This window comes from Micromonospora sp. NPDC000121 (genome assembly GCF_042899165.1).
In the GTDB taxonomy this organism is placed as follows: Bacteria; Actinomycetota; Actinomycetes; order Mycobacteriales; family Micromonosporaceae; genus Micromonospora.
The window spans coordinates 51896-107469 of record NZ_JBIAZP010000002.1 but is presented as its reverse complement, the minus strand read 5'-3'; the positions used below and the strand labels follow the sequence as shown (position 1 = coordinate 107469).

The 55574-nt window shown below is 73.7% G+C and carries 58 protein-coding genes, 1 pseudogene and 1 riboswitch (1 of these 60 cut by a window edge); of the genes and pseudogenes, 21 read left to right on the top strand and 38 right to left on the bottom strand.

Annotated elements, in window-relative coordinates:
- Positions 1-1777, bottom strand: the 5' portion of a protein-coding gene (ppdK, locus tag ACFY23_RS06505; RefSeq protein ID WP_350684513.1) for a pyruvate, phosphate dikinase. 959 nt of this gene lie to the left of the window's left edge; the window shows 1777 of its 2736 coding nt (coding positions 1-1777); its start codon is at positions 1775-1777; its stop codon lies beyond the left edge, outside the window.
- Positions 1778-2142: 365 nt separating this feature from the next.
- Here ppdK and ACFY23_RS06500 point away from each other — a divergent pair, with 365 nt between their 5' ends.
- Both ACFY23_RS06500 and ACFY23_RS06495 read left to right on the top strand, forming a co-directional pair.
- A complete protein-coding gene (locus ACFY23_RS06500; protein ID WP_350684526.1) occupies positions 2143-3819 on the top strand; it encodes a beta-N-acetylhexosaminidase in 1677 nt (558 codons plus the stop codon).
- Positions 3820-4756: 937 nt separating this feature from the next.
- Positions 4757-5413 (top strand): C39 family peptidase, encoded by a 657-nt coding sequence (locus tag ACFY23_RS06495; protein WP_387036731.1) that lies wholly within the window; start codon positions 4757-4759, stop codon positions 5411-5413.
- Positions 5414-5591: 178 nt separating this feature from the next.
- Here ACFY23_RS06495 and dusB read toward each other — a convergent pair whose 3' ends face one another.
- The 4 genes from dusB to ACFY23_RS06475 form a co-directional block, all read right to left on the bottom strand.
- Positions 5592-6764, bottom strand: a complete 1173-nt coding sequence (gene dusB, locus ACFY23_RS06490; protein WP_350684689.1) for a tRNA dihydrouridine synthase DusB — start codon at positions 6762-6764, stop codon at positions 5592-5594.
- A gap of 63 nt (positions 6765-6827) precedes the next feature.
- Complete coding sequence (locus ACFY23_RS06485; protein WP_350684690.1) at positions 6828-8207, bottom strand: glycine--tRNA ligase; 1380 nt, start codon at positions 8205-8207, stop codon at positions 6828-6830.
- Between the two features lie 117 nt (positions 8208-8324).
- Positions 8325-8798 (bottom strand): hypothetical protein, encoded by a 474-nt coding sequence (locus tag ACFY23_RS06480; protein WP_350684706.1) that lies wholly within the window; start codon positions 8796-8798, stop codon positions 8325-8327.
- Between the two features lie 126 nt (positions 8799-8924).
- Complete coding sequence (locus ACFY23_RS06475; protein ID WP_350684691.1) at positions 8925-9266, bottom strand: antibiotic biosynthesis monooxygenase; 342 nt, start codon at positions 9264-9266, stop codon at positions 8925-8927.
- A gap of 26 nt (positions 9267-9292) precedes the next feature.
- Here ACFY23_RS06475 and ACFY23_RS06470 point away from each other — a divergent pair, with 26 nt between their 5' ends.
- The 8 genes from ACFY23_RS06470 (at position 9293) to ACFY23_RS06435 (ending at position 13817) form a co-directional block, all read left to right on the top strand.
- A complete protein-coding gene (locus tag ACFY23_RS06470) occupies positions 9293-9550 on the top strand; it encodes a hypothetical protein (RefSeq protein ID WP_350684692.1) in 258 nt (85 codons plus the stop codon).
- Between the two features lie 54 nt (positions 9551-9604).
- On the top strand, positions 9605-10576 hold the full coding sequence (locus ACFY23_RS06465; protein WP_350684693.1) for a metal ABC transporter substrate-binding protein: 972 nt from the start codon (positions 9605-9607) through the stop codon (positions 10574-10576).
- Entirely contained in the window at positions 10573-11334 is a 762-nt protein-coding gene (locus ACFY23_RS06460) for a metal ABC transporter ATP-binding protein (RefSeq protein ID WP_350684694.1), read from the top strand. The genes ACFY23_RS06465 and ACFY23_RS06460 overlap by 4 nt, the downstream gene beginning before the upstream one ends.
- 1 nt (position 11335) lies before the next feature.
- Positions 11336-12202 carry a metal ABC transporter permease gene (locus ACFY23_RS06455; protein ID WP_350684695.1) on the top strand — a complete coding sequence of 289 codons (867 nt, stop codon included), beginning with the start codon at positions 11336-11338 and terminating at the stop codon, positions 12200-12202.
- 43 nt (positions 12203-12245) lie between these two features.
- Complete coding sequence (locus ACFY23_RS06450) at positions 12246-12545, top strand: metalloregulator ArsR/SmtB family transcription factor (protein WP_088998913.1); 300 nt, start codon at positions 12246-12248, stop codon at positions 12543-12545.
- Complete coding sequence (locus ACFY23_RS06445; protein ID WP_350684696.1) at positions 12542-12934, top strand: Fur family transcriptional regulator; 393 nt, start codon at positions 12542-12544, stop codon at positions 12932-12934. Before ACFY23_RS06450 ends, ACFY23_RS06445 begins: the two co-directional genes overlap by 4 nt.
- Before the next feature lie 100 nt (positions 12935-13034).
- Positions 13035-13640 (top strand): hypothetical protein, encoded by a 606-nt coding sequence (locus ACFY23_RS06440; RefSeq protein WP_350684697.1) that lies wholly within the window; start codon positions 13035-13037, stop codon positions 13638-13640.
- A gap of 9 nt (positions 13641-13649) precedes the next feature.
- Positions 13650-13817 (top strand): hypothetical protein, encoded by a 168-nt coding sequence (locus ACFY23_RS06435; RefSeq protein ID WP_350684698.1) that lies wholly within the window; start codon positions 13650-13652, stop codon positions 13815-13817.
- A 121-nt stretch (positions 13818-13938) separates the two neighbouring features.
- On the opposite strand, the gene ACFY23_RS06430 is transcribed toward ACFY23_RS06435, so the two are convergent.
- From ACFY23_RS06430 to ACFY23_RS06400, 7 genes are all read right to left on the bottom strand, one after another.
- Positions 13939-15870: an acyl-CoA dehydrogenase family protein gene (locus ACFY23_RS06430; protein WP_350684707.1), complete on the bottom strand. Its 1932-nt coding sequence runs from the start codon at positions 15868-15870 to the stop codon at positions 13939-13941.
- Positions 15871-16154: 284 nt separating this feature from the next.
- Entirely contained in the window at positions 16155-16658 is a 504-nt protein-coding gene (locus ACFY23_RS06425) for a DUF6328 family protein (protein ID WP_350684699.1), read from the bottom strand.
- Positions 16659-16787: 129 nt separating this feature from the next.
- Positions 16788-17537: an SIS domain-containing protein gene (locus ACFY23_RS06420; RefSeq protein WP_350684700.1), complete on the bottom strand. Its 750-nt coding sequence runs from the start codon at positions 17535-17537 to the stop codon at positions 16788-16790.
- 74 nt (positions 17538-17611) lie between these two features.
- Entirely contained in the window at positions 17612-18442 is an 831-nt protein-coding gene (locus tag ACFY23_RS06415) for an alpha/beta hydrolase (protein ID WP_350684701.1), read from the bottom strand.
- Positions 18443-18469: 27 nt separating this feature from the next.
- The gene (locus ACFY23_RS06410) at positions 18470-19342 is read right to left on the bottom strand and encodes a TIGR03943 family putative permease subunit (protein WP_350684702.1); all 873 of its coding nucleotides are present in this window, start codon (positions 19340-19342) and stop codon (positions 18470-18472) included.
- The gene (locus tag ACFY23_RS06405; protein WP_350684708.1) at positions 19339-20337 is read right to left on the bottom strand and encodes a permease; all 999 of its coding nucleotides are present in this window, start codon (positions 20335-20337) and stop codon (positions 19339-19341) included. The genes ACFY23_RS06410 and ACFY23_RS06405 overlap by 4 nt, the downstream gene beginning before the upstream one ends.
- A 206-nt stretch (positions 20338-20543) precedes the next feature.
- Positions 20544-20807, bottom strand: coding sequence for a hypothetical protein (locus ACFY23_RS06400; protein ID WP_350684703.1), 264 nt, complete (start codon positions 20805-20807; stop codon positions 20544-20546).
- A gap of 134 nt (positions 20808-20941) precedes the next feature.
- Positions 20942-21047, top strand: a riboswitch (TPP riboswitch).
- A 73-nt stretch (positions 21048-21120) separates the two neighbouring features.
- Between ACFY23_RS06400 and ACFY23_RS06395 the strand changes: the two genes are divergently transcribed.
- The 3 genes from ACFY23_RS06395 to ACFY23_RS06385 all read left to right on the top strand — a co-directional run bounded on the left by ACFY23_RS06395 (position 21121) and on the right by ACFY23_RS06385 (position 24155).
- Entirely contained in the window at positions 21121-21711 is a 591-nt protein-coding gene (locus ACFY23_RS06395; RefSeq protein WP_350684704.1) for an ECF transporter S component, read from the top strand.
- 127 nt (positions 21712-21838) lie between these two features.
- Positions 21839-23254 (top strand): ABC transporter ATP-binding protein, encoded by a 1416-nt coding sequence (locus ACFY23_RS06390; RefSeq protein ID WP_350684705.1) that lies wholly within the window; start codon positions 21839-21841, stop codon positions 23252-23254.
- A gap of 100 nt (positions 23255-23354) precedes the next feature.
- Complete coding sequence (locus tag ACFY23_RS06385; RefSeq protein ID WP_350684806.1) at positions 23355-24155, top strand: energy-coupling factor transporter transmembrane component T; 801 nt, start codon at positions 23355-23357, stop codon at positions 24153-24155.
- Positions 24156-24239: 84 nt separating this feature from the next.
- Here the strand turns inward: ACFY23_RS06385 and ACFY23_RS06380 are convergent, their stop codons facing one another.
- Positions 24240-24899: a response regulator transcription factor gene (locus ACFY23_RS06380; RefSeq protein WP_350684807.1), complete on the bottom strand. Its 660-nt coding sequence runs from the start codon at positions 24897-24899 to the stop codon at positions 24240-24242.
- On the bottom strand, positions 24896-26098 hold the full coding sequence (locus tag ACFY23_RS06375; RefSeq protein ID WP_350684808.1) for a sensor histidine kinase: 1203 nt from the start codon (positions 26096-26098) through the stop codon (positions 24896-24898). Before ACFY23_RS06375 ends, ACFY23_RS06380 begins: the two co-directional genes overlap by 4 nt.
- Before the next feature lie 157 nt (positions 26099-26255).
- Between ACFY23_RS06375 and ACFY23_RS06370 the strand changes: the two genes are divergently transcribed.
- Positions 26256-26951 (top strand): hypothetical protein, encoded by a 696-nt coding sequence (locus tag ACFY23_RS06370; protein WP_350684809.1) that lies wholly within the window; start codon positions 26256-26258, stop codon positions 26949-26951.
- 269 nt (positions 26952-27220) lie between these two features.
- Here the strand turns inward: ACFY23_RS06370 and ACFY23_RS06365 are convergent, their stop codons facing one another.
- Positions 27221-27466, bottom strand: a complete 246-nt coding sequence (locus ACFY23_RS06365) for a hypothetical protein (RefSeq protein ID WP_350684810.1) — start codon at positions 27464-27466, stop codon at positions 27221-27223.
- 403 nt (positions 27467-27869) lie between these two features.
- Here ACFY23_RS06365 and gndA point away from each other — a divergent pair, with 403 nt between their 5' ends.
- A complete protein-coding gene (gene gndA / locus ACFY23_RS06360) occupies positions 27870-29312 on the top strand; it encodes an NADP-dependent phosphogluconate dehydrogenase (RefSeq protein ID WP_350684811.1) in 1443 nt (480 codons plus the stop codon).
- Positions 29313-29360: 48 nt separating this feature from the next.
- Here gndA and ACFY23_RS06355 read toward each other — a convergent pair whose 3' ends face one another.
- The 5 genes from ACFY23_RS06355 to recO all read right to left on the bottom strand — a co-directional run bounded on the left by ACFY23_RS06355 (position 29361) and on the right by recO (position 32579).
- The gene (locus tag ACFY23_RS06355; protein ID WP_350684812.1) at positions 29361-30122 is read right to left on the bottom strand and encodes a pirin family protein; all 762 of its coding nucleotides are present in this window, start codon (positions 30120-30122) and stop codon (positions 29361-29363) included.
- Between the two features lie 67 nt (positions 30123-30189).
- Entirely contained in the window at positions 30190-30411 is a 222-nt protein-coding gene (locus ACFY23_RS06350; protein WP_350684813.1) for a thioredoxin reductase, read from the bottom strand.
- A gap of 233 nt (positions 30412-30644) precedes the next feature.
- The gene (locus tag ACFY23_RS06345; RefSeq protein ID WP_350684814.1) at positions 30645-30830 is read right to left on the bottom strand and encodes a hypothetical protein; all 186 of its coding nucleotides are present in this window, start codon (positions 30828-30830) and stop codon (positions 30645-30647) included.
- 64 nt (positions 30831-30894) lie between these two features.
- A complete protein-coding gene (locus ACFY23_RS06340; protein WP_350684822.1) occupies positions 30895-31695 on the bottom strand; it encodes an isoprenyl transferase in 801 nt (266 codons plus the stop codon).
- 8 nt (positions 31696-31703) lie between these two features.
- Entirely contained in the window at positions 31704-32579 is an 876-nt protein-coding gene (gene recO / locus ACFY23_RS06335) for a DNA repair protein RecO (protein WP_350684815.1), read from the bottom strand.
- A gap of 100 nt (positions 32580-32679) precedes the next feature.
- Here recO and ACFY23_RS06330 point away from each other — a divergent pair, with 100 nt between their 5' ends.
- Positions 32680-33510: a DUF4097 family beta strand repeat-containing protein gene (locus ACFY23_RS06330; RefSeq protein ID WP_350684816.1), complete on the top strand. Its 831-nt coding sequence runs from the start codon at positions 32680-32682 to the stop codon at positions 33508-33510.
- Here ACFY23_RS06330 and ACFY23_RS06325 read toward each other — a convergent pair.
- The 8 genes from ACFY23_RS06325 to ACFY23_RS06290 all read right to left on the bottom strand — a co-directional run bounded on the left by ACFY23_RS06325 (position 33497) and on the right by ACFY23_RS06290 (position 41126).
- The gene (locus ACFY23_RS06325; protein ID WP_350684817.1) at positions 33497-34696 is read right to left on the bottom strand and encodes an acyltransferase family protein; all 1200 of its coding nucleotides are present in this window, start codon (positions 34694-34696) and stop codon (positions 33497-33499) included. The genes ACFY23_RS06330 and ACFY23_RS06325 overlap by 14 nt on opposite strands.
- 168 nt (positions 34697-34864) lie before the next feature.
- Entirely contained in the window at positions 34865-35761 is an 897-nt protein-coding gene (era, locus tag ACFY23_RS06320) for a GTPase Era (RefSeq protein WP_350684818.1), read from the bottom strand.
- A gap of 40 nt (positions 35762-35801) precedes the next feature.
- A complete protein-coding gene (locus ACFY23_RS06315) occupies positions 35802-36188 on the bottom strand; it encodes a cytidine deaminase (RefSeq protein WP_350684819.1) in 387 nt (128 codons plus the stop codon).
- A complete protein-coding gene (locus ACFY23_RS06310; protein ID WP_387036813.1) occupies positions 36181-37590 on the bottom strand; it encodes a hemolysin family protein in 1410 nt (469 codons plus the stop codon). Before ACFY23_RS06310 ends, ACFY23_RS06315 begins: the two co-directional genes overlap by 8 nt.
- Positions 37566-38036 carry an rRNA maturation RNase YbeY gene (gene ybeY / locus ACFY23_RS06305; RefSeq protein ID WP_350684821.1) on the bottom strand — a complete coding sequence of 157 codons (471 nt, stop codon included), beginning with the start codon at positions 38034-38036 and terminating at the stop codon, positions 37566-37568. Before ybeY ends, ACFY23_RS06310 begins: the two co-directional genes overlap by 25 nt.
- Before the next feature lie 18 nt (positions 38037-38054).
- Positions 38055-39113 (bottom strand): PhoH family protein, encoded by a 1059-nt coding sequence (locus ACFY23_RS06300; RefSeq protein WP_350684823.1) that lies wholly within the window; start codon positions 39111-39113, stop codon positions 38055-38057.
- A gap of 280 nt (positions 39114-39393) precedes the next feature.
- The gene (locus ACFY23_RS06295; RefSeq protein ID WP_350819613.1) at positions 39394-40770 is read right to left on the bottom strand and encodes a serine hydrolase domain-containing protein; all 1377 of its coding nucleotides are present in this window, start codon (positions 40768-40770) and stop codon (positions 39394-39396) included.
- Positions 40767-41126 (bottom strand): histidine triad nucleotide-binding protein, encoded by a 360-nt coding sequence (locus ACFY23_RS06290; RefSeq protein ID WP_350684147.1) that lies wholly within the window; start codon positions 41124-41126, stop codon positions 40767-40769. The genes ACFY23_RS06295 and ACFY23_RS06290 overlap by 4 nt, the downstream gene beginning before the upstream one ends.
- Positions 41127-41220: 94 nt before the next feature.
- Here ACFY23_RS06290 and ACFY23_RS06285 point away from each other — a divergent pair, with 94 nt between their 5' ends.
- Positions 41221-41982 carry an SDR family NAD(P)-dependent oxidoreductase gene (locus tag ACFY23_RS06285; protein ID WP_350684148.1) on the top strand — a complete coding sequence of 254 codons (762 nt, stop codon included), beginning with the start codon at positions 41221-41223 and terminating at the stop codon, positions 41980-41982.
- Between the two features lie 3 nt (positions 41983-41985).
- Here ACFY23_RS06285 and ACFY23_RS06280 read toward each other — a convergent pair whose 3' ends face one another.
- The 3 genes from ACFY23_RS06280 to hrcA form a co-directional block, all read right to left on the bottom strand.
- The gene (locus tag ACFY23_RS06280) at positions 41986-42720 is read right to left on the bottom strand and encodes a 16S rRNA (uracil(1498)-N(3))-methyltransferase (protein ID WP_350684149.1); all 735 of its coding nucleotides are present in this window, start codon (positions 42718-42720) and stop codon (positions 41986-41988) included.
- A gap of 289 nt (positions 42721-43009) precedes the next feature.
- On the bottom strand, positions 43010-44155 hold the full coding sequence (dnaJ, locus tag ACFY23_RS06275) for a molecular chaperone DnaJ (protein ID WP_350684165.1): 1146 nt from the start codon (positions 44153-44155) through the stop codon (positions 43010-43012).
- 73 nt (positions 44156-44228) lie between these two features.
- The gene (hrcA, locus tag ACFY23_RS06270; RefSeq protein WP_350684150.1) at positions 44229-45251 is read right to left on the bottom strand and encodes a heat-inducible transcriptional repressor HrcA; all 1023 of its coding nucleotides are present in this window, start codon (positions 45249-45251) and stop codon (positions 44229-44231) included.
- Positions 45252-45497: 246 nt separating this feature from the next.
- Here hrcA and ACFY23_RS06265 point away from each other — a divergent pair, with 246 nt between their 5' ends.
- Positions 45498-46160: a DUF4870 domain-containing protein gene (locus ACFY23_RS06265; protein ID WP_350684151.1), complete on the top strand. Its 663-nt coding sequence runs from the start codon at positions 45498-45500 to the stop codon at positions 46158-46160.
- Between the two features lie 70 nt (positions 46161-46230).
- On the opposite strand, the gene hemW is transcribed toward ACFY23_RS06265, so the two are convergent.
- Complete coding sequence (gene hemW / locus ACFY23_RS06260) at positions 46231-47454, bottom strand: radical SAM family heme chaperone HemW (protein ID WP_350684166.1); 1224 nt, start codon at positions 47452-47454, stop codon at positions 46231-46233.
- A 19-nt stretch (positions 47455-47473) separates the two neighbouring features.
- Between hemW and ACFY23_RS06255 the strand changes: the two genes are divergently transcribed.
- The 3 genes from ACFY23_RS06255 to ACFY23_RS06245 all read left to right on the top strand — a co-directional run bounded on the left by ACFY23_RS06255 (position 47474) and on the right by ACFY23_RS06245 (position 50548).
- Positions 47474-48283, top strand: a complete 810-nt coding sequence (locus ACFY23_RS06255) for an enoyl-CoA hydratase-related protein (RefSeq protein WP_350684152.1) — start codon at positions 47474-47476, stop codon at positions 48281-48283.
- Positions 48284-48495: 212 nt separating this feature from the next.
- On the top strand, positions 48496-49359 hold the full coding sequence (locus ACFY23_RS06250; protein WP_350684153.1) for a hypothetical protein: 864 nt from the start codon (positions 48496-48498) through the stop codon (positions 49357-49359).
- Between the two features lie 265 nt (positions 49360-49624).
- Entirely contained in the window at positions 49625-50548 is a 924-nt protein-coding gene (locus tag ACFY23_RS06245; RefSeq protein ID WP_350684154.1) for a phytanoyl-CoA dioxygenase family protein, read from the top strand.
- 201 nt (positions 50549-50749) lie between these two features.
- Here ACFY23_RS06245 and ACFY23_RS06240 read toward each other — a convergent pair whose 3' ends face one another.
- The 6 genes and pseudogenes from ACFY23_RS06240 to ACFY23_RS06215 all read right to left on the bottom strand — a co-directional run.
- Entirely contained in the window at positions 50750-51391 is a 642-nt protein-coding gene (locus ACFY23_RS06240; protein ID WP_350684155.1) for an MOSC domain-containing protein, read from the bottom strand.
- 154 nt (positions 51392-51545) lie between these two features.
- The gene (locus ACFY23_RS06235; RefSeq protein WP_350684167.1) at positions 51546-52376 is read right to left on the bottom strand and encodes a carbohydrate ABC transporter permease; all 831 of its coding nucleotides are present in this window, start codon (positions 52374-52376) and stop codon (positions 51546-51548) included.
- A gap of 23 nt (positions 52377-52399) precedes the next feature.
- Entirely contained in the window at positions 52400-53386 is a 987-nt protein-coding gene (locus tag ACFY23_RS06230) for a sugar ABC transporter permease (protein ID WP_350684156.1), read from the bottom strand.
- Positions 53383-54672 carry a sugar ABC transporter substrate-binding protein gene (locus ACFY23_RS06225; RefSeq protein WP_350684157.1) on the bottom strand — a complete coding sequence of 430 codons (1290 nt, stop codon included), beginning with the start codon at positions 54670-54672 and terminating at the stop codon, positions 53383-53385. The genes ACFY23_RS06230 and ACFY23_RS06225 overlap by 4 nt, the downstream gene beginning before the upstream one ends.
- A gap of 211 nt (positions 54673-54883) precedes the next feature.
- Positions 54884-55171, bottom strand: coding sequence for a GlsB/YeaQ/YmgE family stress response membrane protein (locus ACFY23_RS06220; protein ID WP_350684158.1), 288 nt, complete (start codon positions 55169-55171; stop codon positions 54884-54886).
- 307 nt (positions 55172-55478) lie between these two features.
- Positions 55479-55574, bottom strand: a pseudogene (locus ACFY23_RS06215) (GlsB/YeaQ/YmgE family stress response membrane protein); the annotation flags it as partial.

Below are 55574 nucleotides of genomic sequence, written 5' to 3'. Positions count from 1 at the left end.
CGGTCCGGCAGAGGCCGATGCCCTCCGCGCCGAACCGCCGGGCCCGGGCGGCGTCCGCGCCGGTGTCGGCGTTCGTGCGGACGGTCAACCGCCGCTTGGCGTCGGCGTGCGACATGATCCGGTGTACGGCCCGGACCAGGGCGTTGTCGATGTGCTCCGGGTCGAGGCTGCCCTCGAAATACTGCACGACCTCCGACGGCATGACCGGCACCTCGCCGAGGTAGACCTTGCCGGTGGTGCCGTCGATGGAGACGACGTCGCCCTCGCTCACGGTCTGCCCGGCCACGGTGAACTTCCGCTGCGGGATGTCGATGTCCAGCTCGTCCGCGCCGGACACGCAGGTCTTGCCCATGCCCCGGGCCACCACGGCGGCGTGGCTGGTCTTGCCGCCCCGCGAGGTGAGGATGCCCTTGGCGGCGATCATGCCGTTCAGGTCGTCCGGATTGGTCTCCCGGCGGACCAGGATCACGTCCTCTCCCTCGGCGGCCAGCTCGACCGCACGGGCAGAGGTGAAGACGACCTTGCCCACCGCCGCGCCCGGGGAGGCGCCGATGCCCTTGGCAACCGGCTGGAACTCGTGGTCGAGCTGAAAGCGCGGGAACATCAGCTGGGCGAGCTGCGCGCCGTTGACCCGGTGCAGCGCCTCGTCGAGGTCGATCAGGCCCTCGTCGACGAGTTGGCCGGCGATGACGAACGCCGCCGCGGCGGTGCGCTTGCCGACCCGGGTCTGGAGCATCCAGAGCTTGCCGCGCTCGATGGTGAACTCGATGTCGCAGAGGTCCCGGTAGTGCCCCTCCAGCCGGGCCATGTAACTGAGCAGCTCGTCGTAGGACTTCTTGTCGAGCTTCTCCAGCTCCTGCAACGGCACGGTGTTGCGGATGCCGGCGACGACGTCCTCGCCCTGGGCGTTGGCCAGGTAGTCGCCGTAGATGCCCTGGGCGCCGCTGGCGGGGTCGCGGGTGAACGCGACGCCGGTGCCGGAGTCGGAGCCGAGGTTGCCGAAGACCATCGCCACCACGTTGACCGCGGTGCCGAGGTCGGCCGGGATCCGCTCCTGACGGCGGTAGAGCACCGCGCGCTCGGCGTTCCACGACTCGAAGACCGCGCGGATGGCCAGGTCGAGCTGCTCGCGCGGCTCCTGCGGGAACTCCCGGCCGGTGTGCTTGAGGAAGATCCTCTTGTACGCGTCGACCAGCCCGCGCAGGTCGTCCGCGTCGAGGTCGAGGTCGTTCTGGGTGCCCTTGGCGCGCTTGACGTCGTCGAGCGCGTGCTCGAACTCCTCGCCCGGCACCTCGCAGACGGTCTTGCCGAACATCTGGATCAGGCGGCGGTACGAGTCCCAGGCGAAGCGGTCTGCGCCGCCGGAGGCGGCCCGGTCAGCCGAGCCGTCGGCCTGTCGTGCGAGTCCCTGGACGCTGCGGTCGTTGAGGCCGACGTTGAGGACGGTCTCCATCATGCCCGGCATGGAGAACTTGGCCCCGGACCGTACGGAGACGAGCAGCGGGTCCTGCGGGTCGCCGAGGCGCTTGCCCATCGCCTGCTCCAGCGACGCCAGGTGCGCGGCGATCTGGTCGGCCAGCCCGTCGGGCTCCTCACCGGTGGCGAGGTACGCCTTGCAGGCCTCGGTGGTGATGGTGAAGCCCGGCGGGACCGGCAGGCCGAGGTTGGTCATCTCGGCCAGGTTGGCCCCCTTGCCGCCGAGCAGGTCCTTCAGGTCCTTGTTGCCCTCGGCGAAGTCGTAGACGTACTTGTGTTCCACCGTCTCTTGCGCTGCCACCAGAGCCTCCCACGCGCGCCGGTCCGACACTTAACGAAGGTTCAGTTGCTCCATACCCCGGGGCGGACCACCGGTAATCACCGATGCCATGCCGGCTGGTGGGCGAAGGCTAAGCGAACTTCGCGTGGCCCGGGGCCGTTCGGTGACAATAGGCACAGCCATCACGACTATCCGCGTTCGTACCGGTCTTTGGGAACGCTTCCACGCGCACGATCACGCAACTTCGGCCTCTCCCTCGTACCCTTGGCGGCACGCATCTCGGTGAATCACCTTTGCCATAACAGCCGCGAATACACCCCCGGGGAGCCATCGCCGTGCCATCCGTTCCCACCGCCTCTGAGCCGCTCGACCCGTCCGCCACCGGCCTGGACGACCGGGCGCCCAGGCACCTCGACCTGCCGGCCCACGCGCCGGCCGCCGCCGAGCTGGCCCGGGCGGCGGCCCAGACCGCCGACGGCCTGCTCGCCCCGCCCACCCCGGTCCGGCTGGGCGACGTGGTGCCCGCCCCCGAACTGGTCGCGCCCGACCCGACCGCCGACTTCGTCCTCACCGCCGAGTCGGCCGTACGGGTGAGCGCCGACGACGCCGTCCGGGCCGTCGGCGAGCAGCTCGCCGCCCTCCTCCGACCGGCCACCGGCTACCCGCTGCCGGTCGCCGACGCCACCCGCCCGGAGCCCGCCGGCGGCATCGCGCTGGCGCTGGTCGACGCCGACGACCTCGGCGCGGAGGGCTACCGGCTCGACGTGACACCCGACGGGGTACGCGTCGAGGCCGCCACCCCGGCCGGGCTCTTCTTCGGTACGCAGACGCTGCGGCAGCTCCTGCCGGCGGCGATCGAGAGCCCGACGCCGGTCGCCGAGCGCTGGGCGCTGCCCGGCGGCTCGATCACCGACCGCCCCCGGTTCGCCTACCGGGGCGCCATGCTCGACGTGGCCCGGCACTTCTTCGGCGTGTCGGACGTGCTCCGGGTCATCGACCACCTGGCCCGCTACAAGCTCAACCACCTGCACCTGCACCTCACCGACGACCAGGGCTGGCGGATCGCCGTCGACTCGTGGCCCCGGCTGGCCACCGTCGGCGGGGCGTCCGAGGTGGGCGACGGCCCCGGCGGGCACTACACGCGCGACGACTACCGCCGGATCGTGGCCTACGCGGCGCAGCGGCACATCACCGTCGTGCCGGAGATCGACCTGCCGGGGCACACCCACGCAGCGCTGACCGCGTACGGGGAGCTGGCGCCGGACCGGGTCGCGCCGCCGCCGTACACCGGCACCGAGGTCGGCTTCAGCTACGTCGACCCGGCCAGCGAGCGGACGTACGAGTTCGTCGCCGACGTGCTCGGCGAGATCGCCGCGCTCACCCCCGGACCGTGGCTGCACATCGGGGGCGACGAGGCGTTCAAGGTGCTCCCCGACGCGTACGCCGCCTTCGTCGAGCGCGTCCAGCGGATCGTCGCCGGCACCGGCAAGACGGTGGTCGGCTGGCACCAGATCGCGCCCGCCGAGCACGCCGACGGGCGGGTGCTCCAGTGGTGGGGGACGACGGGCGAGGACCCCGTCACCGCGGACGCCGTCCGCCGGGGCGCCCGACTGCTCCTCTCCCCCGGCAACCACGCCTACCTCGACATGAAGTACGCCCCGGACACCCCCATCGGGCACGACTGGGCGGGCCTGATCGACGTCCGCCGGGCGTACGACTGGGACCCCGCCGCCCACGTGGCCGGCGTCCCCGCCGACGCGGTGCTCGGGGTGGAGGCGCCGCTGTGGACCGAGTCGGTCACCTCGCGGGCCGAGGTCGAGTTCATGTTCTTCCCCCGGCTGCCCGCGATCGCCGAGCTGGGCTGGTCCCCGCGGGCGACGCACGACTGGGCCGGGTTCCGCGACCGGCTGGCCGGGCACGGCCCGCGCTGGTCCACCGCCGGCATCGTCTTCCACCGCGACCCGGAGGTGCCCTGGCCGGCGGAGCAGCCGGCTCCGGCCGCGTTCCCGGCGACGATCCCCACCCAGCCCGGCCCCGAAGGGGCCCCCGCCCCGACTGCCTGACGTCGCACGCCCCGGCCGACCTCGGCGGCACCGCCGCCGCGGGGCCGACGAGTGAGGCAAGCAGCACAAGAGCGACGGCCCGATGGCACCAGCCACCGGGCCGTCGCTTTTCCGTGTCGTCCCTGTCGAGCTGATGTCGCAAACGAATCACGGGGGCCGCCGGCCGGATGATCTCGCAAACGAATCACGGGGCCCGCCCGCCGGATGATCTCGCAAACGAATCACGGGGGCCGCCGGCCGGATGATGTCGCGAACGACTCAGCTCGACAGCGGCAACGCGGATCGCCTCCCCGGCCTGCCCCCGCAACCCGGCAGGGCCGGACGGCCGGTTGATGTCACAAACGACTCAGCTCGACAGCGGCAACAGCGCATCGCCCCCGGCCCGCCCCCGCAACCCGGCCACGGCCGGACGGCCGGTTGATGTCACAAACGACTCAGCTCGACAGGGCGCACCGATGATTCCCGACGCCCGGCCCGGTGGAGACGCCCGGCCCGGTAGAGACGCCCGGCCCGCTGGAGAAGGCCCGGCCCGTGGGAGACGCCCGGCCGTCGGAGGCGCCATGCTGCTGGACACCAGGTGAGGGCCGCTATGGGATGGGTGTCCGGTTCGCCGAGGGGTGCAGACGCCGCGGCGTGGGGCGGCGTGGGGTTGGTGTCCGGTTGGTGGTGGGTTGTGGTGGCGGGGCCACCCCTCCCAACGGGCATGGAGCGCGGGCCCTCGACGTTGTAACCGTCGCGAGCGCGTAACCCCCAGGTCGTTTCGGCGGCCGGGGCGACGGCCCGGAATGCGTGGCCGGCCCAGCCGGTTACATCTCCCCGGGACGCGCCCCCAAGCGCGGGCGCACCCCTTCTGGTCTTCGACCTTTCCTCACCCGTGGCCACCCACCCCCCCTTTTTCGGTGTGCCGCGTACCCCCGATCGAAAGGTGCATACGATCATGCGTACCGATCTGATCCGTAAGACCGCCCTGACCGCTGCCGGCCTCGCCTTCACCGGCGGCGCCATCGCCGGCCCCGTCACCGCCACGTACGCGGCCCCCGTCGACAGCAAGCCTGTCGCCGTCACGCAGGACCGTGACCGTAAGGGCGGGCAGAAGGAACTCGACGTCGCCTACGAGGCCCAGCCGAACTTCTACTACTGCGGCCCCGCCGCCACCCGCAACGCCCTGAGCGTGCAGGGCAAGGACATCAACGTCGACGCCATGGCTGAGCAGATGGGCACCACCGAGGCCGGCACCGACTCCATCAACGACATCACCCCCGTGCTGAACAAGGAAACCGGCAAGGACGCCTACCGCAGCGTCGAGATCAGCCAGGCCAGGGCCGACGACAAGCAGACCACCAAGCTGCGCGCCGACGTCGTCAAGGCCGTCGACGACGGCCGCGCCCCGGTGGCCAACATCGCCGGCACCGCCACCGACACCGACGGCGGCGTCCACTCCTTCGAGGGCGGGCACTACATCAGCGTCGTCGGCTACCGCGACAACGGCGAGACGGTGAAGATCGCCGACTCCGCCGACCCGGCCCAGGCCTCCTACTGGATCACCACCGAGGCCCTCGCCGACTGGATCGCCACCCGCGGCTACGCCGCCTGATCCAGGCAAGGCAACACACAACCGAACACCAACGACAAGGGCCGGCCCCCAAACGGGGCCCGGCCCTGTCGTCGTCTCCGTGGTCGGCAAGCAGGGCGATCGCGATCCGCCTCGACGCGGGCGAGCCGGGCCCGCGGCCGAACCGGCCGGTCGCGCGGCTTCGCTCGTACCGGCCCGGTCAGCCGCCGGAGTCGGCCAGCTCGGCGCCCTCGGGCACGGTGTCGTCGTCCCGGCTGGCGAGCCAGCCGTCGGGCAGGAAGACCTTGCCGGGCGAATTGGTGCGGCCGCGCGGCTGGCCGAGCGTGGCGATCGGGAAGGGCTCGGTCGGATCGAGCTTGCCGAGCAGGTCGTCGAGCTGGGCCAGGCTCTCGATCATCGCCAGCTCGCGGCGCAGCTCGCTGCCCACCGGGAAGCCCTTCAGGTACCAGGCGACGTGCTTGCGGAAGTCGGTGCAGCCGTCCCGTTCGCCCCGCGCGGGATTGCGCGCCCCCGCGGTGAACTGGTCGACCAGCAGCTCCGCGTGCCGGCGCATGGTCTGCGCGACCTCGCCGAGGCTGGGCAGCCGGCGCTCGGGGCTCCCGTTGAACGCGGCCTCCAGGTCGGCGAAGAGCCACGGACGCCCCAGGCAGCCCCGGCCGATCACCACCCCGTCGACGCCGGTGTGCGCCACCATCCGCAGCGCGTCGTCGGCCTCCCAGATGTCGCCGTTGCCGAGCACCGGCACGTCGAGCGCCTGCTTGAGCGTGGCGATGGCGTCCCAGTCGGCGGTGCCCGAGTAGCGCTGCGCCGCCGTACGCCCGTGCAGGGCGACCGCCGCCACCCCGGCGTCCTGCGCGGCGAGACCCGCCTCGACGTACGTCAGGTGATCGTCGTCGATGCCCTTGCGCATCTTGACCGTGACCGGCACGCCGGCGGGCGACGCGGCGTCCACCGCAGCCCTGACCAGGCGGGCGAAGAGCCGGCGGCGCCACGGCAGCGCCGATCCGCCGCCCTTGCGGGTGACCTTGGGCACCGGGCAGCCGAAGTTGAGGTCGATGTGGTCGGCGAGGTTTTTCTCCACCACGATCCGCACGGCGGCGGCGGTGATCTCGGGGTCGGTGCCGTAGAGCTGGAGGCTGCGGGGCCGCTCGTCTTCGCCGAAGGCGATCATGCGCAGCGTCTTCGGGTTCCGCTCCACCAGCGCGATGGTGGTGATCATCTCGCAGACGTAGATGCCGCCGCCCTGTTCCCGGCAGAGCTGCCGGAAGCCGACGTTGGTGATGCCCGCCATCGGCGCGAGCACCACCGGCGGCCACACCTGGTGCTGCCCGAGGGTCAGCGGGCGCAGTGCGGGAACAGTCGGCGCGGTCACCGCACAAGTGTACGGGGCCCCGGCCGGCGCCCTTGCGCGCCGACCGAGACCCCGTTCAGCAGCTCAGCAGCCGGGGAGGCGCTCGATCAGGTAGCGCTCGACCTGGTCCAGGGAGATGCGCTCCTGGGCCATGGTGTCCCGGTTCCGCACGGTCACCGCGTTGTCGTCCAGGGTGTCGAAGTCGACCGTCACACAGAACGGCGTGCCGATCTCGTCCTGACGGCGGTAGCGGCGGCCGATGGCCTGCGAGTCGTCGAACTCCACCACCCAGCGCTTGCGCAGGTCAGCGGCGAGGCCCTTCGCCTTGGGCGAGAGCGCCTCGTTGCGCGACAGCGGCAGCACCGCCACCTTGACCGGGGCCAGCCGCGGGTCGAACCGCATCACCGTGCGCTTGTCCACGCCGCCCTTGGTGTTCGGCGCCTCGTCCTCGTCGTACGCCTCCAGCAGGAAGGCCAGCACCGCCCGGGTGAGGCCGGCGGCCGGCTCGATGACGTACGGCACCCAGCGCTCGCCCTTGGTCTGGTCGAAGTAGGACAGGTCGACGCCGGAGTGCTTGCTGTGCGTGGACAGGTCGAAGTCGGTGCGGTTGGCGATGCCCTCCAGCTCCGCGAACTCGGTGCCGCCGAACTGGAAGCGGTACTCGATGTCGACGGTGCGCTTCGAGTAGTGGGAGAGCTTCTCCTTCGGGTGCTCGTAGAAGCGCAGGTTGTCCTCCGACAGGCCCAGGTCGAGGTACCAGTTCCAGCGCTCCTGGAGCCAGTACTCGTGCCACTGTTCGTCGGTGCCCGGCTCGACGAAGAACTCCATCTCCATCTGCTCGAACTCGCGCGTACGGAAGATGAAGTTGCCCGGGGTGATCTCGTTGCGGAACGACTTGCCGGTCTGCGCGATGCCGAACGGCGGCTTCTTGCGGGCGACCGTCTCGACGTTCTTGTAGTTGACGAAGATGCCCTGCGCCGTCTCCGGGCGCAGGTAGTGCAGGCCCTCTTCGCTCTCCACCGGGCCCAGGAAGGTCTTCATCAGACCGTTGAACATCTTCGGCTCGGTGAAGGTGCCCTTGTTGCCGCAGTTCGGGCAGTTCAGCTCGGTCAGCGAGGCCGGCGGCTTGCCGTGCTTGGCCTCGTACGCCTCCTCGAGGTGGTCGGCCCGGAACCGCTTGTGGCAGGACTGGCACTCGGTCAGCGGGTCGACGAAGGCGTCGAGGTGGCCGGAGGCGGCCCAGACGTCCCGCGCCAGGATGACGGCGGAGTCGAGGCCGACCACGTCGTCGCGCTGCTGGACCATGGTCTTCCACCACTGCCGGCGGACGTTCTCCTTCAGCTCCACGCCGAGCGGACCGTAGTCCCACGCCGACCGGGTGCCTCCGTAGATCTCGCTGGAGGGGAAGACGAAGCCTCGGCGCTTGGCGAGGCTGACGACGGCGTCGATACGGTCGGCTGGCATGTTTTCCTCCTACGCCGACTGGCGGTCGGCGGGGACGCGGCAAAAGGACGGAACGAGCGGTTCGGGACAACGGTACGACCAGCACCAGCCCGAGCCCAGCAGAATACCGGGGGCGGGTCAGTTGACCCCGCACACCTCCATGCCGCCGGTCTGCCGGTCCTGCCCCAGGACGACCTCCTGCCGGTCCTGCCGGCCGCCGGTGTAGGTCACGTCCACCGGCACGGTCAGGGTGGTGGCGTCCACGTCGCCCACCCGGAAGGCGGCGATCTGCGGCTCGGCGGAGACCCGACGCTCGAACTCCCGCCGCGACTCGCGCCGCTGCGCGTCGTCGCAGAGCTGGTCGTACGCGGCGCCGTACTTCCGCTCGACCAGTGCCTGGTAGTAGTCGGTGGAGACGGTGCGCCCCTGCTCCCGGACGGCCTGCACCCCGGTCACCGCCAGGCCCACCACGGCCGCGCCGCCGCCACCGCAGCAGAGCAGCACGGCGAGGGCCCCGGCGCCCAGCCCGAGCCAGAGCCGGGTGTTGCGCCCCTCGGTGGGCGGCGCCGCGAACGGCGGGGCCACCCCGGGGCCGGGCGGCGGCGCGGGCACGCCCGGATCCGCCGGCGGGCCGGGCACGGCGGGCGGCTGCGCCCCCTCCTGGCCGGGCAGCGAAGAGTACGGCGGCGGGGCCGCCGGTCCGGGAGCGGTCATGAGAGCAATCTAGTGCCCACGCGCTCAGCGGTACGGACCAGCGGCCCGATCGCTGGCCGCCACGACCACGTCCCCGCCCGGCGCGGCGGTGGCGAGCGCCTCGTACGCGGACGGCTCGTCGACCGACTCGGCGAGCAGCGGCACGGCCGTGACCTTGACGTCGAAGCCGCCGAGGGCGCGCCGGTAGGTGCCGACGGACTCCCACTCGGTGACCAGGCACCAGTGCCGCGGGTCGTCCAGCGCCCGGACGAGCTGCCCGCGCAGGTAACCGGGGCGGGCCGCGAGCGCGGCGAGGGCGTCGTGCGCCCGCTCGGTGAAGTCGTCGGCGACATCGACGTCCACCACGAACCGGTTCGTCACCAGCACGGGTTCCTCCTCGTAGAGTCTGTGGGATGCAGCGTACGCAGAGCCCCCTGCCGGCCCGGTTGGCGCGGGCGAACCCGACGACGGTGTTCCTGGTCACCCTGGTGCTGGCGCTGGTCGCGTTCTTCACCCCCGGGGTGGTCGGTGGGCTGCTCACCCTGCTGCTCGCCGCGGCCGTCGCCGCGCTGCTGGTCACCACCTGGTCGGTGCAGACGGCGCCGACCCGGATGATCCGGTTGGTGGTGCTCACCCTGCTGGTCACCGCGGGCCTGGTGAAGCTGCTCTGACATGCAAGCATGCGTTTTTGACAATCATTGTCGTTGTCGCGGAGAGTTGATGCCATGAACATCCGCTCCGCCCCGCGCACCCTGGCCGCCGCCACCACCGCCCTGCTCGCCCTCGGCGGCGTCGCCGCCTGCTCCGACGACGGGGCCGGCACCGACCCGCAGCGGGTCGACGTGGTGGCCGCCTTCTACCCGCTCCAGTTCCTCGCCGAGCGGATCGGCGGCGACGCGGTGAAGGTCACCAACCTCGCCAAGCCCGGGGCCGAGCCGCACGACCTGGAGCTCAACCCGGGGCAGGTCGGCGACGTCAGCCAGGCGGAGCTGGTCGTCTACCTGAAGGGCTTCCAGCCGAACGTGGACGAGGCCGTCGAGCAGAACGCCGGGGACCGCGCGTTCGACGTGGCCACCGTGCAGCCGCTGCGCGACGCGGCGGCCGGCGGGCACGACCACGACCACGGGCACGAGGGCGAGGGCGAGGCGGCCGGGGAAACCCACGCCGAGGAGGAGGGCGGCGGCAAGGACCCGCACCTCTGGCTCGACCCGACCCGCCTGGCCACCGTCGGCGACAAGCTCGCCGAGCGGCTCGGCAAGGCCGACCCGGAGCGGGCCGCCGACTACACCGCCCGCGCCGCGACGCTGCGCACCGAGCTGGAGAAGCTGGACGCCGACTTCACCGCCGGGCTGAAGACCTGCCAGCGGCGGGAGATCGTGGTCAGCCACACGGCGTTCGGCTACCTCACCGAGCGCTACCAGCTGGAGCAGATCGGCATCACCGGGCTGAGCCCGGAGAACGAGCCGTCCCCGCAGCGCCTCGCCGAGGTGATCGAGGAGGCCCGGGAGCACAAGGCCACGACGATCTTCTTCGAGACGCTGGTGAGCCCGAAGGTGGCCCAGACCATCGCCGACCAGGTCGGCGCGAAGACCGCGGTGCTGGACCCCCTGGAAGGGCTGTCTACCGACGGCGGCGACTACCTTTCGGTGATGCGCACCAACCTGCAGACCCTCAGGACGGCGTTGAGCTGCTCGTGACATCCCCAGTCATCACCGTCACGCACGGGGTGGTCGGCTACGACGGCCGCCCCGTGCTGCGTGACGTCTCGCTGACCGTGACCGCCGGCGAGGTGGTCGCGGTGCTCGGCGCCAACGGCTCCGGCAAGTCGACCCTGATCCGCGCCGTGCTCGGCCTGGTGCCGCTCAGCTCCGGGTCGGTCGCCCTCTTCGACCGCCCGTTGCGCCGGTTCCGGCAGTGGCACCGCATCGGGTACGTCCCGCAGCGCCTCGGCGCCGGCAGCGGCGTACCGGCCACCGTCCGCGAGGTGGTGGCCTCCGGCCGGCTGGCCCGCCGGGGCGTCCTGCGCCCGCCCGGGCGCGCCGACCGGGCCGCCGTCGACGCGGCGCTGGCGGCGGTCGGGCTCGCCGACCGGGCCCACGACCCGGTCGCCACGCTCTCCGGCGGGCAGCAGCAGCGCACCCTGATCGCCCGGGCGCTGGCCGGCCAGCCGGAGTTGCTCGTCCTCGACGAGCCGACCGCCGGGGTGGACGCGGCCAGCCAGGAGGCGTTCGCCGGGGCACTGCACGACTTCGTGGACGGCGGCGGCACGGTGCTGCTGGTGGCCCACGAGCTCGGTCCGCTGCGGCCGCTGATCAGCCGCGCGGTCGTCGTACACCAGGGTGGGATCTGCCACGACGGCGCGGTGCCCGAGCCCGCCGGCCACCACGCGGAGCCCGACCACGACCACGTGCACCCGCACGGTCCCGACGAGCCCGCCGGGCTGTGGAGCAACTGAGATGGAACTCTTCCAGTACCCCTACATGCAGCGCGCCCTGATCGGCGCGCTGGTCATCGGCCTGGCGGCGCCGGCGCTCGGCATCTACCTGGTGCAGCGGCGGCTCGCGCTGATCGGCGACGGGGTCGGGCACGTGGCGCTCACCGGCGTCGGCGCGGGCCTGCTGCTCAACCGGTCCCCGGTGCTCGTCGCGGTGGTCGTGGCGACCGTCGGCGCGATCACCATCGAGCTGGTGCGCGCCCGGGGGCGCACCTCCGGCGACCTGGCCCTGGCCCTGCTCTTCTACGGCGGCATCGCCGGCGGCGTGATGCTGGTCGGGCTCTCCGACAGCACCAGCGCCAACCTCAACGCCTACCTCTTCGGGTCGCTGACCACCATCTCGCCGGCGGACCTGACCACCATCGCGGTGCTCGGCGCGGCGATCCTGGTAACCATGCTGGCGCTGCGCCCGGCCCTGTTCGCGGTCTGCCACGACGAGGAGTACGCCCGGGTCTCCGGGCTGCCGGTGCGCACGCTCAACATGCTGCTCGCGGTGGCCACCGCGGTCACCGTGACCATCGCCATGCGGGCCGTCGGCGTGCTGCTGATCAGCGCGCTGATGGTGGTGCCGGTGGCGACCGCGCAGCAGGTGACCCGGGGGTTCCGCAGCACCATGGCCGCGGCGATGACGCTGGGGCTCTTCGCCGCCGGCTCCGGGGTCTGGGTGGCCGCGAACGCCGACACCGCCCCCGGCGCCTCGGTGGTGCTGATGGCGATCGCCTCGTTCGGGGTGGTCGCGGTCCTGGGGGCGGCCTGGCGCACGCTGCGCCGGCGGCGCACCCCGGCCGCCGCGCCCGCGCCCGAGCCGCACGAGGTCGTGCTCCACTGATCCTGCTCCGCGACGTGCCGATGGCATTGGTTACCGTTACGGGGTGACTGACGGATCAGGCTACGACGCCTTCGAGGGGGCGAGCGAGCTGCTGCGTGCCCTGTCGGCGCCGATCCGGCTGGCCATCGTCAGCGAGCTCGCCGAGGGCGAACGCTGCGTGCACGAGCTGGTGGACAAGCTCGGCGCCGCGCAGCCGCTGGTCTCCCAGCACCTGCGGGTGTTGCGGGGCGCCGGCGTGGTGCGCGGCTCGCGGCGGGGGCGCGAGATCGCGTACGCCCTGGTCGACGAGCACGTCGCGCACATCGTGGCCGACGCGGTCAGCCACGCCGGGGAGGGGTCATGACGGGTTCTGCGGTCCGCAACACCCGGCAGCGCTCGGCGGTCAGCGCGCTGCTCGCCGAGGTGGAGGGCTTCCACAGCGCGCAGGAGCTGCACGCGATGCTGCGCGAGCGCGGCGAGCGGGTCGGGCTGACCACGGTCTACCGCACCCTGCAGGGGCTGGCCGACGCGGGCGAGATCGACGTGATGCGCCCGCCGGGCGGCGAGCACCTCTACCGCCGGTGCAGCGAGGGGCACCACCACCACCTGGTCTGCCGGGGCTGCGGCCGCACGGTGGAGGTGGCCGGGCCGACGGTGGAGAACTGGGCGGAGCGGGTGGCGGCGCAGCACGGCTACGCCGACGTCAGCCACACCCTGGAGATCTTCGGCACCTGCCCGTCCTGCGCCCGCTGACATCCGGCCGGACGGTCGGTCGGACGGGCGGCGTCGAGGGCGGCACGGGGCGTGCGTCACCGGCGTGCCCGGGGCCACCGCGCGTGGGACGCTGTCCGGCGTGAAGATCTACGCCGATCGCTTCCCGACCGCCGTCCGACAGTTGATCACCGACCTGCTCGTCGTCGCCTGGGTGTACGGCGCGGTCCGCGGCGCGCTGTGGCTGCACGACCTCGTCCAGAAGCTCGCCGTACCCGGCCAGAAGCTGGAGGGGGCCGGCGGCGGCCTGGCCGACAACCTGGCCGAGGCGGGCGGCAAGGTCGGCCGGGTGCCGCTGGTCGGCGACGAGCTGACCGCGCCGTTCGAGCGGGCCGCCGGCGCTGCCCGGTCGCTGGCCGAGGCCGGACGCGACCAGCAGGAGCTGGTCGACCAGCTCGCCCTCGCGCTGGCCGTCGCCGTGCTGGTCTTCCCGCTCGGCCTGGTGCTCTTCGGCTGGCTGCCGCTGCGGGTGCGCTGGATGCGCCGGGCCGCCTCGGCCGCCAGGCTGGCCGCCGTGCCCGCCGGGCGGGACCTGCTCGCCCTGCGGGCGCTGGCCACCCAGCCGCTCGGGCGGCTGACCCGGATCGCGCCCGACGTGGCCGAGGCGTGGCGGCGCGGCGACGACGCGACCGTCGATGCGCTCGCCGCACTGGAGCTGCGCCAACTCGGCCTGCGCGCCGGCCGCTAAGGTCGTCGGGTGTTCTACTTCCTGGTCGTCATCGCCATCCTGCTGCTCGGCTACGCCGCCGTCCTGGTCAACTACGTCCGCAAGGGCCGCAAGATCCCGCCGGCGGCGTACCTGGGGCTGGCCGTGCTCAACGGGCTGATCCTCGCCGCGATCCTGGCCTGGGCGATCGCCAGCTGACCCGCCGGACGCCGGGCCGGCGCGAACCCGGCCCGGCTGCGCGGTCGGCGGGCGTCCCGCCGAGGGCCGGGGTGAAGGAAGGGCACCTTCCTATACAAAGACGCTAGGAAGGTGCCCTTCCTTACACCCGGCGGCGGACGTCGGCGGCGGTGGACGGGCCGGGCGACCAGCGCGCCACCCAGGGCAGGTCGTCGGCGGGGGTGACCACGCCCTCCTCCAGGCCGGCGTAGCGCCCGGCCAGGATCCGCTTCGCGGCGGCCGTGTCGACCGAGTCGGTGTTGTCCCACAGGGCGGTGAAGAGCGCGTCGACCCGGACCCGGGCCTGCCGGCAGAACAGGTCGGCCAGCTCGACGTTCTCCGGCCGGGTGTCCCGCTCGGCGTAGGCGCGCACGCAGACGGCGGACATGGCGAACAGCTCCGCGCCGATGTCCACCACCCGGCCGAGGAACGCCTGCTTGCGCTCCATCTTCCCCTGCCACCGGGACATCGCGTAGAACGTCGACCGGGCCAGCTTGCGCGAGGTGCGCTCGACCTGCCGCAGGTGGCCGGCGAGCGGGCCGAACTCGCCGTACGCCGACGGGCGCTGGCCCTTGCCGACCGCCAGGGTGGGCAGCCACTTCGCGTAGAAGACGCCGGCCCGCGCGCCGGCGCGCGCCTTGCGGCCGAGCCCCGCGTCCGGGTCGATGATGTCGCCGGCGACGGACAGGTGCGCGTCGACCGCCTCCCGGGCGATCAGCAGGTGCATGATCTCGGTCGAGCCCTCGAAGATGCGGTTGATCCGCAGGTCGCGCAGCAACTGCTCGACCGCGGCCGGACGCTCGCCCCGCGCCGCCAGCGAGTCGGCCGTCTCGTAGCCACGCCCGCCCCGGATCTGGATCAGCTCGTCGGCGATCTTCCAGGCCATCTCGCTGGCGTAGAGCTTGACCAGCGCCGCCTCGATCCGGATGTCGTTGCGGTCGTCGTCGGCCAGCAGGCAGCACAGGTCGAGCATGGTCTCCATGCCGTAGGTCGTCGCGGCGATGAAGGAGAGCTTCTGGGCCACCGCCTCGTGCTCGCCGACGGGGCGTCCCCACTGCACCCGGTCGGCGGCCCACTCCCGGGCCACGTTCAACGCCCACTTGCCGGCGCCCACGCACATGGCCGGCAGCGACAGCCGGCCGGTGTTCAGGGTGGTCAGCGCGATCTTCAGGCCCTTGCCCTCGCCGCCGATGACGTTCTCCTTCGGCACGAAGACGTCGTGGAAGCGGGTGAGGCTGTTCTCCAGGCCGCGCAGGCCGACGAAGGAGTTGCGCCGTTCGATCGTGATGCCCTCGGCGTCGCCCTCCACGACGAAGGCGGTGATCCCGCCGCGCCGCCCTTCGGCGGCGGGGACCCGGGCCATCACCACGAGCAGGGTGGCGATGGTGCCGTTGGTGGCCCAGAGCTTCACCCCGTTGAGCCGGTAGCCGGCGCCGTCGGGGGTCGGCTCGGCGGTGGTGGCCAGCCGGGCCGGGTCGGAGCCGACGTCGGGCTCGGTGAGCAGGAACGCGGACACCTCGCCGGCGGCGAGGCGGGGCAGGAAGCGCTGCTTCTGCGCGGCGGTGCCGAACATCTTCAGCGGCTGCGGCACCCCGATGGACTGGTGCGCCGACAGCAGCGCGCCGATCGCCGGGCTGACCGAGCCGGCCAGCATGAGCGCCCGGCAGTAGTGCAGGTTGCTCAGCCCGAGCCCGCCGTACGACCGATCGATCTTCATGCCGAACGCGCCGAGCCGGGCCATGCCGTGGAACACGTCGTCCGGGATGGACGCGTCCCGTTCGATGACCGCGCCGTCCACCTCGGAGGTGAGGAACTCGCGGAACCGGCCGAGGAACTCGTCGGCCCGGGCGACGTCCGCCGCGTCGGGGCGCGGCCAGGGGTCGATCAGGTCGAGCCGGAGGCGGCCGAGGAAGAGCTCCTTGCCGAAGCTGGGCCGGTCCCACGAGGACTCGCGGGCCGCCTCGGCGACCTGGCGGGCCTCCTTCTCGGAGACCTGTCCCGCCTCCTTCGGCAGCGGCCCGGCCGCGCCGGCCATCGGCCTGTCCCCGGCGGCGGGCGTCGGAGCCTGCCCGGTGCCGGCCGCCGCGCCGCCGGGCGGTGCGGGCCGGTCGGCGCCGGCCGTCGGCACGCCCACGGTGTCCTTCGCCGCGGGCTGGTCGCCGCCGGATCCGTCCGGCGCGGGTCGGCTGTTCTGCGTCGTGGTCACGGCTGCCCCCTCGAACCTCGGTCCGGCTGCGTCAACGTGCTCGACAAACAGCACGCTACCCCCGGGTGTTACCCAGGGGTAGCGTTCGGTGAAGATCGAGTTCGTCGGCCGGGTCAGTCGCCGGGGAGGTGCTGGGGGTCGTCGTCCTCGTCGTCGATGTCGTCCTCGCCCCAGTTGCGCCGGGCGAACGGCAGGAACACCCAGAAGGTGAGGAACCAGAGCGCCGTGGCGCCGCTGAGCAGCAGGGCGACGCTCCGGTCCAGCACGAAGTCGGTGATCAGCAGCACCGCGCTGACCATCGAGATCAGCATGAAGGCGAGGCCGGCGCTGGCCATCCGGTGGGCGAACCGGACCAGCTCCGGCTTGCGGCCCTGCCGGAACAGCGCGCGGTGGAACGCCACCGGGGAAATGATCATCGCGGTCGCGGCGGCGGCCGCCAGCAACGAGACGATGTAGACGTCCTTCTGGAAACCGCTCGTCCTGGTGAACCCGTTGCTGAACGGCAGGGTCAGCAGGAAGGCGAAGAGGATCTGCACGCCGGTCTGCGCGACCCGCAACTCCTGCAACAGGTCGGCGAAGTTGCGCTGCCAGCGCTGCTTCTCGGTTTCCTTGGACACGCGCTACCTCCGGTCAGACGGTACTGCCGACGGGGTGCGCCCGTCGGCAGCAACGCTGATGCCCCACCGGCGGAGCCACGAAACCGGCTCACGCCGCCCGCGCGAGCCCCGGTTCCTTGCCGGCTCCGGTCAGGAGCCGCGGCGGATCCGGCCGGCGTACCGGGCCTCCAGGGCGTTGTTGTGCTCGTCGCCGCCGGCGATGTTGGCCGACAGGTAGACCGGGGGCCGCTCCCCCGTCGCGAGCAGCCGGGCCACCACCTCGACCGTGATCTGCTGCGCCAGCAGCGCCGCGGTGATCGACGAGACCGCGCCGACCGCGCCACCGCCGGGCAGCGGCAGCGTCGCGTCGCCGTACGGGGCGCCGTTGTCGAGCACCACGTCGGCGAGGTCGGCGAGCTTGCGCCCCGACGGGTGGCGCGAGGTCATCTGCCCGGAGTGCTGCGCCGAGGTGATCGCGACCAGCCCGTGGCCCTTCTCCTTGACCAGGGACGCGAACTCCACCATCGCGCCGTTGACGCCGGAGTTGGAGGCCAGCACGAAGACGTCCCCAGGGCTGACCGGGGCCAGCTCGTAGAGGCGGTGCGCCACCGACGGATCGCGTTCGAGCAGCGGCCCGAGCATGTCGGCCGGCGCGCCGCCGACCAGCACCAGGTCCCGCAGGGCGATCCGGTTGGTGGGCACCAGCCCGCCGGCCCGGCCCGCGATCTCCATCGCCAGCGCCTCCGAGTGGCCGGTGCCGAACGCGTGCACCACCCCGTCGGCGCGCACCGCGTCGGCGATCAGGTCGGCGGCCCGCCCGACCGCCTCGCGCTGGCTCGTGGCCACCCGCTGCATCGTCTCGGTCACCACGGCCAGGTAGTCCTCGGCGCTCACCGTCATGTGTCTCCTCCGTCCAGTCGTACGTCCGTCGAGGACGCCCGGCCACCCCGGGGGCGCGGGCGACACCGTGCCGGTCAGGCCGGGCCCCGCACCCGGGCCAGGATCGCCTCGGCCAGCGGGGCGGGCGCCTCGTCGGGAATCCAGTGGCTCACCCCGGGCAGCTCGACGAAACGGTAGTCGGCGCTCACGTGGCCGGCGCACGCCTCGGCCGCGGTCCGGCCGATCGCGATGTCACGGTCGCTCCACACGAAGGTGGTCGGCACCGGCACCGGCCCGGTGGCCGCCATGTCCCGCCGGGACATCGCCCGGTACCAGTTCAGCGCCGCCGTCAGCGCGCCCGGCTCGCGCATCGGGTCCGCGTACGCGGCCACCCGCTCGTCGTCGCCGACCCCGTGCAGCATCCGGCGCAGCCCGGTCGCGCCCAACGCCAGCAGCGCCTTCTCCGCCCGGCCCGGCTTGCGGAACACCGCGATGTACGCCGAGCGTGCCTTCTGCCCCGGGTCCTCGGCCAGCGCGTGCGCCATCGCGGCGGGGTGCGGCACGGAGACCGCGGTCAGCGTCCTGACCCGCTCCGGTTGCCGGGCGGCCAGGTCCCAGGCGACCAGCGCGCCCCAGTCGTGCCCCACGAGGTGCGCCGCGTCGACGCCGAGGGCGTCCAGCACGGCCACCGCGTCGGCGGCCAGCTCCGACATCCGGTACGCCTCGACCGCCTCCGGCCGCGCGCCCGGCGAGTAGCCGCGCTGGTCCGGCGCGTACGTGCGCAGGCCGGCGGCGTGCAGCGGCGGGACGACGTCGTCCCACTCCCCGCCGTGCTGGGGAAACCCGTGCAGCAGCAGGACGGGCGCGCCGCCCTCCGGACCGCCGACGCGTACGTCGAACGTGAGCCCGCGCGCCTCGATCCGCATGATCGCCAGCCTACCCAGGGGACGGGGTCACTCGTACTGGCGTTTGGGGGTGGGCACCTGCCGCCAGGACTCCACGTCGAGGTAGGGGATCTCGGCGTCGTTGACCGGGTCCCGGATGATCCGGTCGCTGTAGCGGCCGGTCACCTCGATCCAGGTGTCGTCGGCGAGCCCTTCGGGGGCGGCGCCGGTCAGGCCCAGCTTGACCGGCCGCCCGTCGGCCGCGCAGCAGGAGAGCACCATCCGGGCCAGGAGCGGTCGGCCGTCGGGGCCGGTGGTGACGAAACCGGTCAGCCGGACCCGGCGCCCGCCGAGCGACGCGCCCCGGTCGAACAGCGCCCGCGCGGCGTAGTCGAGCACGCTGACCTGCGCCGGGTCGCCGTCGGGCAGGGGCGGGTAGTCGGACGGCTGTTGCCGGGCGGAGAGCGCGGTGCCGGCCTGCCCGGCGGCGTACGAGCCGAGGGCGGGTGGGGCGACCAGGAGCAGACCCAGCGCCGGCAGGATCAGCAGCCAGCCGATCCGCGGCTCGTGGTGGCCGTGCCCGTGGTCGGCGGTGTGCTCGCCGGCGGCGCGGTCGTGCTCGCCGGCGGCGCCGTCGTGCTCGCCGGCGGCGCCGTCGTGCTCGCCGTCGGCGCGGTCGTGCTCGCCGTCGGCGCGGTCGTGGTCCCGGCCGGCGCCGTCGTGCTCGCCGTCGGCGGTCGGGGGCGCGGCGGCGCGCCGGAGGGCCGGACGCAGCTCGTACCAGAGGGTCATGACGGCGGCGACCACCAGCAGCAGGCCCGCGGCGACCAGGAAGGGGCGCAGCCCCTCCTTGACGTAGCGCAGGTAGAGGTCGGTGAGGCTGGCCCGGACCACCGCACCCCCGAGCAGCAGCAGGACGACGGCCTGCGCCTGCCGGTTCACAGCAGCACCGCCCCGGTCGCGGCGGCGACGGCGACGGCCACCGCGAAGGTGGCCGGGGCGAACCGCAGCGCGAACCGCCGGCCGAAGACGCCGGTCTGCATCGCGATGAGCTTGAGGTCGACCATCGGCCCCACCACCAGGAAGACCAGCCGGGCGGTCAGCGAGAACTGCGACAGCGAGGCGGCCACGAAGGCGTCGGCCTCCGAGCAGAGGGAGAGCAGCACCGCGAGCACGGCCAGCGCGAGCACCGAGAGCACCGGGTCCGCGGCGAGCGTCTGCAACCAACGCTCGGGCACGACGACGTTGATGGTGGCGGCGGCCGCCGCGCCGACCACCAGGAACCCGCCGGCGTGGGTGACGTCGTGCCGGACCGCCGCCCAGAACGCCCGCCCGCGCGAGCCGTCGTCCAGCTCCGGCCGACGCGGCAGCCGGATCCAGTCGGCCCGGCCGAGGCGCAGCCACAGCCACCCCATCACCATCGCGACGACCAGGCTCGCGAGGCCGCGGCCGAGGACCATCTCCGGGTCGTCGGGGAAGGCCACCGCGGTGGCGGTGAGCACGATCGGGTTGATGGCCGGGGCGGCGAGCAGGAAGGCCAGCGCGGCGGCCGGGGTGACCCCGCGCCGGATCAGCGAACCGGCGATCGGCACGGACCCGCACTCGCAGCCGGGCAGCACCACGCCGGCCGCGCTCGCCACGGGCACCGCGAGCGCGGGGTGCCGCGGCAGCGCCCGGGCCCAGAACGACCGGGGCACGAAGACCGCGATCACGGCGGAGAGGACCACCCCGAAGACCAGGAACGGCACCGCCTGCACCATCACCGAGACGAAGACGGTCGTCCAGGTCTGCAGCCGGGGCGCGGACAGCGCGCGGGCGAGCGGCTCACGGAAGACGACCAGCAGGATCAGCAGGCCCGCGAGCACCTCGACCGACCCGACCCGCCAGGCGCTCCCGCCGCCCGCCGGCTCCTGCGACGGTACGTCCGACGCGACCACGCGCTCCCGTCGCCGCGGCCCGCCCGCCGGCACGGTGTGGTGGTCAGTCCGCCCCGTCACGCACCCGTCCCTCTGCCCGTCCCGCCTGGCCGCCTCAGACTACCGGCCGACTGGGACATCTCGATGGACGCGGCGGGCCCCCCGCCCGTACCCATCGATCCGGACGGTGTTCCTCCTGGCGTCCCGTGACGGTCGTGCCGCCGGCGTCACGGTCGTGGCCGCCGCCACCAGGGCGCCCGCCCGTCCGGGAAGTCCCGGTCCCAGGCGGCCCGGGCCCGCAGCTTGGCGTAGAGAGCCAGCGACGCGAAGGCGCCGATTCCCAGCACGACGAGGAAGAACCAGAGCACGGTGCCGAGGTCGCCCCGACCCGCCGCGGACACGATCACGATCACTGCGATCGGCAGCACGCCGACCACCGTTCCCGCCAGGGTCAGGGCGAGGGTGCGCTCCGGCTTCTCGGAGGTGGCCACGAGCGGAGCCTCGCACGAGGGCGCGAGCACGGAGGGTGAGCACGCCGGTCGCCAGCCGCCCGCATCCGGGATGACCTGCGGAAAGATCACTTTGCCCGATGATCTTCAAAGGTGTTAGCGTCGCGCGACAACTTCACATCCGACAGGGGAGCGCACAGCGCTGAGAGTGCGGGCACCGCCCGCAGACCCTCGAACCTGATCTGGGTAATGCCAGCGCAGGGAGTTCGGTCGACCTCCAGCCGCGCCGCCGTCCGGGCACACCGGGCGCGGCGTGCGTCTTCTCCTGGTTCGCGTTCAGGACTGGGAGCAAATCATGCGAGACAACACGACCACCCGGTGGCGCACACTCGACGTCGTCATCGCCGCGGTGATCGCGGTGGCGTTCGGCGTCATCTTCTGGGCCTGGGGCCTGCTGTGGCGGGCCGTCGACCCGGCGTTCGCGTTCTTTCCGGCCGGCCAGGCGATCATGTACGGCGTCTGGCTGGTCCCGGCCGTGCTCGGCGGCCTGGTGATCCGCAAGCCCGGCGCGGCGCTCTTCTGCGAGGCGGTGGCGGCGACGGTCTCCGCGCTGCTCGGCTCGGAGTGGGGCGGCATCACCATCGTCCAGGGCCTGATCCAGGGCCTCGGCGCCGAGGTGGCCTTCGCCGCGTTCCGGTACCGCTCGTTCCGGCTGCCCACCGCGCTGCTCGCCGGCGCGCTGACCGGCCTCGGCGCGGCGCTGTTCGACTTCTTCGTGTGGAACGTCGACTACGCGCTCGGCAGCTACCGGATCCCGTACGCCCTGCTGACCGTCGTCAGCGCCGCCGCCGTCGCCGGCGCCGGCGGCTGGGCCCTCACCCGCGCCCTGGCGGGCACCGGCGTCCTGGACCGCTTCCCCGCCGGCCGCGAACGCGCCGCCATCTGACCGCCCACCCGCTCCTCCTCGTCGATCAAGAGGTTTGCGTCGGCTGGAGGCGGTTTCCCGGACGCAAACCTCTTGATCACCGGGACGGGACACGGCCCGGTCGGACTGCACGGAGGGAGGGGGCGACGTGGGGACGGTGACGCTGCGGGGGTTCGGGTGGCGGCACGCCGGGCGTCGGGCGTGGGCCGTACGCGGGGTGGACCTGCGGGTCGAGGCCGGCGAGCGGGTGCTGCTGCTCGGGCCGTCGGGCGCCGGCAAGAGCACCCTGCTCGCCGCGCTGGCCGGCCTGCTGCCCGAGGACTCGGGCGAGCAGGAGGGCACCGTCGAGATCGACGGGCTCGACCCCCGCAAGGGCCGGGAACGGGTCGGCATCGTCTTCCAGGACCCGGAGACCCAGCTCGTGATGGCCCGCAGCGGCGACGACGTGGCGTTCGGGCTGGAGAACCGGGGGATCCCCGCCGAGGAGATCTGGCCCCGCGTCGACGAGGCGCTGGCCCGGGTCGGTTTCCCGTACCACCGGGACCGGCCCACCGCGGCGCTCTCCGGCGGCGAACAGCAACGGCTCGCCCTGGCCGGGGTGCTGGCCCTGCGGCCCGGGCTGCTGCTGCTCGACGAGCCCACCGCCAACCTCGACCCCACCGGCGCCGCGCTCGTCCGCGCGGCGGTGGCCGGGGCGCTGGACGCCGACACCACGCTGATCCTGGTCGAGCACCGGGTCGCCGAGGCGCTGCCGCTGGTCGACCGGGTGGTCGTGCTCGAACCGGGCGGCGGCGTCCGCGCCGACGGCACGCCCCAGACGGTCTTCGGCACCCACGGCGACGCGCTCGCCGCCGCGGGCGTCTGGGTGCCCGGCCGGCCCGTGCCGCCCCGCCGCGCCACCGCGCCGGCCGGCGACCTGCTGCTCACCGCCGACCGGCTCGGCCTGCCACCCCGGCTGGCCGCCGTCGACCTGGCGGTACGCGCCGGCGAGGCGCTCGCCGTGCTCGGCCCGAACGGGGCCGGGAAGTCGACCCTCGCGCTGCTGCTCGGCGGGCTGCTGAAACCGGGAGCCGGCCGGGTCGCGGCGACGGCGGCACTGGCCGGCGCCGACGCCCGCACTCCCCCGCACCGCTGGCGCGCCCCCGCACTGGCCCGCCGGATCGGCTCGGTCTTCCAGGATCCGGAGCACCAGTTCGTCGCCACCACCGTCTTCGACGAGCTGGCCCTCGGCCCGCGCCGCACCGGCCGGCCGGAGGCGGCGGTCCGGGCCACGGTGGACGACCTGCTGTCCCGGCTGCGGTTGACGAAGCTCGCCGCGGCCAACCCGTACACCCTCTCGGGCGGGGAGGCGCGGCGGCTGAGCGTGGCGACGGCCCTGGCCACCGCGCCCCGCCTGCTCGTCTGCGACGAACCCACCTTCGGCCAGGACCGGCGGACCTGGCTGGAGCTGGTGGACCTCTTCGCCGAGCTGCGCGACGCCGGGCACGGCCTGGTCGCCGTCACCCACGACCCGGAGTTCGTCGCCGCCCTGGCCGACCGGCGCGTCACCCTGGAGCGGCCGTGACCAGCTCACGTAGCGCGCCGGTCGCGCACCCGCCGCGCCGCTGGGCCGTGACGGCCCCGGCGCCGGTCCCCTGCCCCGCCCGGCCCACCCCGGAGCGGCCGTGATCACCCTCGAACCGGTCGCCGCCCCCGACGCGCCGCTGGCCCGGCGCAACCCGGTGGCCAAGCTCGCCGCGGCGCTGGTGTTCTCGTTCATCCTGGTCGCCACCCTGGACCCGGTGGCCCCGGCGATCGCCATCGCCGTCGAACTGGCCGTGCTGCCGCTGTTCGGGGTCCGCTTCCGCGTGTTGGCCCGGCGGGCCTGGCCGCTGCTCGTCGGCGCGGTCGGCGTCGTGGTGACGCTGGTGCTCTTCGCGGCCGAGCGCTCCGGGCGGGTGCTGGTCGAGGCCGGCCCCGCCGTGGTCACCTCCGGCGTGCTGCTCACCGCGCTCGGCCTGGTGCTGCGCATGTTCGCCGTGGCGCTGCCCGGCGTCATCGTGTTCGCCACCACCGACCCCACCGACCTGGCGGACGCCCTGATCCAGAACGCGAAGGCGCCGGCCCGGTTCGCCATCGGGGCGTTGGCGGCGTTCCGGCTGGTGCCGCTGCTCGGGCAGGAGTGGCAGATGATCGCCATGGCCCGCCGCGCCCGCGGGGTGGAGGCGGGACGCAACCCGCTGGCGAAGCTGCGGCTGTTCGTCTCCACCGCCTTCGCGCTGCTGGTCGGGGCGATCCGCCGGGGCACCCGGCTGGCCGTGGCGATGGACGCCCGCGGCTTCGACGCCGGCACCCCGCGTACGGTCGCCCGGCGGCAGCGCTTCGTCGCCGCCGACGGGCTGCTGATCGCCGGGGCGGCGCTGCTGGCCGGCGCGGCGCTGGCGGTCAGCGTCCTGGCGGGAACCTTCCGGCCACTGATCGGCTGACCGCCGCGGCGGCTGCCGGTGGCACGGCTGCGGCGGTCGCCGGCGCCACGGGTCCGGCGGCCGAGGCCCGGCGGTCGCCTCGCCCTACCGGCGCCGGAGCTGGGCCACGCCGGTCTGGTACGCCAGCACGACGGCCTGCACCCGGTCGCGCACCCCGAGCTTGGCGAAGATGCGGTTGACGTGCGTCTTCACCGTCGCCTCGCCGAGGAAGAGCTGGTGGGCGATCTCCCGGTTGGACAGGCCGTCGGCCATCATTCGCAGCACCTCGGTCTCCCGGGCGGTCAGCTCAGCCAGCCCGGGGCTGCCGGCGGTCGCCGCCGGCGCCGTCGCCGTGTAGTGGTCGATCAGCCGGCGGGTGATCGACGGGGACAGCAGCGCGTCGCCACGCGCGGCGGCCTGCAGGGCGCCCGCGAGGTCCTTCGGCGGGGTGGTCTTGAGCATGAACCCGGACGCGCCGGCCCGCAGCGCGCGGTAGACGTACTCGTCCAGGTCGAAGGTGGTCAGCACGATGATCCGGATGTCGGCGCACTCCGCCAGGATCCGCTCCGTCGCGGCGATGCCGTCCAGCCGCGGCATGTGGATGTCCATCAGGACGACGTCGGGCTTGAGGCGTGCCGCGAGCAGTACGGCGTCCTCGCCGTCGGCGGCGTCGGCGACCACCTCGATGTCGGGCTGCGCGCCGAGGATCATCCGGAGTCCGCCGCGGACGAGGGCCTCGTCGTCGGCGATGAGCACCCGGGTCACGCCGTCGTGCCCGTCGGGGAGAGCGCTGGCGTCGAGCCGTCGAGGCCCAACGGAAGCTCCACGCGGACCTCGAAGCCGCCCTGCTCACGCGGGCCGGCGACGACCGTGCCGCCGAACAGCTCGGCCCGTTCCCGGATGCCCGTCAGCCCGTGGCCCGTGCCGACGCCACGGCGGGCGGGACCGGGCCCGTCGTCGACGACGTGCAGCCGGAGCCGGGTGTCGCCCACATCGATCGAGACGTCGACGGTCGCGCCGGGGGCGTGCCGGGCGGCGTTCGTCAGGGCCTCCTGGAGGATCCGGTAGGCGTTGACGTCGGCGGCGACCGGGACCGGGCCGAGATCGCCCGTGACGGTGACCTCGACCCGCCCGCCGGCGACGCGTACCGCGGTGGTCAACGCGTCGAGCTGCCGCAGCGAGGGCAGTCCCTCCGGCGCCGGTTCCGAGCCGCGCAGGATGACCAGCAGCCGGCGCAGCTCGGTGACCACGTCGCGTCCCACGTCCTGCACCGCCTCCAGTGACTCGCGGGCCTGGCGCGCGTCCGAGTCGAGCACGGCCTCGGCCGCGCCGGCCTGCAGCACCATCACGGAGACACCGTGCGAGACGATGTCGTGCAGTTCCCGGGCCACCCGCAGCCGCTCGTCGGTCCGCGCGGCGGCCTCCCGCTCGGCGGCCAAGGCAACCAGGCGTACCGCCTGCGCCCGGCGCATCCGGACCGCGTAGCCGGGGCCCAGCACCGCGAGCCCCACGAACACGATGAAGACCCAGTCCGAGTCCCCGGCGGCGGTGTTCTCGACGCCGAGTGCGACGAAGTAACTCGTCGTGGCGACGGTCGGCGCGGCGCGTCCCCCGACGGCGACGCAGCCGAAGCAGGCGAACAGCAGCGCCACCAGCGGCACGACGGGCCACTCCGGGAGGACGGGCGTGAAGCTCTGCGCGGTGAAACAGACGCCGGCGAGGACGGCCGCCGCTCGCGGGTACGTCGTGCAGGCCGCCACCGCGAGGCCGTAGCCGACGAGCAGCACGGTGAGCACGGCGAGCCAGCCGGCCGGTAGCGCCGCGAGGTCGGGCCCCTCGCCTTCGACGTAACCGGCGATCGGAACGTACAGCTCGGCCAGGCCGAACCCGAACAGCGCGAGACCGGCGACGGTGGCGACGACGAGACCCCGCGGGAGACGTCGCTTGTCGGGGACGGCGGACATGGTGCGAAGGGTATCGGCGGCGACCGAGGCCGGGCGTCCACCCACGGGTGTAGAAGGCCCGGCAGAACGCTCCACCCTCGGCTCAACCCGTCGGCCGACGATCGGCCCCGGGGCCGGCTCCTAGCGTCCACCACACACTTCTCGATGGGAGACCACGATGGATGACAGGACCGGGCGACGGTACGGCCGGCGGCTGACGGCGGTCGCGCTGGCCGCGGCCGGCGTTCTCTACGGCGTCGCGAACGCCTTCTACTGGGTGATGTTCCCGGACGACGTGTCCGAGACCGCCGGCAACGTGGCGGTGGCCGCCGGGAACCTCGGCGCGTGGCGCGTGGAGACCGTCCTGTTCGCCCTGGCGCACCTGCTGCTCGTACCGGCTATGGCCGGCCTGGCCGTGGCGCTCGGCCGGCGCAAGCCGCTGGTCGCCACGATCGGCGGCGGCATCACCCTGCTCGGCCTCTACTTCTCCACCGTCCACCTCTGGCACTACAACGCCTTCTTCGGGGCCCTCGCCGGCGCCGACGTCGACGCCGAGGCCGTCCGACCGGTCGTCGACGCCCTCGACAACGATCCGTTCGTGATGGCGTCGTTCGCCATGTGGCTGCTGGGCTGGATGATCGGCCTCCTGGTGCTGGCCTTCGGCGCCTGGCGGGCCGGCATGGTGTCGCTGTGGGTGCCGCTCGTCCTCACCGGCGGGCAGGTCCTCGAATTCGTCACCGAGGGCGCCCCGCTCAAGATCGTGGTGAGCGTGCTGATGGCGGCCGGGCTGTCCGGCCTGGCGGTCGGCGTGGACCGGGATCGTCCGGCCGAGGCGGCGGACCGGACGGAGGCGCCGGTGGCCACGCACTCCTGACCCGGGCCGGGGGCCGGGCGGCGTCGCGGCGTCAGCCGCGACCCCGCCCCTGGCGTCCCGGGCCCCCTGGTGCCCCGGGCCCCCTGGCGTCCCAGGCCCCCTGGCGCCCCGGCCCACCCCTGGCGGCCGGGCCGCCCGTCGTCGGGCCGCGCCGGCCTCGACAGCGGGGCCGGGCGCGACGCCTGTGGAGGTGATGCCGGACGGCCGCGGCCGACGCCGGCTTCGCTTGCCGGTCTTTCTGGGCGACGGGCTGGCGGAGGTGCCGCCTGTCAGCTGCGCCGGAAGGCGTACCGGCGGGCCTGGGGTGCCTGCTGGCTCCGGCCCCCGGGGTTGCGGGCCCCGGCGCCCCTGACGGGCGGACCGGCCTTCGTCGGCGGCGTCGCCGCCACCGGCAGCGCCGGGACCGACGCCGGGGCGAGGCCGATCGCGTCCACCTCGATCGGCGTCAGGTCCGCGGCGGCCGGCTTCGGCGTGGCGGTGGTGCGGGACTTCTTCGGGTTGCGCTTGGCGGGCATCCGGGCCTCCTCGGTCTGCGGGCCGCCCCGTCGTCGGATGGGGCGGGCCGCCGGTCGGTGACCGTCGCGCGACGGTCGGGCGGAATCGGGACTGCTCCCCGGGTGCGACCACGAAGGACACCGCCGCCTCGGCGGCAGGGTGGGAATGCGGACGCCCGGGAGCACGCGGACCCACGGCAGCAGATGCGGCGGGCCGGCTCGGAGATGAGGCGTCAGTTGCGCATGCCCACACGCTAACCCCACGGCACGGCCCGCGCATCCGATTTACCGGCACGAGCGGCATGCCCAGCCGGCATCGGACCGTGATGCGACGGTGACGGACTGTCGAACATCCGCACCGCGCCCGCCCCTCGCCGCGATACGGTCGCAGCGGCAGGAGCGGACGGCGGAAGGCGGCGGGCGGATGGCCGAGCGGGCGACGGCGCGGATCGGCGTGACCGGGCTGGCGGTGATGGGCCGGAACCTGGCCCGGAACCTGGCCCGCAACGGCTTCGCCGTGGCGCTGCACAACCGCTCGCCGGAGCGCACCCGCAGCCTGGTCGCGGAGCACGGCGACGAGGGGACCTTCCTGCCCGCCGAGTCGATGGCGGACTTCGTCGCCTCGCTGGAGCGACCGCGGGCGGTGATCGTGATGGTCAAGGCGGGTGGGCCCACCGACGCCGTGATCGACGAGCTGGTTCCGCTGCTCGACTCCGGCGACATCGTCGTGGACTGCGGCAACGCGCACTTCGCCGACACCCGCCGCCGGGAGGAGGCGCTGCGGGCCCACGGGCTGCACTTCGTCGGCACCGGCGTCTCCGGCGGCGAGGAGGGCGCGCTGCACGGCCCGAGCATCATGCCCGGCGGGTCGGCGGAGTCCTACCGCACGCTCGGCCCGATCTTCGAGAGGATCGCCGCGCAGGTGGACGGAACGCCGTGCTGCCGGCACATCGGGCCGGACGGCGCCGGGCACTTCGTCAAGATGGTGCACAACGGCATCGAGTACGCCGACATGCAGCTCATCGCCGAGGCGTACGACCTGCTGCGCGCCGGGCTCGGCGCGGAGCCGGCGGAGATCGCGGAGGTCTTCCGCGACTGGAACTCCGGCGAGCTGGAGTCCTTCCTCATCGGGATCACCGCGGACGTGCTGGGGCACACCGACGCGGCCACCGGGCGGGCGTTCGTGGACGTCGTGCTGGACCGCGCCGAGCAGAAGGGCACCGGCCGCTGGACGGTGCAGAGCGCCCTCGACCTGGGCATCCCCATCACGGGCATCGCCGAGGCGACGTTCGCCCGGTCGCTGTCCGGGCACGCCGACCAGCGGGCGGCGGCGCGCGGGGCGTTCCCGGACGCGGGCGAGAAGTGGCAGGTCGGCGACCGGGATACCTTCGTCGAGGACGTCCGCCGCGCGCTGCTCGCCTCCAAGATCGTCGCGTACGCGCAGGGCTTCGACCACATCCGGGCCGGCTCCCGGGAGTACGACTGGGGCATCGACCTGGGCGGCACCGCGACGATCTGGCGGGGCGGCTGCATCATCCGGGCCCGCTTCCTCGACCACATCCGGCAGGCGTACGACGAGCAGCCGGAGCTGCCGACGCTGCTGGTCGCGCCGTGGTTCGCCGACACCGTCAGCGACGGCGTGCCGAGCTGGCGGAGGGTGGTGGCCGAGGCGGCCCGGGCGGGGGTGCCCACGCCGGCGTTCGCCTCGTCGCTGGCGTACTTCGACGCGCTGCGCGCCGAGCGCCTCCCGGCGGCGCTGATCCAGGGGCTGCGGGACAACTTCGGCGCGCACACCTACCACCGCGTGGACCGCGACGGCACCTTCCACACCCTCTGGTCCGCCGACCGCTCCGAGGTCCAGGCCTGACCCACGCCCGCCGGGCGCCTGCCCGACACTCCACGACCCTCTCCGGCCTCAGGCGATGGTGGCGTGCATCTCCCAGACCAGGATCTCGGCCGGCTCGGTGGCGGTGACCCGTCGCCCGCCCGTCATGGTGAGCCGGGCGGCGTCGCCGGTGCCGAGCAGCCCGCCGCCCTCCAGGGTGACCGCGCCGGTCGGCACGTACAGGTGGACGAAGGGCGCGTCCGGGAGGTCGACCTCGTCGCCGGGGCGGAGCCGGGCCGCGTGCAGGGCGGCGAAGCGGTTGCGGATCCGGATCGCCACGGCGCCGTCGTGGCGGTCCATCCCGGAGGCGACGGGCACCAGGCCGCCGCGCAGGAGCTCGTCGTGGATCTCGAGCTGTTCGTAGCCGGGGTCGACGCCCTGCTCGTCCGGGAGCACCCACATCTGCACGAAGTGGACGGGCTCGGTGTGCGGGTCGCGGCCGTCGAGCCGCCAGGAGTCGTTCTTCTCGGAGTGCAGGATGCCGGTGCCGGCGCTCATCCGCTGCGCCAGCCCCGGGTAGATCACGCCGGAGTGGCCGGTGGAGTCCTGGTGCACCAGCGACCCGCGAAGCACCCAGGTGACGATCTCCATGTCCTGGTGCGGGTGGGTCTCGAAGCCGGCGCCCGGCCGGACCACGTCGTCGTTGTTGACCAGCAGCAGGCCGTGGTGTGTGTTGGCCGGGTCGTAGTGCCGGGAGAACGAGAACGAGTGCTTCGAGTCGAGCCAGGAGATCCGGGTGGCGAAGCGGTCGTCGGCCCGCCGGATGTCGACGGCCGGAGCGGGGGCGGTCACCGCGTCACCGGTCGGCGGCCCGGCGCCGCCGCGGGACCGGCTGGCGTGGCCGGCGGGTCGGCGGGGGTCACCAGGCCCGCTGCCCGGTCTCGGTCGGCGCCCAGGTGAGCGCCGGTTCGCCCGTGGCCAGCTCGCCGATCTCGCCGGAGCGCAGTTGCGGCACGTGGCCGAGCTCGTGGCAGTGCTGCTCGGCGATCTCGGCGCAGATCTCGGCGACCTGTGCGCAGATCGGGTCGCCGAGGTCGGCGGCGTTCAGCGCCATGATCATCTTGTATCGGAGATCCCGCATCCCCACCCCCGAGGCTCGACGCGGTCCGGGGCACCCGCCCCGCTCCCCGATCCTAGGCACCGCCGCCCCTCACCCACCCCGAAACCCCGAACCCCGACCCACCGGTCGATCATGCACCTCGGGTGGGCGGTGCCTCCTGGTAAAGGCTTTCGCAGTGGCCACACCCGCGTGATCCCCAGGGGACGGGGCGGGCGGGCGGTCAGCGTCGCACGGGGCGACGCTGACCGGCGGGGTCAGAAGAACCGGCGGCGCTTCGCCTTCTGCGGGCGGAGCATGTCGGCGCCCTTGGTGAGCAGGCGGCTCACCCCGGACGGGCCGCGTCGGGCCTCCAGCGTGTGGCTGAGCCGACGCGCGCCGGCCGCCGCCAGCGGCACCGCTACCGCCATCAACGCCCACTGGGCGATACGCTTCTGGATCATGTGGGTTCACCTCCGTCAGTGGCTGCTGACCGGAGAGATACCCCGCGCGACGGAGCGGTAAGCCTCAGGACGGCGGGGCGACCGGGTTGGGCAGCGCGCCGCCGAATCGGCGGTCCCGCTGGGCGTACAGCTCGCAGGCGTACCAGAGGTGCCGGCGGTCGAAGTCGGGCCACAGCGTGTCGAGGAACACCAGTTCCGCGTACGCGGTCTGCCAGAGCAGGTAGTTGGAGATCCGCTGCTCGCCGGAGGGGCGGAGGAAGAGGTCCACCTCGGGGACCTCCGGGTGGTAGAGGTACTTCGCCACCGTCTTCTCGGTGACCTTCGCCGGGTCGAGCCTGCCCGCGGCCGCGTCCCGGGCGATCGCGGCGGCGGCGTCGGCGATCTCGGCCTGCCCGCCGTAGTTGACGCAGAACTGGAGGGTCAGGGTCGAGTTGCCCCGGGACATCTCCTCCGCCGTCTGCAGCTCGGAGATGACGCTCTTCCAGAGCCGGCCGGCCCGACCGGACCAGACCACCCGCACCCCCAGGTCGACCAACTGGTCGCGGCGGCGGCGGATGACGTCCCGGTTGAAGCCCATCAGGAACCGGACCTCGTCCGGCGAGCGCCGCCAGTTCTCGGTGGAGAAGGCGTACGCCGACAGGTAGGGGATGCCCAGCTCGATGGCGCCCTCGATGGTGTCGAACAGGGAGAACTCCCCCGCCTCGTGGCCCTTGGTGCGGGGCAGCCCGCGCTCCTTGGCCCACCGGCCGTTGCCGTCCATCACCACGGCGACGTGCCGGGGCACGGCGTCGGCGGGCAGCGCCGGCGGCCGGGCGCCCGAGGGGTGCGGTGTCGGCGGCACCGGCTCGCGCCGGCCGGCCCTCATCGATCGGATCACTCGGCTCTCTCCCTGCTCACGCCATCCGCTCCGGGCCCGACGCCACGCGGCGGCGGGACCGGGCCGGCCGCGCCACCGCTCGGCGGCGGGACCGGGCCGGCCGCCGGGGCACCCCGGTCTACCAGCGGCAGCGAGCGTAGCGCGCGTTCCAGGTGCCACTGCAGGTGCGCCGCGACGAGGCCGCTGCACTCCCGGCGTACGCCGGTCTCGGTGGCGTCGGCGACCCGCCAGTCGCCGGTGGTCAGCGCGGACATCAGGTCGATGGTCGCCGGGGCGGGATGGGCCGCGCCGGGGGGCCGGCAGTCCGGGCAGACCGCGCCCCCGGCCGGTACGGAGAACGCCCGGTGCCGCCCGGGCGTGCCGCAGACGGCGCAGGCGGTCAGCGCCGGCGCCCAGCCCGCGAGGGCCATCCCGCGCAGCAGGTACGCGTCGAGCACCAGGGTGGTGTCGTGGCTGCCCTCGGCGAGCGCCCGCAGCGCGCCGAGGGTGAGCTGGAACAGGCGCAGCGACGGCTCCCGCTCGACCGGGGTGAGCCGCTCGGCGGTCTCGGCGATCGCGCTGGCGGCCGTGTAGCGGGGGTAGTCGCCGAGGAACCGCTTGCCGTAGAGGTCGATGCCCTCGACCTGGCTGACCGTGTGCAGCGAGCTGCCCTGGTTGCCCTTCGGGTCGCCGGCGAGCTGGAGGTCGACGTGCCCGAACGGCTCCAGCCGGGCGCCGAACTTGCTGGTGGTGCGGCGGATCCCGCGGGCCACCGCCCGCAGCCGGCCGTGCCGGCGGGTCAGCAGGGTGATGATCCGGTCGGACTCGCCGAGCTTCTGCACGCGCAGGACCACCGCGTCGTCGCGGTAGAGCTGTCGGCGGTACCCGGCCATCGGGCCATTCTCCCTCGGGGTGCGAAATCAGGGTCGGCTCGGGGTGGACGCGCGAGGAACCCCGATGCGCGGCGCGCGCCGTGCCTCGTAGCGTGCTCGCATGGCTCTCCACCGGACTGCCGCGGCGCTCGCCGCGGCCGCCACCCTCATCGTCGTCGCCGGGTGCGACACCCTGCCTTCCCGTCGGCTCGACTACGACAACACGGAGGCGGCCCGGATCAGCGCCATCCGGGTGCTACCGGGGGCCGGCGACGTGACCGTCCGCGGCACCGGCACGGACGGCGAGGTGCGGATCAAGCGGGTGGTGCGCTACCACGGCGACCAGCCCGCCACCACGTACGAGATCGACGGCGCCGAGCTGGTGCTGGACACCGACTGCGGCGACGACTGCAGCGTCTCCTACGACGTCACCGCCCCGGAGGGGGTGAGCGTGACGGGCGAGACCGGCTCCGGTGACGTCCAGCTGAGCAAGGTCGGCCCGGTGGGGATCCGGGTCGGTTCCGGCAATGTCCGGGTGACCGGTGCCGACGGTCCCGTCAGGGCAGAGACCAGCTCGGGTGACGTCAAGGTCATCGGGGCCGCCGGGGCGGTCGCCGTCACGACCGGCTCCGGCAACATCGACGTGGACGACGCCCGGGCCGTCGTGACCCTGCAGACCGGCTCCGGCAACATCACCGGGCGCCGCCTCGACGCCGGGGTGGACGCCGAGACGGGCTCCGGCAACATCACCGTCGAGCTGACCAAGGCCGCCTCGGCGCGTACGCACACCGGCAGCGGGGACATCAAGCTCGTCGTGCCCACGGGCCGTTACCAGGTTCGCTCCGAGGTCGGCGGCGGCGACGCCCAGCTCGGCGTGACCCACGATCCGACCGCCTCGCTGGTGCTCGACATCTCCACCGGCGGCGGCAACCAGACGGTCACCCAGCGCTGATCTCGACGGTCTCCGGCTCCCGGGCGGCGCGCGGCGCCGGCACCGCCGCCCGCCCGGTGGCCGGGCCACCGGGGAGCAGCGCCGGGCCACCGCGGCTCGGCTGGACGGCGGCCGGCGGATCGTCGGCGGGCCCGCCCGGTCTCACCCGCGCGGCCGGGCCGCCCGGGCTCGGATGGGCGGCCGGGCGGGGGCGGCCGGGGATCAGCTCCGGCGGCCGGCGGGCCGCCACGTCCTCCACCCAGCCGACCACGGCGGTCATCACCGCGACCAGGGCGAAGACCAGGGCCACCCGGATCGCGAGGCCGAGCGGGTCCTGGTGCGACCAGCCCACCACGTCGACCAGCGGGGTGAGCGCCGCCACGAACGGCATGTGCCACAGGTAGACGGTGAGCGCCCGCCGGTTGAACACGGTCACGACCCGGCCGAACACGGCGCTGCGGTCCACCCAGAGCGCGCTCGCCGGCGCCCTGCCGAGCAGGACGAGGACGAAGGCCGCCGACCAGAGGGCGTTGCCCAGGGGGTTGTCGTTCAGGTCGTACCCGCGGGGGCCGGGGTGGGTGAAGATCCACGCGCCCCCGGCGGCGGCGAGGGCCAGCGCGACGGGCACCAGCACCCGGGTGGCCAGGCGACGCAGCATGCCGGCCTGGTGGGCGAAGCCGAGCAGCCAGGCGCCGAAGTAGAGCCCGAAGTGGTGCAGCACCCCCGGCAGCGCCGGCAGCAGGCCCAGCTCGGCCGCGGCGAGCAGGGCGTACGGGGCGACCACCGTGGGCACCGGGGCGCGCCGGAACAGCCAGAGGGCCGCCGGGGAGGCGAGCACGAACCAGAGGTAGTCGCGCAGGTACCAGATCACGCTCAGCGCGATCGCGCCCCAGCCGTTGGCCGGCGGGTCGGCGACGGGGAAGAGCCAGAGCAGCACCTTCGGGCTCAGCGGCAGTCCGGTGAGCAGCATGGCGGGCACGAAGACCGCGGCGACCACCCAGAGCGACGGCAGCAGGCGACGCAGCCGGCGTACGACCGCTCCCGGCCCCCACCGCTGCAGCGAGGCGGCCATCAGCGAGCCGGCGAGCGCGAACATCACCGACATCGCCGGGAAGACGAGGGTCAGGGTGGCCCATCCGGTGACGTGGTAGACGACGACTCGAACGATGGCCAGGAAGCGGAGCAGGTCAAGGTATCGGTTTCGCATCAGCCTGCATCTATGTCCGGGGGCACGGGGGCTGTCCTTCCCCTACCCTCCGGACCGATCACCGCAAACGGCCAGCACCCATGCGAAAAGTGAGATGTTCCACCCGGCCGACCGACACCGATCGCGCCCGAGTCGCCGGGCCGGCGCGCGCACCGGCCCGGCGCCGGGTCAGAATCCCAGCTTGCGCAGCTGCTTCGGGTCCCGCTGCCAGTCCTTCGCCACCCGGACGTGCAGGTCGAGGTAGACCCGGGTGCCGAGCAGCTCCTCGATCTGCCGCCGTGCGGTCGTGCCGACCTCCTTGAGCCGGCTGGCCCGGTGGCCGATCACGATCGCCTTCTGGCTGGGCCGCTCGACGTACACGTCGGCGTAGATCTTCATGAGCTTGCCCTCGGGGACCATCTCCTCGACGACCACCGCGATCGAGTGCGGCAGCTCGTCGCGGACGCCCTCCAGGGCCGCCTCCCGGATCAGCTCGGCGACCAGCACCTGCTCCGGGTCGTCGGTGAGCATGTCGTCCGGGTAGAGCTGCGGCGACTCGGGCAGGTAGCGGGTCATCACCTCGACCAGCGTGTCCACCTGGTGCCCGGAGACCGCGCTGACCGGCACCACCTCGGCGAACTCGCCCAGCTCGCTGACGGCCAGCAACTGCTCGGCCAGCCGCCTGCGGTCCACCAGGTCGGTCTTCGTGACCACCGCCAGCACCGTGGCCTTCAGCTCGGCCAGCTCGCCGGTGATGAACCGGTCGCCGCGCCCGATCGGCTCGTCCGCCGGGATGCAGAGGCCGATCACGTCGACCTCGCTCCAGGTCTGCCGGACCAGGTCGTTGAGGCGCTCGCCGAGCAGCGTGCGGGGACGGTGCAGGCCCGGGGTGTCGACCAGCACGAGCTGGGAGTCCGGGCGGTGCAGGACGGCCCGGATGACGTGCCGGGTGGTCTGCGGCTTGTTCGAGGTGATGGCGATCTTCTGCCCGACGATCGCGTTGGTCAGCGTCGACTTCCCGGCGTTCGGGCGGCCGACGAAACAGGCGAAGCCGGCCCGGTAGGGACGCTGCTGCAGGTCGCTCACGCCGCCGCCCCGCCCCGCTCGCCGGCAGCCGTCCGCCCGCTCACTCGACCACCGTGCCCAGCACGGTGCCGTCCGGCGCGGCCACGTGGATCGGCGCGTCGGCCGCGAGGTCCCGCACCGCCGCGTGCCCGGCGCCGTCCAGCGTCGACGCCTCGGTCACCACGACGGCGGCCTCCAGCCGGCTCGCGCCGGCCGCCGCCGCCGAGGCCACCGCGAGCTGGAGCGCGGTGATCGTCAGCGAGGGCAGCGAGACGCTGGCCGCGGCGTACGTCCGCCCGTCCTGGTCGCGCACCGCCGCGCCCTCCACGGCGCCTACCCGGCCGCGCGCGCCCCGGGCCAGGACGACCAGCTTGCCGTCCTCGGCGCTCAGCTCGATCGGGTCGGACGGGGTGGGCCGGGCGGCCGGTACGGCGGGTGACTCAGGCATCGGCGGGTTGCCTCTCCTCGGATCGGTTCGTGTCGCCCCGGGGCTCGGCGTGCTCGCCGCGGCCCGGGGCATCCTGCGTGTCGGTCGACACCCGGCTCACCAGCACGGTGTCGATCCGGTTGCGTCGGCCGGTGGTGCCCTCGGCGACCAGCCGGAGCCCGGCGACCTCGGCCTGCGCCCCCGGGATCGGGACGCGGCCCAGGGACTGGGCGAGCAGGCCGCCGACGGTCTCCACCTCGTCGGTGGGCAGCTCGGTGTCGAACAGCTCGCCCAGGTCCTCGACCGGGAGCCGCGCGGTGACCCGCACCGCCCCGTCGTCGAGGTGCTCGACCGGCGGGCGCTCGACATCGTACTCGTCGGTGATCTCGCCGACGATCTCCTCCAGGATGTCCTCGATGGTGACCAGCCCCCCGGTGCCGCCGTACTCGTCGACGACGATGACCAGGTGGTTGCGGGCGGCCTGCATCTCCGAGAGCAGGTCGTCGACCGGCTTGGACTCCGGCACGAAGGTGGCCGGGCGCATCAGCTCGGCGACGGGGAGCCGGCGGTCCTCCGGGGCGCCGCCCTGGGTGCGCCGGATCAGGTCCTTGAGGTAGAGCACGCCGAGCACGTCGTCGACGCTCTCGCCGATGACCGGGATCCGGGAGAACCCGGAGCGCAGGAAGAGCGCCAGCGCCTGGGAGAGCGTCTTGCGCTCCTCGATCCACACCATCTCGGTGCGCGGCACCATCACCTCACGGGCGATCGTGTCGCCGAGCGCGAAGACCGAGTGGATCATCTGGCGTTCGCCGTGCTCCACGACGCCGCGCTGCTCGGCCAGGTCGACCAGCTCACGCAGCTCCACCTGGGTGGCGAACGGCCCCTCCCGGAAGCCGCGGCCCGGGGTGACGGCGTTGCCGATCAGGATCAGCAGCGAGGCGAGCGGGTTGAGCGCCCGGCCCAGCCAGCGGACCAGGGGCGCGACGGACCGCCCGACCGCGTACGCGTGCTGCCGGCCGAGGGTGCGCGGACCGACCCCGACCACCACGAAGCTGATCACGGTCATCGCGCCGGCGGTGACCAGCGCCGCGCGCCAGCCCGCGCCGAAGGTGTCCACCGCGACGAGCGCCACCAGCGTGGTGGCGGTCAGCTCGGCGAGCAGCCGCAGCAGCAGGAGCAGGTTGAGGTGGCGCACCACGTCCCCGGCGACGGCCTGGAGCGTGCGCGCGCCGCGTACGCCGTCGCGGGCCAGCTCGGCGGCGCGGGCGGGCGAGACCGCGGCGAGGGCCGCCTCGGTCATCGCGATGAGGCCGGCCAGCACCACCAGGCCGGCCGCGGAGACCAGCAGTTGCAGGTCGGGCAGGCCGGCGGCACCGGCCGCCAGTGTCGGGGTGTCCATCACCGGGACCGGGTCGACCGCCAGCTCGCCAGCAGTCGGGCCTGGAGCGCGAACATCTCCCGCTCCTCCTCCGGCTCGGCGTGGTCGTAGCCGAGCAGGTGCAGCACGCCGTGCACCGTGAGCAGGTGCAGCTCGTCGGCGGCGGAGTGGCCGGCGGTGGCCGCCTGCTTGGCCGCCACCTCCGGGCAGAGCACGATGTCGCCGAGCAGCGCCGGCTCGCCGGCCGCGGTCGACTCACCGGGCCCGTGGTCGACGCTGCCCTCGTCCATGGGGAAGGCGAGCACGTCGGTCGGGCCGTCGCCGCCCATCCAGCGGTGGTTCAGCTCGGTCATGTAGTCGATGTCGACCAGCAGCACGGACAGCTCGGCGAGGGGGTTGACCCCCATCTCGTCGAGGGCGTGGCGGGCGACGGCGAGCACGGCGTCGGTGTCGACGTCGACGCCGGACTCGTTGGCGATCTCGATGGACAACAGTCTTCCCTCGGTGGTCTAGCGGCGCCGGCCGGCCCGGCCGCCCTGGGCTGTCCGCCCGGGCACGGCGTGCACGCTCTGCGCCTGCTGGTTCTCCCGCTCGGCGTCCCAGCGGGCGTACGCGTCGACGATCTCCCCGACCAGCCGGTGGCGGACCACGTCGGAGCTGGAGAGCTGGGCGAAGTGCACGTCCTCGACGTTCTCCAGGATCTCCCGGACCACCCGCAGGCCGCTGGTCGTGCCGCCGGGAAGGTCCACCTGGGTGACGTCACCGGTCACGACGATCTTGGAATTGAAGCCGAGCCGGGTGAGGAACATCTTCATCTGCTCGGGCGTGGTGTTCTGCGCCTCGTCGAGAATGATGAACGCGTCGTTGAGGGTACGCCCCCGCATGTACGCCAGCGGCGCGACCTCGATCGTGCCCGCCGCCATCAGCTTGGGGATGGAGTCGGGGTCGAGCATGTCGTGCAGCGCGTCGTAGAGCGGGCGCAGGTAGGGGTCGATCTTCTCGTTGAGCGTGCCGGGCAGGAAGCCGAGCCGCTCCCCCGCCTCGACCGCCGGCCGGGTGAGGATGATCCGGTTGACCTGCTTGGCCTGCAGCGCCTGGACGGCCTTGGCCATGGCCAGGTAGGTCTTGCCGGTGCCGGCGGGGCCGATGCCGAAGACGATGGTGTGCGCGTCGATCGCGTCGACGTAGCGCTTCTGCCCCAGCGTCTTGGGGCGGATGGTGCGCCCGCGCCGGGAGAGGATGTTGAGCGTCAGGACCTCGGCGGGCCGCTCGGCGCCGCCCTGCTCGAGCATGCCGACGGTACGCCGGACGGCGTCAGTGGTCAGGGTCTCGCCTTTCTCGATGAGTTCGAGCAGCTCGCTGAAGATCCGCTCGGCGAGGGCATTGTCCGCGGGGGCGCCGGTGATGGTGATCTCGTTGCCCCGGACGTGCACGTCACTGTTGACCGAGCGCTCGACCAGTCGCAGGATCTCGTCACCCGCGCCGAGCAGGTTGACCATGATCTTGGGATCCGGGACGGTGATCCTGGTCTGCACCCGGGGCGGGCCGGGAGGTGGGGTGCCGGTCATAGGTCGGGCCGAGGGGCCCTGCGCCACCTGCTCTCGATCTCGGCGCCGGGCCTGCTGGCGCGGCGCGCTGACGTTGCCCTCCATCGTATCTGCTCAACAGCGGCGGCACCGTGCCCATTTCCGCGCATGCGGGACGGCCCACCCGCCGTGACCGGCCGACCCGGACCGGGCACGGCGCCGCGGGCGGCACGGGCACGACGGCACGGGCGAGACGGGCACAACGGCACACGACGGCACGGACGGGGCGCGGCCCCGCCGGCCCCGCCCGTGCGCGCCGCCGTCAGGAGCCGACGCGGAAGTCGTACCGGTCGAAGGTCTCCTGGGTGCGGGTGAACCGGTAGGTCGCCCAGTGCATCCGGACCACCGCGCCGCGCTCGTCCCGGGTGAGCCGCAGCAGCTCACCCACCTCGCGCCCGGCGACCGTGCGGTACACGTCCGGCTGGTCGGGCAGCGGCGCGAAGACCGCCGGCGGCTTCCCCGCCGGGTCGTCGGCGCCCCGGGCCCGCAGCGCGCCGTCATGCCACGAGAAGACGTACTCGAAGCCCTCGCCCCACCAGCGACCGAGCAGCCCGCGTACGCCCTCCGGGGCAGGCGGGCCCGGCCGCCACGGCGCGATGTCGGCCGGGTCGTGCTCGACGGCGGCGGCCAGCAGCCGGTGCGGCAGGTCGAGGACCTCGCCGGCCGTGCCGGAGGAGCCGAGCACCGCGACGCCCATCGCGCCCGGCGTCCCCTCGCCGCCCCGCCGGCCGTAGACGCCGGCCAGGAAGCCGGGCATCGCGCCGTCGTGCCCGACGTGCATGACCCGCTTGCCCTGCGGCACCAGGATCAGCCCGAGCCCGAAGCCACCGGCCCAGAGCGTCTCGTCGGTGACCGTCGCCGGCCAGCGCATCTCCTCCAGCGTGGCCGGGGCGAGCACCGCGCCGGCCGGGTCCAGCGCCGCCGGGTCGGCGAGGAACGCCGCCCAGCGGGCCATGTCGGTGGCCGTGCTCCAGAGCTGCGCCGCAGGGCCCACCGCACCGAAGTCGGTGGGCGGCTCGGGGTGCGCCTCGTCGGAGTACGCGTCGACCAGGAACCCGGTCGCCGCGTGCGGGCCCGGCGTCACCGAGGTGTCGGCCAGCCCCAGCGGGGTCAGCACCCGCTCGGCGAGCGTCTCCGCCCAGGTGCCGCCGCGGAGCTGGCCGACGAGCCGGCCGAGCAGCGCCATGCCGAGGTTGGAGTAGTGGTAGCGCCGGCCCGGGGGCAGCACCCGCTCGGCCCGGGCGAGGTCGGCGACCAACTCGTCGACGTCGGGCGCGCGCAGACTGTCCCAGACGTCGCCGTACGGCTCCCGTTGCAGGCCGGCGGTGTGCGACAGCAGCCGGCGTACGGTCAGCTCGCCGTGGGCCGGCAGGTCCAGGTGGCGACCCAGCGGGTCGTCGAGGTCGAGCAGGCCGTCGTCGCGGCACTGGAGGGTCAGCACGGCGGTGAACGTCTTGGTGACCGAGCCGATCCGGAACCGGGTGCCCGGCCCCAGCTCGACGCCGTTGCCGGTGCCGCCGACCGTGCAGGTCCACAGCGGGCGGTCCGCCCGGTGCAGCGCCGCCGAGACGGCCGGCACCCGGGCCTGCGCCTGGACCTGGCGCACCATCCGGGACAGGCGGTCGTCCACCGCCGTCACGCGAGGTCCCGGGCCAGCATCGGGCCGAGCGGCGCCCCGCCGAGCACGTGCGCGTGCACGTGGAAGACCTCCTGGCCGGCGTACGCCCCCGTGTTGAACATGAGCCGGAAGCCGTCGCCGAGCAGCCCCTCGTCCTCGGCCACGGCGGCAGCCGCGGCGAGCACCTCCCCGGCCAGCGCCGGGTCGCCCTGGGCGAGCGTCGCCACGTCGGCGTAGTGCTCCTTCGGGATGACCAGCACGTGCACCGGCGCCTTCGGGCCGATGTCGCGGAAGGCGAGGGTGGTGGCGGTTTCCCGGACGACGGTGGCCGGGATCTCCCCGGCGACGATGCGGCAGAACAGGCAGTCGGTTCCCATCGGGGCAGTGTAAGGAAGGGCACCTTGTCATCGCTTTCGGTAGAGGAAGGGCCCCTTCCTTACACCCCGGCGTCGACCAGGCATGATGGCCGGCGTGACTTCACGGGCGGTACTGGTGACGGGGGCCTCGCGCGGCATCGGGCGGGCGGTGGCGACGGCCTTCGCGGCGAGCGGGGACCGGGTGGCGATCCACCACCGCGACTCGGCGGAGGCGGCCGAGCGGCTGCGCGCCGAACTGCCCGGCGAGGGGCACGTCGTGGTCCGCGCCGACCTGACCGACCCGGACGCCGTACGGGCCATGGTGGACGAGGCGGCCGCCCTGCTCGGCGGGCTGGACGTGCTGGTCAACAACGCCGGGGTGTACGGCGACCGGAACGCCCCGCACCCGGTCTTCGGCGCCTCCTACGCGCAGTGGCGCGCGCAGTGGCGGCAGGTGGTGGAGACCAACCTGACCGGCGCGGGCAACGTCATCTGGTGCGCCGCCCAGCACATGCGCGGCCGGGGCGGCCGGATCGTCAACGTCTCCTCCCGGGGCGCCTTCCGGGGCGAGCCGGAGCAGCCGGCGTACGGGGCGAGCAAGGCGGGGCTGAACGCGCTGGGGCAGTCCCTGGCGGTGGCCCTGGCCCCGTACGGCATCACCGTCGCCACGGTGGCCCCGGGCTTCGTGGAGACCGACGCCACCACCGAACACCTGCGCGGGGAGCCGGGCGCCGCGATCCGGGCGCAGAGCCCGTTCAACCGGGTGGGCCGCCCCGAGGAGATCGCCGCCGCCGTGCACTGGCTCGCCTCCCCGCAGGCGGAGTGGGCGTCCGGCACGATCGTCGACCTGAACGGCGCCTCCTACCTGCGCAGCTGAGCGTCACCAGCGGGCGAGGCGGGTGGCGAGCACCGCGAGCGCGGCCACGCCGGCCGTCGAGGTGCGCAGCACCGACGGGCCCAGCCGGACGGCGCGGGCACCCGCCCCGGTGAAGGTGTCCAGCTCGCTGTCGGTGATCCCGCCCTCGGGGCCGACGACCAGCACGATCTCGCCCGTGGCGGGCAGCTCGGCGGTGGTCAGCCGCTCCTGCGCCTCCTCGTGCAGCACGAACGCGGCGGCGGCCCCGCCGATGCGGCGCGCGACCCGGGTGGTGGACTCGTCCGGCGTCCCCGCCACCACCGGCAGCCAGGCGCGACGGGCCTGCTTGGCCGCCTCCCGGGCGGTCGCCGCCCACTTCTCCCGCGCCCGTACGCCCCGGTCGCCGCGCCACTGGGTGACCGAGCGGGCCGCCGCCCAGGGGACGATCTCGTCCACCCCGACCTCGGTCATCGCCTGCACGGCCAGCTCGCCCCGGTCGCCCTTGGCGATGCCCTGCACCACCACCAGGCGCGGGACGGACGCGTCGACGTACCCCCGGGAGGTGATCTCCAGGTCGAGGGTGCCGCGGCCGACGGCGGTGACCACGGCGGCGGCCGTGCCGCCCCGCCCGTCGGCGAGCAGCAGCTCCTCGCCGACGCGGAGCCGCTGCACGGTGGCGGCGTGGTGCCCCTCGGGGCCGTCGAGGGTCAGCCGGTCGGCGGTGGGCAGCGACTCGACCAGGAACAGCGGCGCGGACACGATGATCAGGTTAGTCGCACCCGGCAGCCGCCGGGGCGTCGAGGCGCACGCAGCCCACCGGGACTGCGGCCGCGCACAGCCGGCCACCGACCGGACGACCCGCACAGCTGCCCACCGACTGCACGACCCGCACAGCTGGCCACCGACCGCGCCAGCCCGCACAGCCGGGCACGACCACGCGGGCCGCGGAGCCGACCAGCACGCCAACCGCGACGCCGACGGCCGGCAGCGCGAGGCACGCGGAGCCGCCCGGGCCGCCGCGGAGCGCGGCGACCCGGGGGCGCGAGCGTCAGGCGTGGCCGTTGAAGGCGTCGCGCATCCGGGAGAAGAAGCCGCCCTGCTTGGTCAGCTCGGCGACCTCCTCGCCCCGGGTCTTGGCGAAGTCGCGCAGCATCCGCTCCTGGTCGGCGTCGAGCTTCGTCGGGGTGCGCACGTCGAGGTGGACGTAGAGGTCGCCCCGGCCGGTGCCGCGCAGGTGCGGCACGCCCCGGGCGCGCAGCCGCAGGGTGCTGCCCGGCTGGGTGCCGGCCTTGACGTCGACCGTCTCCTCGCTGTCCAGCGTCTTGATGGTCAGCCGGGTGCCGAGGGCGGCGGCGGTCATCGGCACGGTGACGCGGCAGTGCAGGTCGTCGCCCTTGCGGGAGTAGACGTCGTGCGTCCGCTCGTGGATCTCCACGTAGAGGTCGCCGGCGGTTCCGCCGCCCGGGCCGACCTCGCCCTGCTGGGCCAGCCGGATGCGCATGCCGTCCTCGACCCCGGCGGGGATCTTGACGGTCAGCGAGCGCCGGGTGCGGACGCGGCCGTCGCCGGCGCACGTCGGGCAGGGGTGCGGGATGGTGGTGCCGTAGCCCTGGCAGACGGTGCAGGGGCGGGCGGAGACCACCTGGCCGAGGAAGGTGCGCTGCACGGACTGCACCTCGCCCCGGCCGCCGCAAGCCTCGCAGGTGGCCAGGTGGGTGCCGGCCGCGGTGCCGGCGCCGGAGCAGGTGGTGCAGAGCACGGCGGTGTCGACGGTGATCGGCGCCTCGACGCCGAACGCGGTCTCGTGCAGGTCCAGTTCCAGCCGCAGGATCGCGTCGGCGCCCGGCCGGGTCCGCGGTCGCGGGCCGCGCGACCCGCCGGCCGCGCCGCCGAAGAACGCGTCCATGATGTCCTGGAAGCCGACGAACGGGCCGGCGCCGCCGGGACCGCCCGGGCCGCCCGCGCCCCCGCCGCCCGGGGCGAGCGGGTCGCCGCCCAGGTCGACGATCTGCCGTTTCCGGTCGTCCGAGAGGACCTCGTACGCGGCGTTGATGTCCTTGAACTTCTCCTGTGCCTCCGGGTCCGGATTGACGTCCGGGTGGAACTGCCGCGCCAGCTTGCGGTAGGCGCGCTTGATCTCGTCGTCGGAGGCTTCCCGGCTCACCCCGAGAATGCCGTAGTAGTCCCTGGCCACTGCGTTCCGTGTCCTCATGTTCGTCTCGCGTTGCGCCGGTCGTCGGCCGGAGCCGGCCGTCGGCCCTGACTGGTCAGTTCTGGGCCAGCAGTTCGCCCACGTAGCGTGCCACGGCCCTCACCGTGGCGATGGTGCCGGGGTAGTCCATCCGGGTCGGCCCGAGCACACCGAGGCCGCCGACGATCGTCGCGCCCGGCCCGTAGCCGGTGCTGACGACCGAGGCGGCGCGCAGGTTGTCGATCTCGTTCTCGTCGCCGATCAGCACCCGGGTCGTGCTCGGCTCCGCCTCGCCGATGAGCTTGAGCAGCACGACCTCCTCCTCCAGCGCCTCCAGGATGGGGCGCAGCGAGCCCTGGAAGTCGAGCAGGCCGCCGCGGGTGAGGTTGGCCGTGCCGGCCAGCGCGATCCGCTCCTCGTGCCGCTCGACCAGCGTCTCCAGCAGCACGGTGGAGAGGGTGGTCATGGCCGGCCGCAGGTGCGGCACCGACTCGTCGACCAGCGCCTGCACCAGCGGCGGGGTCTCCGACAGTCGGGTGCCCACCAGCTTCTCGTTGACCAGCCGGCGCAGGTCCGTGACGTCGTCGGCGGCGATCGGCCCGGGCAGTTCGACCAGTCGCTGCTCGACCCGGCCGGTGTCGGCGATCATGACCAGCATCAGCCGGGTCGTGGAGATCGGCACCAGCTCCAGGTGGCGGACGGAGGAGCGGGCCAGGCTCGGGTACTGCACCACGGCGACCTGCCGGGTGAGCTGCGCCAGCAGCCGTACGGTGCGGTGCACCACGTCGTCGAGGTCGACCGCGCCGACCAGGAAGCGCTCGATCGCGCGGCGCTCGGCCGGGCTGAGCGGCTTGACCCGGGACAGCCGGTCCACGAAGAGCCGGTAGCCGCGGTCGGTGGGCACCCGGCCGGCGCTGGTGTGCGGCTGGCGGATGTAGCCCTCCTCCTCCAGCACGGCCATGTCGTTGCGGACGGTCGCCGGGGAGACCCCGAGCTGGTGCCGCTCGACCAGCGCCTTGCTGCCGACGGGCTCCTGCGTGGCGACGTAGTCCTCGACGATCGCACGCAGCACGGCGAGCTTGCGGTCGTCGAGACCCATCCTTTCCCCACCTCCTGTCGCACGTCGGATCGCCCGCGCCCCGGGGGCCGGGCGGGTTGCTGGCACTCGCTACAGACGAGTGCCAGTCTACGTCGGCGCGCCCGCCGACGCGATGATCAACCTGGCACGGCGATCCGGCCGGTGCCGCACGATCCCCGGAGGCGGCGGCGCCAGAGCCGATCATCCGGACATCCCGGTCGGAGTCGCTCTGGTGTGGCCTTGCCGGCGGCCCCTACCGTGACGTGCATGACTGAACCACCTCGCCCTCCCGGAGCGGGGGACCCCGGCGACCGGCCGGACCCGGCCGCTCCGTCGGGGGTTCCCGGGCCGGCCGGCTCCGACGAACCCACCGCACCACTGTCCGGGGCACCGGGCCCTGGCGGCTATCCCCCGCCCGGTGGCTATCCGCCGCCCCCCGGTGACCAACCGCCGTCGGGCGGCTACCCTCCGCCGGGTGGTTATCCGCCGCCCGGGGGTTATCCCCCGCCGGGCGGCTATCCCCCGCCGGGCGTCGGCTATCCGACCGGCGGCGGCTACGGCGCGCCCACCGGCGGCTACGCCAACAACGAGGACAAGAACTGGGCCCTGATCGCCCACTTCGGCGGCGCGGCCGGGGTGGTCGTCGGCGGCGGCCTGCTCGGCTGGATCGCGCCGCTCATCGCGCTGATGACCCGGGGGCAGCAGTCGCCGACCGCCCGGGCGCACGCCGTCGCGGCGCTGAACTTCCAGATCACCTGGGCGATCGTCAGCGTGCTGAGCTGGGTGCTCACCCTGGTCACCTGCGGGATCCTGTTCTTCGTCCCGATGCTCGTCTGGCTGGTGCCGCTGATCTTCGGGATCGTCGCCGGGGTCAAGGCCAACGAGGGTGTGCTCTACCGCTACCCGATGACCTACAGCTTCACCAGGTGAGCCGGGCCGGCCGCTCCCCCGGCCGGTCCCGGCCACGCCCCACCCCGCCGCGCGACGAGGGCCCGCCGCCTCAGGGCAGCAGGTCGCGGACGACCGCGTCGGCGAGCAGCCGCCCGCGCAGGGTCAGCACGGCCCGGCCCGCCGCGTAATCGGGTCCGGCCAGCAGGCCGTCGGCGAGCGCCCGCTCGGCGGCGGCCCGGCCGGCGTCGTCGAGGGCGTCCAGCGGCAGCCCGGAGGCGAGCCGCAGCCGGAGCATGACGTCCTCCATGTGCGCCTCGTCGGCGGTGAGCACCTCCCGGGCCAGGCCGGGCGACTCACCGCCGGCCAGCCGCTTCGCGTACGTCGTGGGGTGCTTGACGTTCCACCAGCGCACGCCGCCGACGTGGCTGTGCGCCCCCGGGCCGAGGCCCCACCAGTCGGCGCCGGTCCAGTAGAGCAGGTTGTGCCGGCACCGGGCCGCGTCGCCGCGGGCCCAGTTCGACACCTCGTACCAGGAGAAACCGGCCGCGCCGAGGGCCGCCTCCGCGGCCAGGTAGCGGTCCGCGGCGACGTCGTCGGAGGGGTACGGCAGCTCACCGCGCCGCATCCGGGCGGCGAGCCGGGTGCCGTCCTCGACGATCAGGGCGTACGCGCTGACGTGGTCCACCCCGGCGGCGACGACCTGGTCGAGGGAGGCGGCGAAGTCGTCCTCGCTCTCCCCCGGCGTGCCGTAGATCAGGTCGAGGTTGACGTGGTCGAACCCGGCGTCGCGGGCCTCCCGGGCGGCGGCGGTGGCCCGGCCGGCGCTGTGCGTGCGGTCGAGGACCGCCAGCACGCCCGGCGCGGCGGACTGCATGCCCAGCGAGATCCGGGTGTAGCCGGCCGCCCGCAGCGCCTTCAGCGACTCCGGGGTCACCGACTCCGGGTTGGCCTCGGTGGTCACCTCGGCGTCGGGCGCGAGCCCCCACGTGCGGTCGATGCCGTCGAGGATCCGGGCCAGGTCGCCGGCGGGCAGCAGGGTGGGCGTGCCGCCGCCGACGAAGACCGTGTCGACCCGGGGCGGCGGGGCCTCGCCCAGCACCCGGCCGGCGAGCGCCAGCTCGGCCAGCACGGTGTCGGCGTAGCCCTCCCGGCTCGCCCCGCCGCCCAGTTCGGCGGCGGTGTACGTGTTGAAGTCGCAGTAGCCGCAGCGGCTGGCGCAGAACGGGACGTGCACGTACACGCCGAAGCCGCGCGCGCCGACCGCGCGGGTGGCGGCGGCGGGCAGCGAGCCGTCGGCGGGGACGGATTCGCCTTCTGGAAGGACGCCGGGCATGGCCACTAGTGTGCCCGGCATGACCTCTCCCGACGTGCTCGTGCGGGCCGCCACGGCCCGTGGGGTGACCACCCTCACCCTGGACAGCCCGCACAACCGCAACGCGCTCTCCACGCCGCTGATGACCCAGATGCTGGCCGGCCTGGCCGAGGCGGTCGCCGACGACGCCGTCCGCGTGGTCGTGCTGGACCACACCGGGCCGGTCTTCTGCTCGGGCGCCGACCTCAAGGAGACCGCCGCCGCGTACGCCAGCGGGAGCGTGCCGGCCGGGATGCTGGGTGACGTGCTCGCGGCGGTCTGGGAGTGCCCGAAGCCGGTGGTGGCGAAGGTGGCCGGCCCGGCGCGGGCCGGTGGGCTGGGCCTGATCGCGGCGGCCGACCTGGCGGTGTGCGCGCAGGAGGCGACGTTCGCCTTCACCGAGGTGCGCATCGGGGTGATCCCGGCGGTGATCTCCGCGACCGTGCTGCCCCGGTTGCACCCCCGCGCGGCGGCCGAGCTCTACCTGACCGGGGACACCTTCGACGGCCGGCGCGCCGCGGAGATCGGCCTGGTCACCGCCGCCGTGCCGGCCGACGGGCTGAGTGCCGCCGTCGCCGCCTACTGCGACTCCCTGGTCCGGGGCGCGCCGGGCGCGCTGGCCGGGGCGAAGCAACTGCTGCGCCGGCCGCCCGCAACCGACCTGCGGGAGGAGATCGCCGGGCTGTCCACCCTCTCGACCGGATACTTCCTCTCCGACGAGGGCCGCGAGGGCGTGCTGGCGTTCCGGGAGAAGCGGCCGGCCCGCTGGGTGCCCGCCGCCGACGCCGACGCCGACACCGACGACCGGTAGCCGGCGGGGTCGGGGACGCCGACGCCCGCGCCCATCGGAAGGTGAGGCCGCGCGGGAAAGGGGAACGTGCCGGCTCACCCCCGGCGGCCGTTCCGGTGCCCCCGGCGGCCCGTCCGGCCGCCGGTGCCGCACGCGGCGGGCGGGCGGAAACCGGTCGGACGACCCGACGGGCACCACGGGGGACGTACGCTTGTCGGACTGTCGAACAGGGGGTGTGGGTGCGAACTCGGACAGTCGTGGCGGGCGGTGTCGTCCTCCTCCTCGTCGCCGTGGTCGGAATCTGGCTCGTCATCCGGCAGGTGGGTGGGCAGCTGCGACTGCCGCTGGCCAGCCGGACGTGCACCGTGCAGGCGGACGGCCGGGTGGACCTGGACGCCGACCAGATGGCCAACGCGGCGACGATCGCGGCGATCGGCATCCAGCGGAAGATGCCCGAACGGGCCGTCGTGGTCGCGCTGGCCACCGCGTACCAGGAATCGGGCCTGCGCAACCTCGCCGGGGGCGACCGCGACTCGGTGGGGCTGTTCCAGCAGCGCCCGAGCCAGGGCTGGGGCACCCCGGAGGAGATCCGCGACCCCCGGTACGCGGCGAACCGGTTCTACGCCGCCCTGAAGAAGGTGCGCGGCTGGGAGCGGATGCGGGTCACCGACGCGGCGCAGAAGGTGCAGCGCTCCGCCTTCCCGGAGGCGTACCAGAAGTGGGCGGACGAGTCCGAGGTGCTGACGCGGGCCCTGCTCGGGCACGCCACCGGCGCGGTGGCCTGCACGGTGAGCCGCGACCCGGCGATGCGCGGGGCGGCCGCGGCGACCGCGCTGACCCGCGGGCTGTCGCTGGACTGGGGTCTGGCCGCCGCCACCGCCGCGGCGGACCTGACCGGCCTCACGGTCCCCGCCGCCGACGAGCGCCGGGGCTGGCGGTACGCGCACTGGCTCGTCTCCCACGCGCACGACCACGGGGTGAAGCGGGTGCGCTTCGGCGGCCTGGAGTGGACCGCCCGCGACGGCACCTGGAACCAGGTGGACGGCGACGCGGCCGCCGGCGGCCATGTGGTCGCCGAGGTCTTCGCCGAGGCGTAGCGAGCCGGCGGGCGTCACGCCTCGAAGGCGCGGCACCCTCCAGGCGTGACGTCCCCGAGGCGTGGGGGCCCATCTCCTTACCGGCAGTCACCGCACAATCCGTCATTCCGGGTCATAAGCCTTGAGAATCCCCTGCGGGGTGACGAATTGTAGCGGATCAACTCCCCACGGTCCGGGCAACGGTCGCATATCACGCGGGGTGGTACCCCGCACGGGAGTCAGCGCGTTACGATCGGCGGCCTGTGCCAGCAATGGTTTTCGCCCGATGGGGGAGGGGTACGTCGAGGTGTTCGACTACGGCGACCGGACCGGTTACGAACCGATCAGTGACACCGACCGCAAGGAGTTCCACGAGCAGGGCTTCCTCCTGCTGCGCAACGTCCTGACGGAGGACCACCGGGCGGCGCTGGAGGCGGCGGTCGACCGCGTCTACGCCGAGGAGAAGGCCAAGGGCAACACCACCAAGGACGGCACCCTGCACCTGCTGGGCTTCCTGGAGCGGGACGAGCTCTTCGGCGAGCTGCTGACCCACCCGATCGCCTTCCCCTACATGTGGGGCCTGGCGGGCTGGAACATCTACACCCACCACAACCACCTGGACGTCACCCCGCCGGCGCTCGAGCCGGAGAAGCCGTACTGGGGCTGGCACCAGGACGGGTACCGGCAGAACTCCGACCCGGAGACGATGGACCCGAACCTGCCCCGGCCGATGTTCTCCCTCAAGGTGGCCTACGTGCTCTCCGACCTGTCGGAGAAGGGCCGGGGCGCCACCAAGGTGATCCCGGGCAGCCACCTCTGGAACTCGCTGCCGCGCCCGGAGGACACCTCCGTGCACAACCCGGACCCGGAGGGCACGGTGGAGATCACCGCCAACCCCGGTGACGCGTTCATCTTCGACCGCCGCCAGTGGCACTCCCGGTCGACCAACCTGTCGACCATCACGCGCAAGATGCTCTTCGTCGGCTACACCTACCGGTGGATCCGCCCGCTCGACGAGCTGCACATCGACAAGGACGGCGAGTGGTGGGCCAACCGCACGCCGGTGCAGCGCCAGCTCTGCGGCGAGGGCACCCACACCGCCAACTACTGGGGCATCAACTGGGACGGCTACATCGACGACGAGATCCCGCTGCGCAAGGAGCTCAAGCAGCGCGGCCTGCTCGACCGCAGCGTCCCCTGGCTCCGCTGAGCCGGTGACCCGGCTCCCGCCGGGGGCGACACCGAACGGGCCCCTCCCCCACGGGACGGGGCCCGTTCCGCGTAAGCGCGCCCCCGCGCCCGTACCGCCGAGATCCCGATCGCGGTGCACCCGTTCGGCCGCCCCGCCGGGCGGGGCCGGCGCGGCTAGCCGGGACCGGCGGCGCGTCAGCCGGCGCCGTCGAGGCGTCGGTCAGCTACGGCGGGCGAGGCGGCGGCGCACCTTCTCCACAATCGGCTCGGGCAGCTCCGGCGCGTCGAGCAGCCGGGGCAGCAGGTCGGGCTCCAGGTTCATCGCCCGGAACACCTCGCCGATCGTCACCCCGTGCGCGGGCCGGTCGACCACCTCGACCGGGTCGCCCGCGCCGACCTCCCCGTCGCGCAGCACCCGCAGGTACGCCCCGGGCGTCGCCCGCACCGTGAACCGCTTGATCAGATCCGGTACGCCCCAGAAGCCGGCGAAGGTGGTGCACGGCGTCCGGGGCTTGGTCACCTGGAGCAGCGCCGAGCCGATCGCCCACTGCTCGCCGATCACCGCGCCGGTCACGTCGACCGCGTACGTGGTCAGGTTCTCGCCGAACCCGCCGGGGCGGATGGCGCGGCCCAACTCGGTCCCCCACCAGCCGGCGTCCTCCTCGGCGTACGCGTAGACCGCCTGGTCCGGTCCGCCGTGGTGGGCGCGCTCGCCGATGAAGTCGCCGGCCACCCCGTCGGCGCGCAGCAGCACGGGGCCGTCCACCGGCCGCTTGTCGATGCCGGTGCGCCCGCTCGCGTCGCCCGCCCACTCCGCCTCGGTCACGCCGCCGAGGTTCACCGATGCCAGCCTGCCCGTCATGGCGGTCAGCCTAGCCCGCCCCGCGGACGCGCCCGGAGGGGGCAAAGGGAAGGGCCCCTGGTCAACGCTGTGCGTCGACAAGGGACCCTTTCCTCACGGCGCCCGGGGCGTGGCGGATTGCGCGGACGCCGCCGGCACGCCCCTGGTGCGGGCGTCAGCCCTTGACGGCGCCGGCCACCAGGCCCGAGACCATCCGCCGCTGCACCAGCAGGAAGAAGATGATCACCGGCAGCGTGAACAGCGTGGAGGCGGCCATCACGGGGCCCCAGGCGGTGTCGTCGCGGCCGAAGAAGAACGTCATCGCGACCGGCAGGGTGTAGCTCTCCTGGTCGTTGATGAAGGTCAGCGCGAAGATCAGCTCGTTCCACGCGGTGATGAACGAGAAGATGCTCGTCGCCACCAGGCCGGGGGCCACCAGCGGGAAGAGGACCTTCCGGAAGGTCTGTGCCCGGCTCGCCCCGTCGATGGCGGCGGCCTCCTCCAGCTCCTTCGGCACGGCGGCGACGAAGCCCCGCAGCATCCAGACCGCGAACGGCAGCGAGAAGCCGAGGTACGTGAGGATCAGGCTGGGCAGGGTGTTGTAGAGCCCGAGCCGCTGGATCATCAGGAACAGCGGGATGACCAGCGCCTCCAGCGGGATCATCTGCACCACCAGCAGCATGATCAGGAACGACGTCCGCAGCTTGAACCGGAACCGGGCGACGGCGGTGGCGGCGAGCAGCGCGACCAGGCCGCTGAGCAGCACCGTGGAGACCGCGACCAGCGCGCTGTTGAGGAAGAAGTCGGCGAAGGTCACGCCCGGGATCAGGTTGCCGGTGAGGATCTGCCGGTAGTGCTCCAGCGTCGGCTCGGACGGCAGCGGCCGGGGCGTGGTCGAGAAGATCTCCGAACTCGGCTTCAGCGAGGTGGCGATCATCCAGTAGACCGGGAACGCGGCGAAGAGCGCGACCAGCAGTCCCGCGCCGTTGAGGGCGATCCGCTTCACGCCCGCGCCGCCTGCGCGTCGCGTCACGCGTCCTCCTCCTGCTTGAGCACCATGCGGACGTAGAGACCGGTCACCACCAGCAGGATCAGGGTGAGGATCACCGCGATCGCCGCGCCGAGGCCGTACTTGGGCGGGGGCGAGAACGCCTCCGCGTACGAGTAGATGGAGAGCATGAACGTCAGCCGGTCCTGCGTGCCGCCGGCCAGCACGAACTGCTGGGTGAAGACCTTGAAGTCCCAGATGGTGGAGAGCACGATCAGGATCCCGAAGACCGGCCGCAGCAGCGGGAAGGTGATCTTCCAGAACACCCGCCACGGCCCGGCGCCGTCGACCCGCGCCGCCTCGTGCAGCTCGCTCGGCACGCTCTTCAGCCCGGCCAGCACGCTGACCGCGATGAACGGGAACGAGTGCCAGACCACCACCAGGGTCAGGATCGAGAAGAACAGCAGGGGCGAGTTGAACCAGCCGTACCCGGTCCAGTCGCTGCGCCCGAAGAGGCTCTGCGAGAGACCGTCGGGCAGCGCGTTGAACAGCCAGGTGACCAGGCCACTGGTGTCGTCGAAGATCCACTTCCAGACGATCGTGCCGGTCAGCGCCGGGGTGGCCCAGGCGAGCATCACGCAACTGGCGACGAAGGCGGCCATCCGCTTGCCGAGCCGGTTGAGCAGCAGCCCGACCAGGGTGCCCAGGATCATGGTGAGCACGACGTTGGCGGCGGCGAAGAGGACGGTGTTGCGCAGCACCGTCAGGAAGAACGGGTCGCCGAGGATCTCGGCGTAGTTCCCCAGCCCCACCCACGGCCACTCGCGGTCACCGCGCAACTGGCGGACGTTGTTGAGCTGGTGGAAGGACATCACCACCACCTGGCCCAGCGGCCAGAGCAGCAGCACGCCGATGATCACCAGGCAGGGCAGAAGCAGCAGGTAGGGCAGGCGGTCCACCCGGCGACGCCGCCGCGCGGGGGTCTCCCGCGCGGCGGCCGCCTCCGGCGCCTCGGTCAGCGTGGTCACTTGGCGTTGAGGATGCTTTCCATCTCCGCGGCCGCGTCGGCGGTAGCCTTCTCGACCGTCTTCTGACCCTTCATGACCGAGCTGTTCATCGCCTGGGTCACCGTCTTGGTGCGGCTGACCTCCACCCACTTCGGGGTGATCGGCGTGAGCTTGGTGTTCTGCATCGTGGTGGCGAACGCCGCCATGATCTTGTCACTGGTGTACTTGTCGCCGCCGACCAGGTCCTTGTAGACCGGGAAGAAGCCGAGGCTGTCGGCGAAGGCCTGGTCGTTCTTCTTGCTCAACAGCACGGTCAGGTAGTCCCACGCGAGGTCCTGCCGCTCGCTGTCCTTCCAGAGCGCGATGTCGGAGCCGCCGGCGAAGCCGGGCGCGGCCTTGCCGTCCGGGCCGGGGATCGGGAACGTGCCCCAGACCTTCTCGATCTCCGGGTTGTCCTTCTTGATGGCGCCCTGCTGCCAGCTACCGCCGAAGGCCATCGCCGCCTTGCCGGTGGCGAACTGGGTCCGGGCGTCGATCTCGTTCCAGCCCGCGGCGGCCGGCGGGGCCACCTTGTGCACCGTCACCAGGTCGGTCCAGAACTTGACGGCCTTCTGGGCCTCCGGCGTGGTGTAGCCGGACTTCCAGGTGTCGCCCTGCTGGGTGGCGATCTCCGCGCCCGCACCCCAGAGGAACGAGTAGAACGGCAGCTCGGAGTTGCCCGGCAGGGCGATGCCGTAGGTGTTCGGCTTCTTGGCCTGCACGGCCTTGGCGGCGGCCACCAGCTCGTCCCAGTTCGTCGGCGGCTTCACGCCCGCCTCGGCGAACCAGTCGGTGCGGTAGTACATCGCCCGGACGCCGGCGTACCACGGCACGCCGTACTGCTTGCCGTCGAGCTGGGCGTTCTTCACCAGGTCGGGGAGGATGTCCTTGCCCTCGGCCCAACCGTTCATCTTGTCGGTGACGTCGGCCAGCGCCTCCTGCGCCGCCCAGCCCTGGGTCTCGGTGTTGCCCAGCTCGGTGACGTCCGGCCCCTCACCGCCGGCGAGGGCGGCCTGGAACTTCTTCGGCGCCTCGAGCCAGGGGATGTACTGGACCACCACGTCGGTGTCCGGGTGCTTCTGCCGGAACTCGGCCTCGACGCCGTCGAGGAACTTGGTCTGGGCCTCGCTTCCCTCGCCCATCATCCAGACCGTCAGCTTGCTGTTGTCTGCGGCCTGCTCGTCGTCGGAGCCACCGCAACCAGCCAGCACCATCGCGGCCGAGGCCACGACGGCGGTGACCGGGGCCAGCCGCTTCCACCTGTTCACGCCATATCTCCCTCGCGCCGTTTGGCACTAACCTTCTCCGCCGCACCTTAGTAGGAAAAAATCCTTTACGACAGTGGGCGGTTCGGCGAAAGAGAGGCGACGGTACCGCAGGGGAGGACCCTACCGGGGCCGGCACCGGGGCGAATCCGGCCGTACCCACGCGAACGGGCGCCCGACCTGTCGGTCGGGCGCCCGTCGAGGTTGTGGATGGTTACCGGTGGGTGACGCTGCGGCGACGACCCACCCCGGCGACCAGCGCCACGGCGACGGCGGCCAGCACGACCTGGACCAGCAGCTCGCCCCAGTCGATACCGGCGGTCTCGGTGGCGATGCCCATCGCCCGAGCCAGGACGGTGCCCAGCAGCGCGGCGCCGACACCGATCAGCATGTGCAGCCACATCGGCATGTTCTGGCGGCCCGGCACGAGCAGGCGACCCAGAGCGCCGACGATCAGACCAACGATGAGCGCAGTGATGATGCCCCAAACGGTGAGCTCCACGTCGCCCTCCTTCATCAAAGAAATGAGTTCCACGATCTGTGGTGTTCCTGTCGTGACCGCAATGTTCCCGGCCCGCCGCGACCCCAAACCGGATTTCCGCGACACCGAATGGCGGGCCCGCCCAGACGGGACGCCGACCGGGAAAAAGGACCGGGCCGGCCGGCGTCACGCCCCGGAGTCCGCACACGTGCTCACGCGCGGCGGCGGCCGGCCCCGGGGCGTCCGGAAGGCCGACCGGACCGCCGGGCGGACGCGAAGACGGGCGCCCGACCCGGTGGTCGGACGCCCGTCGGACGCGGTGCGGGGATTACCGGTGGGTGACGCTGCGGCGACGACCCACCCCGGCGACCAGCGCCACGGCGACGGCGGCCAGCACGACCTGGACCAGCAGCTCGCCCCAGTC

Excerpts from the sequence above, each read along its gene's own strand:
- ACFY23_RS06245 (WP_350684154.1), top strand. The coding sequence starts at position 49,625 with ATGGGGGAGGGGTACGTCGAGGTGTTCGACTACGGCGACCGGACCGGT.
- ACFY23_RS06340 (WP_350684822.1), bottom strand. The coding sequence starts at position 31,695 with ATGAGGGCCGGCCGGCGCGAGCCGGTGCCGCCGACACCGCACCCCTCG.
- ACFY23_RS06325 (WP_350684817.1), bottom strand. The coding sequence starts at position 34,696 with ATGCGAAACCGATACCTTGACCTGCTCCGCTTCCTGGCCATCGTTCGA.
- ACFY23_RS06365 (WP_350684810.1), bottom strand. The coding sequence starts at position 27,466 with ATGCCCGCCAAGCGCAACCCGAAGAAGTCCCGCACCACCGCCACGCCG.
- ACFY23_RS06395 (WP_350684704.1), top strand. The coding sequence starts at position 21,121 with ATGCGAGACAACACGACCACCCGGTGGCGCACACTCGACGTCGTCATC.
- ACFY23_RS06455 (WP_350684695.1), top strand. The coding sequence starts at position 11,336 with ATGGAACTCTTCCAGTACCCCTACATGCAGCGCGCCCTGATCGGCGCG.
- ACFY23_RS06300 (WP_350684823.1), bottom strand. The coding sequence starts at position 39,113 with ATGACCGGCACCCCACCTCCCGGCCCGCCCCGGGTGCAGACCAGGATC.
- ACFY23_RS06240 (WP_350684155.1), bottom strand. The coding sequence starts at position 51,391 with ATGACGGGCAGGCTGGCATCGGTGAACCTCGGCGGCGTGACCGAGGCG.
- ACFY23_RS06470 (WP_350684692.1), top strand. The coding sequence starts at position 9,293 with ATGCAGCGTACGCAGAGCCCCCTGCCGGCCCGGTTGGCGCGGGCGAAC.
- hemW (WP_350684166.1), bottom strand. The coding sequence starts at position 47,454 with ATGCCCGGCGTCCTTCCAGAAGGCGAATCCGTCCCCGCCGACGGCTCG.
- ACFY23_RS06330 (WP_350684816.1), top strand. The coding sequence starts at position 32,680 with ATGGCTCTCCACCGGACTGCCGCGGCGCTCGCCGCGGCCGCCACCCTC.
- ACFY23_RS06345 (WP_350684814.1), bottom strand. The coding sequence starts at position 30,830 with ATGATCCAGAAGCGTATCGCCCAGTGGGCGTTGATGGCGGTAGCGGTG.
- ACFY23_RS06370 (WP_350684809.1), top strand. The coding sequence starts at position 26,256 with ATGGATGACAGGACCGGGCGACGGTACGGCCGGCGGCTGACGGCGGTC.
- ACFY23_RS06465 (WP_350684693.1), top strand. The coding sequence starts at position 9,605 with ATGAACATCCGCTCCGCCCCGCGCACCCTGGCCGCCGCCACCACCGCC.
- ACFY23_RS06485 (WP_350684690.1), bottom strand. The coding sequence starts at position 8,207 with ATGCCAGCCGACCGTATCGACGCCGTCGTCAGCCTCGCCAAGCGCCGA.
- ACFY23_RS06430 (WP_350684707.1), bottom strand. The coding sequence starts at position 15,870 with ATGGCCGGCGCGGCCGGGCCGCTGCCGAAGGAGGCGGGACAGGTCTCC.
- ACFY23_RS06420 (WP_350684700.1), bottom strand. The coding sequence starts at position 17,537 with ATGACGGTGAGCGCCGAGGACTACCTGGCCGTGGTGACCGAGACGATG.
- recO (WP_350684815.1), bottom strand. The coding sequence starts at position 32,579 with ATGGCCGGGTACCGCCGACAGCTCTACCGCGACGACGCGGTGGTCCTG.
- ACFY23_RS06495 (WP_387036731.1), top strand. The coding sequence starts at position 4,757 with ATGCGTACCGATCTGATCCGTAAGACCGCCCTGACCGCTGCCGGCCTC.
- ACFY23_RS06290 (WP_350684147.1), bottom strand. The coding sequence starts at position 41,126 with ATGGGAACCGACTGCCTGTTCTGCCGCATCGTCGCCGGGGAGATCCCG.
- ACFY23_RS06445 (WP_350684696.1), top strand. The coding sequence starts at position 12,542 with ATGACGGGTTCTGCGGTCCGCAACACCCGGCAGCGCTCGGCGGTCAGC.
- gndA (WP_350684811.1), top strand. The coding sequence starts at position 27,870 with ATGGCCGAGCGGGCGACGGCGCGGATCGGCGTGACCGGGCTGGCGGTG.
- hrcA (WP_350684150.1), bottom strand. The coding sequence starts at position 45,251 with ATGGGTCTCGACGACCGCAAGCTCGCCGTGCTGCGTGCGATCGTCGAG.
- ACFY23_RS06375 (WP_350684808.1), bottom strand. The coding sequence starts at position 26,098 with ATGTCCGCCGTCCCCGACAAGCGACGTCTCCCGCGGGGTCTCGTCGTC.
- ACFY23_RS06415 (WP_350684701.1), bottom strand. The coding sequence starts at position 18,442 with ATGCGGATCGAGGCGCGCGGGCTCACGTTCGACGTACGCGTCGGCGGT.
- ACFY23_RS06350 (WP_350684813.1), bottom strand. The coding sequence starts at position 30,411 with ATGCGGGATCTCCGATACAAGATGATCATGGCGCTGAACGCCGCCGAC.
- ACFY23_RS06255 (WP_350684152.1), top strand. The coding sequence starts at position 47,474 with ATGACCTCTCCCGACGTGCTCGTGCGGGCCGCCACGGCCCGTGGGGTG.
- ACFY23_RS06265 (WP_350684151.1), top strand. The coding sequence starts at position 45,498 with ATGACTGAACCACCTCGCCCTCCCGGAGCGGGGGACCCCGGCGACCGG.
- ACFY23_RS06315 (WP_350684819.1), bottom strand. The coding sequence starts at position 36,188 with ATGCCTGAGTCACCCGCCGTACCGGCCGCCCGGCCCACCCCGTCCGAC.